We start from the raw sequence: 56,550 nt of genomic DNA on the forward strand, positions 1-56,550 counted from the left end.
CCTCCGGCGTCTGCTCGACCCGGCGGCCCATCTTGGTGGCCACGGTGAGCCCGTGTCCGGGGCGGGAGCGCAGGAACCGGCCGATCAGGGCCTCGCTGCGGCCGTCGCCGTACACGTCGGCGGTGTCCAGGAAGGTGACGCCCGCGTCGACGGCGGCGGCCAGTACGGCGAGCGCCGCGTCCTCGCTGACCTCGCCCCAGTCCGCGCCGAGCTGCCACGCGCCGAGTCCGATGATGCCGACGTGCCGGCCGAGCCGGTCGAAGCTGCGCTGTTCCACCCGGTCGAGCCTAGTGAGCGGCTTGCCGTGGCGCGCGCCGGGCCGTACGGTCTAACAAGACGTACGTACGGTTTGGAGGCTGTCATGTGGGATCCGCGCACCTACCTGCGCTACGGCGACGAGCGCTCCCGGCCGTTCCACGACCTGCTGGCCCGCGTCGGCGACGAGCACCCGCGCGCCGTGGTCGACCTCGGCTGCGGCCCCGGCACCCTCACCGCCACGCTCGCCGCCCGCTGGCCCGGCAGCCGGGTCACCGGCCTGGACTCCTCCCCGGAGATGATCGAGCGCGCGACCGCCGAGGGCGGACCGGTCACGTACGCCGTCGCCGACGTCCGCGACTGGCGGCCGGAGCCCGACGTGGACGTGCTGGTCGGCAACGCCGTGCTCCAGTGGGTGCCGGAACACCGCGACCTGCTCCGCCGCTGGGCGGCCGCGCTGCCGGCCGGCGCCTGGATGGCGTTCCAGGTCCCCGGCAACTTCGACGCGCCGTCGCACCGGCTGCTGCGCTCCGTCGCCGCCCGGGACCGGTGGCGCGACGCGCTCGCCGGGAAGCTGCGCGAGGCCCCCGTCGACGAGCCCGTCGGCTACGCCACGCTGCTGACCGGCGCGGGCTGCGCGGTCGACGCCTGGGAGACTACGTACGTGCATCTGCTGCCCGCCACCGGCGCCGACCACCCGGTGCTGGCCTGGATGGAGGGCACCGCGCTGCGCCCGGTCCGCGCCGCGCTGGACGCCGCCGGCTGGGCCGCCTTCCGCGCCGAGCTGGGGGTACGGCTCGCGCAGGCGTACCCGGTGCGGCAGGGTCAGGTGTACTTCCCGTTCCGCCGGATCTTCATGGTGGCCCGCACCGGCGCCCGCGCAGAGGAGAACTCGTGACCGACCTGCCCACCTTCATCGCCGGACTACCAAAGGTGGAGCTGCACGTGCACCACGTCGGCTCGGCCTCGCCCCGGATCGTCGCCGAGCTGGCCGCCCGGCACGAGGGGCGCAGCCCGGTCCCGGCCGACCCGGAGGCGCTCGCCGACTACTTCGCGTTCCGCGACTTCGCCCACTTCATCGAGGTCTACCTCAGCGTCGTGGACCTGATCCGCGACGCCGACGACGTCTGGCTGCTCACCCACGAGGTCGCCCGGGAACTGGCCCGCCAGCAGGTCCGCTACGCCGAGCTGACCGTCACGCCGTACTCGCACGTCAACCGTGGCATCCCGGCGCCGGCGTTCTGCGAGGCGATCGAGGACGCCCGCAAGCGCGCCGAGGCCGACTTCGGCATCGCGCTGCGCTGGTGCTTCGACATCCCCGGCGAGGCCGGCCTGCCCGCCGCCGAGCAGACGCTGCGGATCGCACTCGACGAACGACCGGACGGGCTGATCAGCTTCGGCCTCGGCGGCCCCGAGATCGGGGTGCCCCGGCCGCAGTTCAAGCCGTGGTTCGACCAGGCGCGGGCGGCCGGGCTGCGTTCGGTGCCGCACGCCGGCGAGACCACCGGCCCGGAGACGATCTGGGACGCGCTGCGCGAACTGGGCGCCGAGCGGATCGGCCACGGCATCTCCGCCGCGCAGGACCCGGCGCTGCTGACCCACCTCGCCGAGCGGCGGATCCCGCTGGAGATCTCGCCGACGTCCAACGTGCGCACCCGCGCCGTGCCCAGCCTGGACGCGCACCCGCTGCCGCTGCTGGTCGAGGCCGGCGTGCCGGTCAGCATCAACTCCGACGACCCGCCGATGTTCGGCACCACGCTCAACGACGAGTACGCGGTGGCCGCCCGGCTGCTGCGGCTCGGCCCGGACGGGGTGGCCGCGCTGGCCCGGGAGGCGGTGGCCGCGGCGTTCCTGACGCCGGCCGAGCAGGCCCGGATCACCGCCGAGATCGACGCGTACCTGGCGAGCGCGGCACGCTGAGCGGCCGTACCGGTGCCGGTCGTCGCGATCCCCGAGGCGGCCGGCGCCGCGCGGTCAGCATCAGCCCGGACAGCGCCAGCGCGGCGAGCGCGGCAGTGGGACCGGGAGCGACGGGCACGGGCCGGACGGGACCGTGCGCGAGCACCGGGTCCTGCCAGACCGCGAGCGTGAGTGCGATGCCCAGGCCGATGACGGCGGCCCAGCGGAGCAGACGACTGACGGCCGGTGGCATGACGGTCACCTCGCGCCCGGGATCGACGGGAGAGCGCGCGCGACGGGAGCGAGGTGTGGGGGGACCGGACTCCCGCCGCGCGCATGATCCGTCGGCCGGAAGGTCTTACGGGGCGTCCCGGCCGACGGAACTGATGGGTTCTGTCAGCGATCCTGGCAGTTCACGCCGGTTTTCCGGCCGTCGTTAAACCACCTTTAAGGAGAACTTGCGCCCGTACACAGTCAGCGGTCAGCGCGGGCGCGGCCAGCGCCGCCCCGGACGCGGCTCGCGTGCCTCCCGGGCCATCCGCCCGACCAGCCCGAACCGGTTCACCGGCCGGGGCGCCGCGTCCGGGTCGGCCAGCAGCATCACCACACTCGCCCCGCCGAGCCGGGCCCGGTCGATGCTCACCGAACCGTTCGCCTGCAACGCGACCCGCTTGGCGATGTCCAGCCCGAGCCCGGTGGAGCCCTTGTCGCTCTCGCCCCGGCGCAACGCCCGGTCCGGGTCGGCGATGCCGGCCCCGGCGTCGTCGATGCGGATCGCCACCCAGCCGTCCCGGCGGCTCACCGCCACCTCGAACGCGGTGCCCTGCGGCGTGTACCGGAACACGTTGCCGATCACCGCGTCCAGCGCGGCGGCCAGCTCGGCGCGGGGCACCGGCGCCGGGATCCGCAACTGCGCACCGACCACCCGGTGCGGCCGGTTCTGGTCACCCGCCAGCGCCGACCAGAAGACCATCCGGTCCCGGACCACCTCGCTCACGTCGCACGACGCCGGCGCCGACTCCTGGGCGACCGCCTTGCGGGTCGTCTTGATGAGCTGGTCGACCTCGCCCTCCAGCGTGACGATCGCCTGCCGGATACGCCGGATGCCGCGCCGCCGGTCCAGCTCCGCCTCGCTGAACGTGCCGATGCTCGTGTCGTCGGACTCCAGCGCCTCGGCGTCCAGCCGCAGCGCGGTCAGCGGCGTACGCAGCCGGTGCGACAGGTCGGCGACCAGTTCGTGCTCGTCGGCGCGCAGCGCCACCAGTCGTTCCGTCATCCGGTTGAACGCGTGCCCGGCCTCGGCCAGCTCACGCGGGCCGGTCGGCTCGACCCGTACCCCCAGCTCGCCGTCACCCACCGCGAGCGCCGCCTTGACCAGGTCGCCGGTGGCGTCCACGGCCCGGGCCGCCACCCGGTCGACCACGGCGACCGCCGCGCCGACCAGCGCCAGGCCGATCGCGAGCAGCAGCAGCCACCGCCCGCCGCCGCCGGAGTCGAGCACCTCGTCGGGGACGAAGACCTCCACCACGGCGACCCGGTCACCCAGCACCACCGGGTCCAGCCGCAGCACCCCGCCGTCCACCTCGGTCACCACCGACCGCCGCTGCGCGGCGGCGTCGGCGAGCACCTGCGGGTTCGCGCGGCCGGCCGACTCGTCAGCGCCGATGCCGTGCACGACCGGCCGCATGGCCGGATCGTCGCCGGCCGCGGCGGCCACCGCCCGTTCGATCGTCGCGGTGTCCGTGCTGACCGCCAGCGCGCCGGTCACCAGCGCGGCCCGGCGGGCGGCGTCGGCCAGTTCCGCCTCCCGGGTGCGGTCGGCGAGGGTGAGCCCGAGCGGGACGAGGAAGGCGAGCGCGATCAGGCCGCACAGCCCCGCGGTGAGCCCGGCGAGGCTGAACCTCAGTCCGGCGCCACCAGCCGGAAGCCGACCCCCCGCACGGTGCGCAGGTAGCGCGGCTTCGCCGCGGACTCGCCCATTTTGCGGCGGAGCCAGTACAGGTGAACGTCGATGGTCTGGTCCTCGCCGACCGATGGCTGCCGCCATACCTCCTCCAAGAGTTCCCGCCGGGACACTACCCGGCCGGGACGCGCGGCGAGATACGCCAGCAGGTCGAATTCCTTGCGGGTCAGGGCCAGCGCCTCCCCGTCCAGCACCGCGCTGCGCTCGCCCACGTCCACCCGCAGGCCGCCGACCGTGTGCACGGCCGGCGCGACGGTACGGCTGGCCCGGCCGGCCCGCCGCAGCACAGTGGTGATCCGGGCGTCCAGGTGCGCCCCGGTGAACGGCTTGACCATGTAGTCGTCCGCCCCGGCGCGCAGGAGCCGTACCACCGACTGCTCGTCGTCGCGGGCGGTGGCGATGATGATCGGCACATCGGTGATGCCGCGCAGCATGCGCAGCGCGTCCGAGCCGTCCAGGTCGGGCAGGCCGAGGTCGAGCACCACCAGGTCCGGCGTCTCCGCGGCGACCCGGCGCAGTGCGTCCAGCGCGGTGCCGACCGCGTGCACCGCGTGCCCGCGGTCGGTCAGCGACCGCAGCATGGCGCCGCGCACGACGTGGTCGTCTTCGACCAGCAGGACGGTTGCCACGTCAGCACCGTACTCGGCGTGGCAAGCCGGTCGCGTTGCGGCGGTCCGGCCAACCGGGCAAGCTGGGACGGCGATGACGTTCACGCTCTTCCCCGACACCCGCCTCACGCTCGCCCGCGACGCGCTGGCCGGCCTGTCGGTGGGCGACGCCCTCGGCTCCCAGTTCTTCGTCCCCGGCCGGCACCCGGACGACCTCGCCGCCGGGCGGCTGCCCGCGCCGCCGTGGGAGTGGACCGACGACACCGAGATGGCGTGCTCGGTGGTGGCCGAGCTGGCCGCCGACGGCCGCATCGACCGGGACCGGCTGGCGCTGGCGTTCGCGCAGCGCTGCGAGCCGTACCGGGGGTACGGGCCGGGCGCGGTGACGGTGCTGCGGCTGATCCGCACCGGCACGCCCTGGCCGGTGGCCGCCGCGTCCGCGTTCGACGGGCAGGGCTCCTGCGGCAACGGCGCCGCCATGCGTGTCGCGCCGCTCGGCGCCTGGCACGCCGATTCCACCCGCCGCGCCGCCGAGCAGGCCCGCGCCTCCGCCGAGGTGACACACGCCCACCCGGAGGGCGTCGCCGGTGCGGTGGCGGTCGCGGTCGCCGCCGCGCTCGCCGCCCGCGCCCGCCTCGACGGCGGCCGCCCCGACCCGGCCCGGCTGCTCACCGCCGTCGCCGGGGCGCTCGACCCGGCCGGTGAGGTGCACCGGGGCGTACGCCGGGCCGCCGCGCTGCTCGGTCACTCCGCCGCCGAGGCGGCCGACGCGCTCGGCAACGGCTCCCGGGTCACCGCGCAGGACACCGTGCCGTTCACGCTGTGGGTCGCCGCCACGCTGCTGCACGACTACCCCGCCGCGATCCGCGCCTGCGTCGAGGCGGGCGGCGACGTGGACACCACAGCCGCGATCGTGGGCGGGATCGTTGCCGCGTACACCGGGGTGGGCGCGCCGGGCGGCGTGCCGGAGGGCTGGCTGACCGCCCGCGAGCCGCTCCCCACCTGGCTCCCCACTCCCGCCTGACCGCCCGCCCTCCCTCGCCGGCCGTGGTGGTCGTGGGTGCGCGCGCCGGTTCGGGGAAGTGGCGGGGTCGGCGGCGGAGGGATGCAGCCACCTCGGCGAGGTGGAGTCGATCATGCGTTCCGGCGCGCACCACCAGCGGGGACGGGCTCGACGGTCGCGGGGACGTCGGCGGCGGGGGCGGGGGCCGGCTCGGGGGAGCCGGAGCGGGGGTCCGTGTCCGGGCGTCCGGTGGCGGCGGGCTCGTCGGGGGAAGGGCTGTCGTCGGGCGGGAGGGTCATGGTGTCGCGCCGGCGGCGGCTGAGCAGCCAGCCGATCGCCGCGCCACCGGCCAGCCCGGCGAGCAGGCCGCCGCCGAGCAGCAGGTCCGCGCTCGGCCCGTCGTCCGCCGCACCGGCCGCCGGTGCCGTGCCGCCCGGTGCGCCGCCCTGCGCCCCACCGGCATCGCCGGGGGCACCCGCGGCGCCGTGACCGCCGTGCGCGCCGCCGTTCGTACCGGCGCCGCCGTCGTGCGTCACGGTGCCCGGCAGCGGCGGCAGCAGGTCGAGCGTCGGCGCGGGGTGCGCGCCACCCGCCGGGTCCGCCCATCGGACCACAGTGCCGTCGTCGTACGTCTGCGTCACGGTGAACGTGAGCCGGTCGGTGGCGGGCATCGGTCCCATGCCCAGCGGCAGCCGGGCCGCCCCGGTGCCGGTGCCGGGCATCCGCAGCCAGCTCACCGAGTGGGTCACCTGGTTCAGTTCGGCCGCGTGCATGCCGGGGACCGGCTGGTCGAGCGTGCGGGTCGTGATGGTCGGCGCCCAGTCCGGCACCGACAGCGGGTACACCTCGCCGATCGGGGCGTCCGCGGGCATGGTCAGCTCGATCCGGGTGGTCCGGGTGCCGGGCTTGTCCGCCGGGACCAGCACCGACAGTTCGATCGCGTCGCCCTGGCGTACCTGGGCGGGCGAGGTCGTGACGGTCACCCCGGCCGCGTTCGCCGCGCCCGGCCAGCCCACCGTCCCGGCGAGTACGGCCGCCAGCAGCGCAGCCGCCCACCGGCCCTGACGGATCATCCTCATGGTCGTCCCCATCCTTCTCGGCTGGGGTCGGCACCGGCTCCGGCCCCACCTGGTAGTTCGGGCGGCGGGGCGAAAAGGTTCAACACGGCACGGAACTCGCCGAGGACGGGCACCGGCGTCGGCGGCGGTCCGGGTCCGGGCGACCGATAGCATCGCAGGGGCCGGTCACCGGCCCACCAGTACCGTCGACGACAGGAGTCACCGTGTCCGCACCCCGTACCCCCGTCGTGGCCGACCCCGTCGTCGTCGCCGCCGGGACCACGGCGGCCGACGCGGTGGCCGCGGCCGGCCTGCCGATGAGCGGGCCGAAGGCGATCGTGGTGGTCCGCGATCCGCAGGGCCAGCTGCGTGACCTGGACTGGCGCCCGGCCGAGGACGTCGCGGTCGAGCCGGTCACGCTGGACAGCCCGGACGGGCTGAACGTGCTGCGCCACTCCACCGCCCACGTGCTGGCCCAGGCCGTGCAGGACGTCTTCCCGGACGCCAAGCTCGGCATCGGCCCGCCGATCGAGAACGGCTTCTACTACGACTTCGGCGTCGACAAGCCGTTCCAGCCGGACGACCTGACCAAGCTCGAGAAGCGCATGCAGGAGATCGTCAAGTCCGGCCAGCGGTTCCGCCGCCGCCGGTTCGCCGACCTGGACGAGGCGCGGTCCGAGCTGGCCGCCGAGCCGTACAAGCTGGAGCTGATCGAGGTCAAGGGGGAGGGGCTGGACTCCTCCGAGGTGATGGAGGTGGGCGGCGGCGAGCTGACCATCTACGACAACCTCGCCGCGAACGAGGACAAGGTCTGCTGGTCGGACCTGTGCCGGGGCCCGCACCTGCCGAACACCCGGCTGATCGGCGCGTTCAAGCTGATGCGCTCGGCCGCCGCGTACTGGCGCGGGTCGGAGAAGAACCCGCAGCTCCAGCGCGTGTACGGCACGGCGTGGCCGACCCGGGACGAGCTCAAGGCGTACCTGAAGCTTCTGGAGGAGGCCGCCCGCCGCGACCACCGCAAGCTCGGCGCGGACCTCGACCTGTTCAGCTTCCCCGACGAGATCGGGTCCGGCCTGCCGGTCTTCCACCCCAAGGGCGGCGTGCTCAAGCGGGTGATGGAGGACTACGTCCGCGCGCGGCACGTCGAGGAGGGCTTCGACTACGTCGGCACGCCGCACATCTCCAAGGAAGGTCTCTTCCACACCTCGGGACACCTGCCCTACTACAAGGACACGATGTTCCCGCCCATGGAGATGGAGGGCAGCGACTACTACCTCAAGGCCATGAACTGCCCGATGCACAACCTGATCTACCGGTCGCGCGGGCGGTCCTACCGGCAACTGCCGATCCGCCTGTTCGAGTTCGGGACGGTCTACCGGTACGAGAAGTCGGGCGTCATCCACGGCCTGACCCGGGTACGCGGCTTCACCCAGGACGACTCGCACTCCTACTGCACCCGCGAGCAGGCGCCGTCCGAGATCAAGCACCTGCTCGGCTTCGTGCTCAGCCTGCTGCGTGATTTCGGCATCGACGACTTCTACCTGGAGCTGTCGACCCGCGACGAGTCGAAGCCGGACAAGTTCGTCGGCTCCGACTCCGACTGGGCGACCGCGACCGCCGTACTGGAGCAGTGCGGGCTGGAGACCGGCCTGGAACTGGTGCCGGACCCGGGCGGCGCGGCGTTCTACGGCCCGAAGATCTCCGTGCAGGCCAAGGACGCGATCGGCCGGACCTGGCAGATGTCGACCATCCAGTACGACTTCAACCAGCCCAAGGGCTTCGGGCTGGAGTACCAGGCCGCCGACGGCACCCGGCAGCAGCCGGTGATGATCCACTGCGCCAAGTTCGGGTCGATCGAGCGGTTCATCGGCGTGCTCACCGAGCACTACGCGGGCGCGTTCCCGGCCTGGCTGGCGCCGGTGCAGGTGGTCGGCATCCCGATCCGCGACGAGCACGGCGACTACCTGGTCGACTTCGCCGCGACGCTGCGCCGGCACGGCATCCGGGCCGAGGTCGACCTGGGCGACGAGCGGATGCAGAAGAAGATCCGCAACGCGCAGCAGCAGAAGATCCCGTTCATGGTGATCGCCGGTGACGACGACGTGGCCGCCGGCACCGTCTCGTTCCGCTACCGGGACGGCTCGCAGCGCAACGGCGTACCGGTCGACGAGGCGGTGGCGCACGTCCGCGAGGTGGTGGAGTCGCGCACCAACGCCGGTCCCACCGCCACCGCCGCCGAGTAGACGCTCCGGCGACCGCGCCGCCGGGCGGCGGCGCGGTTCGGCGGCGACCCGGCCCGGATCGTAGGATCGCCTGTGTGACAGGGGCGGAGCGGCACACCGGGTACGGCGGCGACGACGGTCTGGCGGACGGGCTGGACCGGCTCTGGACGCCGCACCGGATGACCTACATCTCCGGCGAGGACCGTCCCGAGGGCGGCTACGAGAAGCCGGCCGGCTGCCCGTTCTGCCTCGCGCCCGGCCTGCCGGCCGAGGAGAGCCTGGTGGTCGCCCGGGGCGAGCACGTCTTCGCTGTGCTCAACCTCTACCCGTACAACCCGGGGCACCTGCTGGTCTGCCCCTACCGGCACGTGGCCGACTACACCGAGCTGGACGAGCCGGAGACGGTCGAGCTGGCCGCGTTCACCAAGGCCGCCATGCGGGTGGTCCGGCACGTCTCCAGCGCGCACGGCTTCAACCTTGGCATGAACCAGGGTGGCGTGGCGGGCGCGGGCATCGCCGCGCACCTGCACCAGCACGTGGTGCCGCGCTGGGGCGGCGACGCCAACTTCATGCCGGTGATCGGCCGGACGAAGGTGCTGCCGCAACTGCTCGCCGACACCCGGGAGCTGCTCGCCAAGGCGTGGGCGGCGGCCTGACGGGGGCCCGCCCCGACAGTACGATCTCGCGCATGGCTCTCCTGCACCGCGCGGAACTGCGCCCCTCGAAACTGGAGCTGCTCGCCGGCTGGCTGCCCGGCCGGCAGTGGTTCGCCGGCGAGGCCGGCGCGCCGGTCACCCGCGTCGCGGCGTACCGGTTCGACGACCCGGCCGGCGAGGTCGGCATCGAGACGCTGCTCGTGCGCGCCGGTGACGGCCCGGTGCTCCAGGTGCCGCTGACCTACCGGGGCGCGCCGCTGGCCGGGGCGGACGAGCACCTGGTGGGCGTCATCGAGCACTCGGTGCTCGGCCGCCGCTGGGCGTACGACGCCTGCGGCGACCCGGTGTACGCGCCGCTGCTGGCCGCCGCCGTGCTCGCCGACGCCGGTCAGGCCGAGGAGTACTTCGAGGTCGACGGGAAGCGCGAGGTGCGCCCGGTGAGCATGACGCTGACCGGCAGCCGTACCGCCCGTCCGGTGCCGACGGGTCCGGTTTTGGCTGGTCCGGTTTCGGCCGGCGCGGTTTCGGCTGCTCCGGTTCCGGATGGTCCGGTTGACGGCGGCGTGACGGTGGTCCGGGTGGGGGACGTCGAGCTGGCGGTGGTCCGGCGGCCCGTACCGGCCGACGTGCCGGAGGCGGGCGGCCTCGCCGGCGCCTGGCCGGGTCAGGACGAGCCGGTACTGCTGGCCTACGCGCGCTGACGGCTCGCCGGGCGGCGTTCCTCATCGGAGCCGGATCGAAGGGACGACCGCGGACCGATATGCCTCAGAGGCATATTCATGACTCTGAGGCATATCGCGTTCACCACGACCGTGCACCGCCGGGTGTCACGCGGCGTGACCGCGACCTTGCTCAGGGGTCAGGAATCGGCCCGTGTACGCCGGGAAGGTGACAGGATGCGGCGGTGGCAGTCGACACGCGACAGTTGGGGCGCAGCGGCATCGAGGTGAGCGCCCTCGGCATGGGGTGCTGGGCGATCGGCGGCCCGTGGGCCGAGGGTGCCCGGCCGCTGGGCTGGGGCCGGGTCGACGACGACGAGTCGGTACGCGCCGTCCGCCGCGCGCTCGACCTCGGCGTCACCCTGTTCGACACCGCCGACACGTACGGCGCCGGGCACGGCGAGCGGGTGCTCGGCCGGGCGCTCGCCGGCCGGCGTGACGAGGCGGTGATCGCCACGAAGTTCGGTTACACGTTCGACGAGCGGACCCGGCAGGCCACCGGCGAGAACGCCTCGCCGCACTATCTGCGCCGGGCGGTCACCGGCTCGCTGCGCCGGCTGGGCACCGACCGCATCGACCTCTACCAACTGCACCTGGGCGACCTGCCGCTGCCCCGGGCCGAGGCGCTCATCGGCACGCTCGACGACCTGGTCGACGCCGGCCTGATCCGGGCGTACGGGTGGAGCACCGACCGGGCCGACCGGGCCGCTGCCTTCGCGCAGGTCGCCCGCGGCGCCGCCGCCGTGCAGCACGCGCTGTCGGTGCTCCGGGACGCCCCGGCCATGCTCGACGTCTGCGACAAGCACGACCTCGCCGGCCTCGCCCGGGGGCCGCTCGGTATGGGTCTGCTCACCGGCAAGTACACGCCGGAGTCCACGCTGCCCCGCGACGACGTACGCGGACTCGGGCCGACCTGGCTGGAGTGGTTCCGCAGCGGCCGGCCCGCCCCGGAGTGGCTGCGCCGGGTCGCCGCCGTGCGCGACGCGCTGACCGCCGACGGACGCACCCTGGCCCAGGGGGCGATCGGGTGGATCTGGGCGCGCAGCGACCGGGCCGTGCCGATCCCCGGTGCCCGTACCGTCGCGCAGGTCGAGGAGAACGCGGCCGCGCTGGCCCGGGGCCCGCTCGCCCCGGACCACTTCGCCGAGGTGGAGCGGCAACTGGCGGCGGTACGCTCGGCCGCGCTCCGGGACGCCGACCGCCCCCACTGGCCGATGCCCCCGGTCCCCGCCGTCCGCCCCTGACCAAGCCAGCCGATCCACCCGCCCGAGCCGATCCACCCGCCCGACGAGATTCGCCTCCCGACCCCTGAGACGCCACAGATCTTGGTACGAAAGCGCCCCCATAGGGGCCACTTCCTACCAAGATCTACACAGTCCCCGCGCCGACCCGCCCTCGTCGGCGCGATCTTGCAGTTGTGGCCCGCATGTTGTCGGGAATGCCCCCTTTGCGGGGGTCGCAAGTGCAAGATCGCGGGGGAGGGCGGGGGAGGGCGGGCGCGGGTGGGGGAGGGCGGCGGGGTCAGCGGGTGGTGGACTCCTTGCGGGCCTGGTCGGCGAGGTGGGCGGGCATGGGGTCGTGGCGGGCGAACTCGCGGCGGAACGTGCCGGTGCCGGCCGTCATCGAGCGCAGCTCGACCGCGTACCGCAGCAGTTCGGTCGCGGGCACCTCGGCGCGGACGAGCGTGCGGCCCTCGGCATCAGGGTCCGGCTCGGTGCCGAGCACCCGGCCACGCCGCCCGGACAGGTCGCCCATCACCGCGCCGACCGACGAGTCGGGCACCCGTACGGTGATCTCGTCGACCGGCTCCAGCAGCGCCGGCTGGCCCTTCTCGGCGGCGTCGCGCAGCGCCAGCGCGCCCGCGGTCTGGAACGCCGCGTCGGAGGAGTCGACGCTGTGCGCCTTGCCGTCGACCAGCGTGACCCGCAGGTCGACCACCGGGCAGCCGGCGATCAGGCCGCGTTCCATCTGCGCCCGTACCCCCTTCTCCACCGAGGGGATGTAGTTGTGCGGGACCGCGCCGCCGACCACCCGGTCGACGAACTCGAAGCCTGAGCCCCGGGGCAGCGGCTCCACCTCGATGTCGCAGACCGCGTACTGGCCGTGGCCGCCGGACTGCTTGACGTGCCGGCCGTGCCCGCGCGCGGCGGCGGTGAACGTCTCGCGCAGCGGCACCCGGACCGGTTCGGTGTCCAGTTCGACGCCGCCGCCGCGCAGCCGGTCGAGCACCACGTCGGCGTGCGCCTCGCCCATGCACCAGAGCACAAGCTGGTGGGTCTCCGGGTTGCGTTCGAGCCGCAGCGTCGGGTCGCCGGCGACCAGCCGGGACAGGTTGCGGGCCAGCGCGTCCTCGTCGGCCCGGCTGCGCGCCACGATCGCCACCGGCAGCAGCGGCTCCGGCATCTCCCAGGGCGCGATCAGCAGCGGGTCGTCCTTGGCCGAGATGGTGTCGCCGGTCTCCGCGCTGCCCGACTTGGTGATCGCGCACAGATCACCGGCGACGCAGGCGGGCACCTCGCGCAGCGTCGCCCCCAGCGGGCTGTAGACGTGGCCGACCCGCTCGTCGGCGTCGTGGTCCGGGTGGCCGCGCTCGGCCATGCCGTGGCCCGACACGTGGATCACCTGGTCGGGGCGGAGCGTGCCGGAGAAGACGCGCACCAGCGAGACCCGCCCGACGTGCCGGTCGACAGTCGTCTTGACCACCTCGGCGACGAGCGGGCCGTCCGGGTCGCAGGTCAGCGGCGGGCGGGGCGAGCCGTCCACACCGGTGACGGCGGGCAGGTCGTGCTCCAGCGGCGACGGGAACGCCGCGACCAGGCCGTCGAGCAGCGCGTCCAGGCCGACGCCGGTCTCCGCGCACACCGGCACCACCGGGTAGAAGTGGCCGCGGGCGACAGCAGTCTCCAGGTCGGTGATCAGCACCTCGGGGTCGATCTCCTCACCGCCGAGGTAGCGGTCCATCAGGGTCTCGTCCTCGCTCTCCGCGATGATCCCCTCGATCAGCTCGTCGCGGGACTCCTGGATGGCCGGCAGGTGCTGCGGGTCCGGCTCGCGTACCGCCGCGGGCAGCCCGCCGGAGTAGTCGAACACCCGGCGGGTGATCAGCCCCATCAGCCCGGCCACCGACTCGCCGTCGTCGCCGAGCATGGGCAGGTAGAGCGGGAGCACGTTGTCGCCGAAGACCCGCTGGCACAGCGCCACGGCCTCGTCGAAGTCGGCGCGCGGGTGGTCCAGCCGGGAGACGGCCACCGCCCGGGGCATGTCGACGGCGGCGCACTCCTCCCAGAGGGCGGCCGTGGCGGCGTCCATGCCGTCGACGGCGGAGACCACGAACAGGGCCGCGTCGGCGGCGCGCAGCCCGGCGCGCAGCTCGCCGACGAAGTCGCCGTATCCCGGGGTGTCCAGCAGGTTGACCTTGACGTCGCGGTGCACCAGCGGGGCGCACGCCAGGCTCACCGAACGCTGCTGGCGTACGGCGGCGGGGTCGTGGTCGCAGACGGTGGTGCCCTCGGTGACGGCGCCGGCCCGGCCGATCGTGCCACTGGCGGCCAGCAGCGCCTCGACGAGCGTCGTCTTGCCGGCACCGGAGTGCCCGACGAGCACCACGTTGCGAACCCTGCCGGGCTCGGTCACCACCGGCGCGCCGCCGGTGACACCCTTCTCGTTCTTCTGCGCCATCGCGGCGCACCTCCCTCAACCGGTGGTGGTGGCGACCGCCGCGGGCGACGGGGGAGCGGACCCGGGACGGGCGCCGCGGCGGTATCTTCCGGTGATCTCCTGCTGGACGGGAACGCGGACCGGTGATCCGGTGAACTGGCTCACCTCCTGGCTCGATCTCACACCCGCAGGGGTGCCCGCACAAGGGCCGCCGGGCGGGTCGTACGCCCGGCTGTGTCCCTGGCGGTTGCGGGCCGTTATCGTGGGACCGCCATGGCGAAGATCTTCCAAGTGACGGCCCGCGCGGGCATGACCCGCGTCGTGGAGCCGGTCGCCCGCGCGCTGCTGCGTGCGGGCGTGTCCCCCAATGCGGTCACCGTGACCGGCACCGTCGGCGTGCTCGTGGGCGCGCTCGGCTTCGGCGCGCGCGGCCATCTGGTCGCCGGCGCGCTGATCGTCACGGTCTTCGCCCTCACCGATCTGCTCGACGGCACGATGGCGCGGATGAGCGGCGGGTCGACCCGGTTCGGGGCGTTCCTCGACTCGAGCATGGACCGGGTCGCCGACAGCGCGGTGTTCGGCGCGGTCGCGTACTGGCTGGCCACCGAGCACGACTACTCGGGCGTGGCAGCGGCGCTGATCTGCCTGGCCGCGGGCGGTCTGGTCTCCTACGTCAAGGCGCGCGCCGAGGGCCTCGGGATGACCTGCAACGTGGGCATCGCCGAGCGCACCGAGCGGCTGCTCATCGTCGGCGTCGGCGGCCTGCTCACCGGCGTCGGGGTCCGTCCGGCGCTGGAGATCGCGCTCTGGCTGCTCGCCGCCGTCTCGATCTTCACGGTGGGCCAGCGGATGGCCCACGTGTACCGCCAGGCCCAGCGGGTCGGCGCCGAGTGAACCTCACCGAGGCGGGCTTCGTCGCGGGCTGGCGCCTGGTCCGGGCGCTGCCCCGGCCCGTCGCGGCGGCGGCCTTCCGGGTGGGCGCCGACCGCGCCCACCGCAAGGACGGCGGGGGTACGCGTCGACTGCGCGCCAACCTGCGCCGGGTGGTCGGACCGGAGATGCCCGACGCGGAGCTGGACGTGCTGGTGCGTGCCGGGCTGCGCTCGTACGCCCGGTACTGGATGGAGGCGTTCCGGCTGCCCGGCCTGAGCCGCACCGAGATCCTCGCCGGGTTCCGCCTCGACGGGCAGGAACTGCTCGCCGCCGACGTGGCCGCCGGGCGGGGCGCCGTGGTGGCGCTGCCGCACGCCGGCAACTGGGATGCCGCGGGCGCCTGGGTGGCTGCCACCGGCTGGCCGATGACCACGGTGGCTGAGCGGCTTCCGGACGGCGTCTACGAGCGGTTCGTCGGGTTCCGGGAAGGGCTGGGAATGGAGATCCTGCCCAACCACGGCGGCCCGCGTCCCGCGTTCGACGTGCTGGTGGACCGCCTGCGCGCCGGCTACGTGGTGCCCCTGCTCGCCGACCGGGACCTGTCCGCCCGGGGCGTGGAGGTCGACTTCTTCGGCGGCCGGACCCGGATGCCGGCCGGGCCGGCGCTGCTGGCCATCCGGACCGGCGCCCCGCTCTACGTGGCCTCGATGTGGTACGAACCGGACGCGGCGTGCGCCTCGATCGAGGGCCCGCTGCCGCTGCCGGACCCGGACAGCGCGCCGCTCGACGAGCGGGTCCGCACGGTGACGCAGCGGATTGCCGACGGTCTGGCGGCGGGCATCGCCCGGCATCCGCAAGACTGGCACATGTTGCAGCGGATGTGGCTGGACCAGGGCCGGGACGGTACGCCCACGTCGGCGCAGCCACCGGCCACCACCGGGACGGTCTAGGGGGGGCGCAGTGCGTATCGGCATCGTGTGCCCGTACTCGTTCGACGTGCCGGGCGGCGTGCAGAACCACGTCATGGACCTGGCCGAGGCGCTGCTCGGGCTCGGTCACGAGGTGAGCGTCCTGGCACCCGCCGACGAGGATTCGGCGCTGCCGCCGTACGTGGTGTCGGCCGGCCGGGCGGTGCCGCTGCCGTACAACGGGTCGGTGGCCCGGATCGCGTTCGGCCCGGTCTCCACCGCCCGGGTGCGCCGCTGGATCACCCGTGGCGAGTTCGACGTGCTGCACGTGCACGAGCCGCTCACGCCGAGCCTGTCGATGCTGGCGGTGCTCTGCGCCCGCGGCCCGGTGGTGGCCACCTTCCACACCGCGATGACCCGCTCCCGGGTGATGTCGGCCGCGCAGGGCGTGCTCCAGATCGTGCTGGAGCGGATCACCGCCCGGATCGCGGTCAGTGCGCTGGCCCGCAAGGTGCAGGTCGAGCACATGGACGGCGGCGCGGTGGAGATCCCCAACGGGGTGGCGGTGGCGAAGTTCGCCGGGGTGCCGCCGCTGCCGGGCTGGCCGGGGGAGTGTGCCCCGGGCACCGGCGGCACGCTGGGGTTCCTGGGCCGCTTCACCGAGCCGCGCAAGGGCTTCCCGATCCTGCGGGACGCGTTCGTCGCGCTGGCTCCGCACCGCCCCGGCCTGCGCCTGCTGGTCGCCGGCCCGGGTGATGCCGACGAGCTGTACGGGCGGTTCCCGGCCGGGCTGCGCGACCGGGTCACGTTCCTCGGCCTGGTCTCCGAGGCGGACAAGGCACGCATGCTGCGCAGCGTGCACCTCTACGTCGCACCGAACACCGGAGGGGAGTCCTTCGGGATGATCCTCACCGAGGCGCTCGCCGCCGGCACCACGGTGGTCGCCAGCGACCTGGACGCGTTCCGCAGGGTGCTCGACGGCGGGCGGGCCGGCCGGCTGTTCCCGACCGGCGACGCGGCCGCGCTGGGCGCCGCGCTGTCCGAGCTGCTCGACGACGACGGCCGCCGGGCCGGGCTGACCGCCTGCGGCGACCAGGTGGTGGCGAATTTCGACTGGCCCGTGGTTGCCCGCCGCGTTCTGGAGGTATACGCAGCCGCGATCGAGGCCACCGACGGCCGGGTCATGGACCAGGAGTGGGCGGGTCTGGGCTGACCGCTGTGGCCGCTGCGGCCGCTGTGACGAGCGCGTCGACCGGTGCACCGCGCCGGCCGGCCGGGATGAGGAGCAGCACTACGATGCCGGGCATGTGGTGGGTGGTGGGCGCGGTCGCGGTGCTCGGGCTGCTCTCGGCGTACCTGATCTGGACCTCCGGCCGGGTGCAGCGGCTCCAGGTCCGCGCGGACTCGGCGGCCCGCGCGCTCGACGCGCACCTGCTGCGCCGCGCGGCCGCCGCCGCGGTCCTGGCCGAGCAGCGGTACGGCGTGGAGCTGTACGCCGCCGCCCGGATCGCGCTGGACGCCGCCCCGGAGGAGCGCGAGGCGGCCGAGAACGACCTGACCCGGCAGTTGCGCGCGGTGCGGCTGGACCCGGACGACCCGGCCTGCGCGGCGGTGATCGCGGCCAGCAGGCGGCTGGGGCTGGCCCGGCAGGTGCACACCGACCTGGTCCGGGACGCCCGCTCGGCGCGGGGGCGTCCGGTGGTGCGGCTGTTCCGGATGGGACGCGGACGGGAGTGGCCGCGCTACTTCGACATCGACGACCCCACGCTGGCCTCGCACGCGGATGTGACCACCGGCTGACGCACCGGCCGTGACGGGGGCCACACGGCAGGCCACCGGGGGTTCGATTGGCGCTCGGATCGGCGCCGTGCCGGTCGTAGCATTCCTGCGCAGTCACCTCCCGAGCACGCCGAGGAGCGATGTCCCGTGTCTGAATCCGCAGCCCCGACCACCGCCACCGCCGTCGGCACCGCCCGCGTCAAGCGCGGCATGGCCGAGATGCTCAAGGGCGGTGTGATCATGGATGTGGTCACCCCCGAGCAGGCGAAGATCGCCGAGGACGCCGGCGCGGTCGCCGTGATGGCCCTGGAACGCGTGCCGGCCGACATCCGCGCGCAGGGCGGCGTGTCCCGGATGAGCGACCCGGACATGATCGACGGCATCATCCAGGCCGTCTCGATCCCGGTGATGGCCAAGGCCCGCATCGGCCACTTCGTCGAGGCGCAGGTCCTCCAGGCCCTCGGCGTCGACTACGTCGACGAGTCCGAGGTGCTGACCCCGGCCGACTACGCCAACCACATCGACAAGTGGGCGTTCACCGTCCCGTTCGTGTGCGGTGCGACGAACCTGGGCGAAGCGCTGCGCCGGATCACCGAGGGCGCCGCGATGATCCGCTCGAAGGGCGAGGCGGGCACCGGTGACGTCTCCAACGCCACCACCCACATGCGCAAGATCCGGCAGGAGATCCGCCGGCTCCAGTCGCTGCCCTCCGACGAGCTGTACGTCGCGGCCAAGGAGCTCCAGGCCCCGTACGAGCTGGTCAAGGAGGTCGCCGAGCAGGGCAAGCTGCCGGTCGTGCTGTTCACCGCGGGCGGCATCGCGACCCCTGCGGACGCGGCCATGATGATGCAGCTCGGCGCCGAGGGCGTCTTCGTCGGCTCGGGCATCTTCAAGTCCGGCAACCCGGCCCAGCGGGCCGCCGCGATCGTCAAGGCGACCACGTTCCACGACGACCCGGACGTGCTCGCGAAGGTCTCCCGGGGGCTGGGCGAGGCGATGGTCGGCATCAACGTCGACGAGATCCCCCAGCCGCACCGCCTGGCCGAGCGCGGCTGGTGAGTGCAAGGAAGGGCCCCCTGTTAACGCCTGCGGTAGAGGCGGGGCCCCCTTTTAACACCCCGGAGGGAGCATCGTGGCCGTACCGGTGATCGGCGTGCTCGCCCTGCAGGGCGACGTACGCGAGCACGTCGCCGCGCTGGCCGGGGTGGGTGCGGACGCCCGGCCGGTGCGGCGGCCGGGCGAGCTGGACGCGGTCGACGGCCTGGTGGTGCCCGGCGGCGAGTCGACCACGATCAGCAAGCTGGTGGACATCTTCGAGATGCGCGAGCCGATCGACAAGCGGATCGCCGCCGGCATGCCGGTCTACGGCTCCTGCGCCGGCATGATCATGCTGGCGGCGGAGGTGCTGGACGGCCGCCCCGACCAGCGCGGATTCGCCGGCGTCGACATGACGGTGCGGCGCAACGCGTTCGGCCGCCAGGTCGACTCGTTCGAGGCGCCGGTGGCGCTCACCGGCGTCGACGGCGGGCCGTTCCACGCGGTGTTCATCAGGGCGCCCTGGGTGGAGCGCGTCGGCCCGGACGTCGAGGTGCTCGGCCGGGTGACCGAAGGGCCGGCGGCGGGCCGGATCGTCGCGGTACGGCAGGGCAACCTGCTGGCCACGTCGTTCCACCCCGAGCTGACCGGCGACCTGCGCCTGCACCGGTCCTTCGTGGAACTCGTCCGGGCCGCCTCCTGAGCATCCGGTCCGTCCCTGGTTGTGCCGGTTCGGGCGGCCTCGGGCGGGCCGGTGCCGTGCGGCGCGTGACAGTCACCCGGCCCTCGCCGGTAGGATTGCCGAGATTCGGCAGGGCCATCAGCCCGCCGCGGCTCCCAGCGAAGATCACGGCACCTCGACGTGCGCCGGCGGGGGAGCGGGGCGTGTGCGGTGCGGTCGATGCAGACGGCGGGTAGCAACGGAGGTAACAGATGTCCGGCCACTCAAAGTGGGCGACGACCAAGCACAAGAAGGCGGTCATCGACGCCAAGCGCGGCAAGATGTTCGCCAAGCTGATCAAGAACGTCGAGGTGGCGGCCCGTACCGGCGGTGGTGACCCGGCCGGCAACCCGACTCTCTACGACGCCATCCAGAAGGCGAAGAAGAACTCGGTCCCGAACGACAACATCGATCGCGCGGTCAAGCGCGGCTCCGGCCTGGAAGCTGGCGGCGCCGACTGGCAGACGATCATGTACGAGGGCTACGGGCCGAACGGCGTGGCGATGCTGATCGAGTGCCTCACCGACAACCGCAACCGCGCCGCGACCGAGGTGCGCACCGCCCTTACCCGCAACGGCGGCTCGCTGGCCGACGCCGGCTCGGTGTCGTACATGTTCTCCCGCAAGGGCGTGGTGATCGTCCCCAAGGCCGGCACCAGCGAGGACGACGTGATGATGGCCGTGCTCGACGCGGGCGCGGAGGAGGTCAACGACCTCGGCGAGGCGTACGAGGTGGTCTCCGAGCCGGGTGACCTGGTCGCGGTCCGCACCGCGCTGCAGGACGCCGGCATCGAGTACGAGTCGGCCGAGTCCTCCCTCATCCCCAGCGTGAACGTGCCGCTGGACGAGGAGGGCGCGCGCAAGATCTTCAAGCTGATCGACGTGCTGGAGGACTGCGACGACGTGCAGAACGTCTACGCCAACTTCGACGTCTCCGACGAGGTCATGGCCGCCGTCGGCTGATCCCGCCCGACGTGCCGAGCGCCGGCCCCCCGGATCACGGGGTGGCCGGCGCTCGGCGTCTCGGACGGTCAGCCGATCGGTTCGCGCTGCCGCCACGCCGCCCGCACCGAGGTCCGCCCGTTGGTGCGCAGCAGCGAACCCTCGTAGATCCGCGCCCCGGCGAGCAGGAACCCGGCGGCCGCGAGCAGCAGCAGCGCCAGCGACACGATCGGCTCCCACGGCGCCGCGTCGCCGGTGAACAGCCGTACCGGCATCGCGGTCGGCGAGGAGATCGGCAGGTACGACAGGATCCGCATCGCGGCGGCGTTGTCGTTCAGGAAGATCACCGCGAAGAACGGCGCCATCACCGCGAGCTGCACCGGCGTGGACGCCCCGGCGATGTCCTCCTGCCGGTTCACCAGCGCACCGGCGGCCGCCCACATCGCCGCGAGCAGCAGGAAGCCGCACAGGAAGAACGGCACGAACCAGCCGATCGCGGGCGCGATCAGGCCCAGCAGGTCGCCGCCGTCGGTCAGGCGCATGCCGATCAGCGCGACTGCCGCGATCAGGGTGATCTGTCCCAGCGCCAGCGCGCCCGCGGCGAGGATCTTGCCGGCCAGCAGCGCCCGGGCCGGCACGGCGGCCACCAGGATCTCCACGATCCGGGTCTGCTTCTCCTCGGTGACGCTCTGCGCGATCTGCAATCCGAACGTCTGGGACATGAAGAAGAAGACGAACGCGAAGGCGAACGGCACCAGGTACGCGACGAGCGGATCCACCGCGTCCGGGTCCAGCAGCTTCACCTGCGGGGCCGCGCTGAGCGCGGAGACCACGTCGTCCGGGGCCCGCTCGTCGGCGACCACGAGCGGACCGGCCACCACCGCGGCGTCCGCGTCGCCGTCGCGTACCGCCTGCTCGGCGGCGCCGTCGTCGGCGACCACGAGGACGTCCAGCCCCGCCGCGCGCAGCGGTTCGGCACCGGCGGCGGTCACCGCCACAGTGGACGGACCGCTGCTCATCATCGCCGGCACCACTGTGGCGACGACGGCGAGCAGCAGGAAGATCAGCGTGCTGTAGAGGAACGTCTTGTCGCGGACCTTGACCTTGATCTCGCGGGCCGCGACCAGCCGGGTGGCCTGGAACGTGTTCACTGGTTGACCTCTCGGAAGATCTCGGCGAGGGACGGGGTGACCGGGCCGAACGCGCGCACCGGGCCGCGGGCCAGGGCCGCGCGCAGCACCGCCTGGTCGTCGGCGGGCGGGTCCACCTCGAACACGGCGCGGGCGCCGTCGAGGTCGACCAGTCGCACGCCGGGCTGGTCGCGCAGCCAGCCGGCGTCGCCGTCCACCACGAGCGAGAACCGGGGCAGCGTGTACGCGGCGCGCAGCTCCTCGCGGGCGCCGGCGGCCCGGATCGTCCCGCCCGCGATGAGCACCAGGTCGTCGCAGAGCCGTTCCACCACGTCGAGCTGGTGGCTGGAGAACAGCACCGGCGCTCCGGCGGCGGCGCGTTCCCGCAGCACCGCCACCACCATGTCGACGGCGAGCGGGTCGAGCCCGGAGAACGGCTCGTCCAGGATCAGCACCTCCGGGTCGTGCACCAGCGCGGCGGCGATCTGCGCCCGCTGCTGGTTACCCAGCGACAGCGTCTCCAGCAGGTCGTCGGCCCGCTCGCCGAGACCGACCCGCTCCAGCAGCGCGTCGGTACGCCGGCGCGCCCCGGCGGCGTCCAGCCCGTACAGGCGGCCGAGGTGAACCACCTGCTCGCGGGGGGTCATCTTCGGGTAGAGGCCGCGTTCCTCCGGCATGTAGCCGAACCGGGTCCGGGCCTCGCGCGCGAGCGGCCGCCCCCGCCACGTCACCTGCCCGGCGTCCGGGGCGAGCACGCCGAGGATGATCCGCATGGTGGTGGTCTTGCCGGCGCCGTTGCCGCCGACGAATCCGGTCATGCGCCCTGCGGTCACGTCGAAGGAGACGTCCTTGAGCACCTGACGGCCGCCGAAGCTGCGGTCGACGCCGTCGAGGCGGAGCACGCTTGTCATGATCCCGACGCTACGGCCGGCCCCCGCTCCCGTCGTCCCACCACGGGGCGATCATCGGGTCCGTCGCGCGGCGGACGGGCGTCACCCGCCGGGCCGCACCACCCCGTGCTCGTACGCGAACACCACCGCCTGCACCCGGTCGCGCAGCCCGAGTTTGGCCAGGACGCGGCTGACGTGGGTCTTCACAGTCGCCTCGCCGACGTGCAGCACGTCCGCGATCTCGGCGTTGCTGGCCCCGCGCGCCACCAGTTCCAGCACCTCCCGCTCGCGCGGGGTCAGGTCCGCGGTGGCCGCGTCGTGCCGGGGGTCCGGCGGCGCCGCCCCGGGCCGGGCGAATGTGGAGATCACCCGCCGGGTGAGCGCCGGTGCGATCAGTCCCTCGCCGCGCGCCACCACCCGGACCGCGTCGATCAGGTCCTCCGGGGTGCCGTTCTTGAGCAGGAAACCGCTCGCCCCGGCGCGCAACGCGGCGAAGAGGTAGTCGTCCCTGTCGAACGTGGTGAGGATGAGCACCGCCGGCCCGCCCGGCGTCGCGTCGGCGGTGATCCGGCGGGTGGCCTCCAGCCCGTCGAGCACCGGCATCTCCACATCCATCAGCACGACGTCCGGCCGAAGCGCGGTCGCCATCGAGACGGCGCGCTGCCCGTCGGCGGCCTCGCCGACCACCTCGATGTCGTCCTCGACCTCCAGGATCACCCGGAATCCGGTCCGGACCAGGTGCTGGTCGTCGACGAGCAGCACCCGCACCGGGGCGCTCACGCCGCCCGCCCGGCGGCCTCGACCGGCAGCGGCATGCGGGCCCGGACCCGGAACCCGCCGCCGGGACGCGGCCCGGCCTCCACCTCACCGCCGTGCGCGGCGACCCGCTCCCGCATGCCGATCAGGCCCAGCCCGGCCCCGGCCTCGGGTACGCCCCCGTGTCCGTCGTCGCTCACGTCGATCTCCAGTTCCCTCGCCAGATAGCGGATGCGCACGTCCAGCGTGGTGGCGTGAGCGTGCTTGACCACGTTCGTCACCGCCTCCTGCACGATCCGGTACGCCGCCTGCGACACCGAGCGGGGCAGCGGCGCCGGTTCCCCGTACACACCGAGTTCGGCCCGCAGCCCGGTGTCCCGGGCCCGGTCGACGAGCGCGGCGACCTGGTCGATGCCGGCGGTGTCCTCCGGCGTGGTCGCGCCGGCCGCGGCGTCCGGGTCGCGCAGCACGCCGAGCATCCGGCGCAGTTCGTCGACCGAGGTGCGGGCCGTCTCCTCGATCGCGGCCAGGGCGGTCCGCGCCTTGTCGCGGTCACGGTCGAACACGCGCCGGCACGCGGCGGCCTGCACGCCCATCACCGACACGTGGTGGGCGACCACGTCGTGCAGCTCGCGGGCGATGCGGACCCGCTCGCCCATCACCGCGCGCTCGCGCGCCTCGACCTGTGAGCGGCGCAGTTGCTCGGCCTGCTCCCGCAGTTCGTGCCGGCGACGCGCGGCCACCCAGGCGGTCTGCCCGGAGTAGTAGGCGAACCCGAAGAACAGCACGTTGTAGAAGACGCCGTTCACCACGGCGGCGAGCACCGGCGGCACCGGACCGGCGGCGTCGGCGAAGGAGGCCGCCGAGATCTGGTCGGCCCGCAGCGCGAGGGACAGCGCGAGCCAGCCGAACATCGCCACGATGACGCCGGCCCGCAGCCGCCCGGCCAGCCGCCGGTCGGCACCCCACGCGCCGAGCGTGAAGAGGGCCGCGAACAGCGCGCCCGACGGGAGCTGGGCGAGCGGGACCGCCCGCGCCTGCCCGGCGATGAACGCGATCGAGACGACCACCGCGACGGCGGCGGGCCACCGCCGCCGTACGGCCAGCGGGGCGGTCACCGCCACGGTCCACCAGACCTGCTCGGCGAGGCTCGGCGGCGGGCCGAGCAGGAAGGCCCCGGTGCTGCGCGCCAGGGTCAGCTCGAACAGGGCCAGCACGGTGACCGCGAGTCCGACCCAGAGGTCGGCGCGCAACTGCGGGGCCGTGGGAGCCGGCCGGCGCCAGGCGGTGGTGGGTGCGGTGCTCACCGTACGACCATGCCACCGCCGCGCCCGGTGCGGTGCCCGGGGCGTAATCGGGTGGGCCGGACGACAGCCGCGACGTAGCCTGCCGGGGTGTTCGTGCCCGATCTGCCGATACGCACCGAGCGCCTGCTGCTGCGCGCCTTCACCACCGACGACCTCGCCGTGGTCCGGGACTACCGGGGCCGCCCGGAGGTGACCCGCTACCTCTACCACCAGCCGTACGACGACGCCGCCGCCCGGGCCGCGATCGACCGGCTGGTCCGGCGGACCGCGCTGCGCGCCCCCGGCGACGTGCTCAACCTGGCGGTGACGCTGGCGGACACCGGCGAGTTCCTCGGCGACGTGCTGCTGAGCTGGACGAGCGGGGAGCACCGGCAGGGCGAGATCGGGTACGTGGCGCACCCCGCGCACACCGGCCGGGGGTACACCACCGAGGCGGCCCGGGAGCTGCTGCGGATCGGCTTCGACGGGCTGGGGCTGCACCGGATCGTGGGCCGGCTGGACGCCCGCAACACCGCCTCGGCCCGGGTGCTGGAGCGGCTGGGCATGCGCCGGGAGGCGCACCTGCGGGAGAACGAGTTCGTCAAGGGGGAGTGGACCGACGAGGTGGTCTACGCGCTGCTGGCCCGCCAGTGGCGGTCGGCGGCCTGAGCGCGGGCCCGGCGCGCCGGCCGGGCCCGCGTCCGGCGGGCCCCGGCGTCGCTCAGCAGCAGCCCTGCCGGAACGACCGCTCGACGTACGACGCCACACCGGCCTCGTAGAAGCCGGCACCGGGCCGGATCGGGTGGTCGCTGAACAGCTCGACCCGCGACCCGAACCGGACCAGGTACGCCTCGGCGTCACCCGCGTCGTTGCGGATCATGCCGCCGCGCGGTCCGTAGATGCGCTCCAACTCGGCGAAGGACATCCCGACCGACCCGCCGGCCGGGGAGCGCGGCGGGGCGGTGGCCGTGCCCACTGACACGAGCCGGCCGTCCCGGAAGGCCAGCAGGATCGCCCCGGCCCAGGAGCCGGTGGCACCGGCGTGCACCACTCCGGGGCAGCCGGGCGCCGTCCAGTCGATCAGTCCGGCCGCGACGAGCCGGTCCAGCCGGGCTCCGATGCGGTACGGGCCGGCGCCACGGACGCTGAGCACCTCGTTCTCCGCGACGGTCGGCCGGACGCGGGCCGGCGTGCCGTCGCCGCGGGCGGCGGTCGCCGAGTGCGCGGGAGCGGCGGAGGCGGCCGGTGCGCCGACGGCGACCGGCGCGATCCCGGTCAGCGCCAGCAAGCCGGCGAGGATGGTGGACGGGAGACGGTTCATGGCGGATCTCCTTCGGTCGGGTTCTCCTGTCCTGTTGGTCTCCGCCCGGACCGGTTCGGTTCGGTCCATCGTCTACCGTCGACGTGATGGTCCGGGTGGCGGTCCCGGAGGTGGTGCGATGATCACGCCGGCGCGGATCGGGGCGTACCGGGTGGAGCGTCTGCTCGGGACGGGGTCCTTCGCCACGGTCTGGCTCGCGTACGACCCGGCGCTCGCGGACCGGGTGGCGGTCAAGGTTCTGGCCGAGAACTGGAGCCACGACCTGCGGGTGCGGGAACGGTTCCTCGACGAGGCGCGGTTGCTGCGGAAGCTGGACCACCACCGCCTGGTCCGGGTGCACGCCGTGGGGGAGTTGCCCGACGGCCGCCCGTACGCCGTGCTGGCCTGGGCGGACGGCGGCAGCCTGCGGGACCGCCTGACCCGCGGCCCGCTGCCGGTGGGGCGGGCCCTGACGGTCCTCGACGAGATCGCGGCCGGCGTTGCGGTGCTGCACCGGCACCGGGTGGTGCACCGTGACCTGACGCCGAGCAACGTCCTGTTCCACTCGGCGCCCGGCGGCGACCGGGTGCTGATCGCCGATCTCGGGCTGGCCAAGGCGCTCGCCTCCGCCTCCGGGCTGACCGCCCGGGCCGGCACGCCCGGCTACATGGCGCCGGAGCAGGACGATCCACTCGCCGTGGTCGACACCCGCGCCGACGTGTTCGGGCTGGGCCGCCTCGGACTGCGGCTGCTCGGCCGGGATCGGCCACCGGGCGGTGCGGCCGACGGCCGGGCGGCCGGCTCGCGGCTGCGGGCCGGGGTGCCCGCCGCCGTGGACACGGTGCTGCGCACCGCGACCGCCGTGCGCCCGGCCGACCGCTACCCGGACGCGGACGCGTTCCGGCAGGCGCTGCGGCGCGCGGTGACGGGTGGGCCCGCTGCCGTGCGGGCGGGGTGGGCACCGCACCCGGGCCGGCTCGTCGCCGGGGTCGCGGTGGCGCTCGCCGTCGCCGGCACGTGCGCGGCGGACGCGGTCCACCCCGCCCCGGCGGGTGCGGTGGGCCGCAGCGGGCCGCTGACAGTGGTCCTGCCGGCCGGCTGGCGGGCCGAGGGGACCGGCTGGGCGGGACGGTACGGCGACGACGGTGACCTCGAACCGGCGCTGGTGATCTCCCCGGACCCCGGGAACTGGGCGGCCGACCCCACGCTGCCCGGCGCCTTCGTCGGCCTCGCCAGCGGCGAGACGCGTCGTGCCGACCCGGCGGCCTTCCTCGCCGGACGGGCCCACGCGGACTGTGCCGCGGCCCCGCCGCGCCGCAGCCGGCAGGGTGGCGTCGAGTGGACGGTGGTCACGTACACCTGCCCCACCGGCCGCCCGATGATCGTCGAGGCGGCCGGGCCGGCCACCGGCCGCGCCGGTCTGCTCTACGTCCAGCTCGTGCCGCCGCCGGACGCGGGCGCGGACTTCGCCGACCGCGTGCTCGCCGGAGTTCGGACCGGGTAGGTGACGGGCTCAGACCACCACCACCGTGATCGGGTACGTGCGGCCGTCCTGCGGGATGGTGACCACCACCGTGCCGGTGCGCACGAACCGGATGTCCACCACACCGGCCTCGTAGCTGCGCGAGACCAGGTCCTCCCGGTCCACGGTGACCTCACCCGGCCCGATCCCCCGGATGCGCAGGATCCCGCCGGCGGCGAAGCAGAGGGACTTCAGCAGCGCCAGCTCGGTCTCGGCGAGCACCAGGTCGTAGCGGACCGGCCCGAAGCACGCGGCCGGCGCCGTGGTGCGTACCGACGGGGTGGGCCGGGTGGTCCGGGGCGTGACCGGCGGCCGTGACCGCGTACGCGTGCTCGTCGGCGTGGCCCCCGACGGCTCCGGGACCGGCGTGCCCGTGCCCAGCGGCGCCGGGGTGGGGCCGGGTGAGGTCGCGGCGGTGGGCGGCGCGGCGGCGACGGCGCTGGTCACCGCCGGCTGTACCGGCAGCGGCGAGACCGGGCGGTCGGCGCAGGCGGGCGTCCCGGCGAGGGCGACGAGTGCGACGACCGCGACGCCGCGCCGACGGCGGGCCGGGTCACGCATCGGACAGCCGCGCCCGGAGCTGCCGGCGGGCCTCGTGGATGCGGGACTTCACGGTCCCCTCCGGCACGTCGAGCAGGCCGGCGATCTCCCGGTAGCTCAGTCCAAGCACATCGCGCAGGGTCACCGCCTCGGCGAGGTCCGGCGGGACCGCGTCGAGGGCGTCGAGCAGGTCGAGCCGGGTGCCGGCGACCACGCTGGTCCGGCGCGGGTCGGGCCGGTCCGGCAGCGGGACGCCGCCGGCCTCCCGCCGCCACCGTCGCCGCAACGTCCGGTAGGTGGAGCGGGCCCGGTTGGCGGTGATCCGGTACAGCCAGGTGTCGAACGACGAGCGGCCCTCGAACCCGGTGATCCCGTGGGCGAGCGCGAGCAGAGCGTCCTGGCAGGCCTCCTCGGCGTCCTGCCGGTGGGGCAGCAGCCGGGCGCACTGCCGCAGCACCTCCGGCCGTACGGTGGCCAGCAGGGCGTCGAGGGCCTCGCGGTCGCCGCGTGCCGCCGACCGGGCCAGCTCGTCCGTGCCGTCGGGGAGGGGCATCAGGGGCGTCCCAGTGCTCGCCGGTGGTCCGGACCCCAGGCTATGCCCCGGGAGGCCGTGCCGCCCCGGCTGAGTCGGGCAGCCGACGGCGTCCCGCCCCGGCGCCGACGGCACCGGGGCGGGACGGGGAGCGCGGCGCCGGGCGTCAGCGCGCGGCGCGGGCGGCCTTGACCGCGCTGTCGACCACGTCCCAGATCGCGACCAGCACGACCACCGCGCCCGCCACCCGGGCGAACTCGACGGTCCCGCCGTCGCGCAGCCAGGCGAACCGCTCGACCAGTTCCGGGTTGAGCAGCCGGTCGGTGGCGAGCAGCCAGAGCACCGGGGCGGCGAATGCCGCGTTGAGCACCGCGTTGACCACGACCAGCGGCCAGGTCCACCGCCCGGCCCGGTACTTGGCGATCTCCAGGCCGACGGTGGCCAGCAGCACCACGATCAGGGCCGGCAGCCAGAAGCCCCAGAGCGCCGGGTCGAGCACCGCCATCCGGGAACCGTCGTCGGTGGTCCAGCGCTGGAAGTGCTGACCGATCAGGAAGCCGACGGTGACGAGCAGGAACACCACCGAGGCGATGCTGTCGGAGTGGCTGATCTGCCGTTCCCGGCTCTCCTCGGGGAGCTGGTCGACGGTCCACTCGGGCAGGCCGAGCGGCGTGCGGGTGCGCTCCAGCACGGCGAACACCAGCGTGACCCAGAACGCGATCTGGACCGCGGTCTGCATCGCGGCCACGATCGCCGCGCCGATCGCCGCGCCCGGCTCGCCGTCGATGAGCGCCTTGGCGAGGCCGGCGAGCACGCCCACGATCGCCGGGATGTACGTGAGCAGCAGCCGCAGCAGCCGCCACCAGGTCAGGTAGTACCGCGGGCCGATCAGTTGCAGGGTGCGGTCGCTGTAGCGGGCCGCGAGCTTCTCCGGGTGGCCCAGCTCGGTGAGCACCTCGCGCTCGGCGGAGGCGTGGTCCTGCCCGCCAGAGGTCCGGTCGTCGATCATGTCGGCGATGGAGCCGCGCAGTTCCTCGGCCAGTTCCAGGCGGCGCTGCGCGGGCACGGTCCGCATGGTGGCGGCGACGTAACGGTCGGTCAGGGAACTCATCGTTCCGCTCCTTCGATCAGGTCGGTGACGGACGTCCGCACCGCGGTCATGTCGTCGAGCAGGCGGTTCAGGACGGCCTCGCCGTCGTCGCTGGTCCGGTAGAACTTGCGCGGCCGGCTCTCCTCGGTGTTCCACTCGCTGGTCAGCAGGCCCTGGTCCTCGAGCCGGCGCAGCAGCGGGTAGAGCGTGTTGGCGTCGACCGCGAAGCCGTGCGCGGCCAGCCGTTGCAGCAGGGCGTATCCGTAGTCGGGGCGGTGCAGGGCGACCAGGCTGGCCACCACGACCGTGCCGCGCCGTAGCTCCTGGAGGTGGGTCCGGAGGACCTCTTCGCTGACCATGTGCAACACGATACTGTGTGCCACACACCATTGCAACAGAGAAGAACATCGCGTGCCGTACACCGGTCGGCCGGAGAGACCCGGGCCACCCTCGGCGCGGACGGTGGAGCCCGCACGATCACCTCGGTAGGGTGGGTCGGTCGACTCCGACGCAGCTTGATCCACAACCCGGGGGGCGCCACGCATGGGCGATTCGTTCGCGCATCTGCACGTACACACCGAGTACTCGATGCTCGACGGGGCGGCCCGGCTCAAGGACCTCTTCGCCGAGGCGGCGCGGCTCGGCATGCCGGCGGTGGCGATCACCGACCACGGCAACATGCACGGCGCGAACGACTTCTACAAGCAGGCCATGGACGCCGGGGTCAAGCCCATCCTCGGCGTCGAGGCGTACGTCGCGCCGGAGTCGCGCTTCCACAAGGCCCGGGTCAAGTGGGGGCGCCCCGAGCAGAAGAGCGACGACGTCTCCGGTAACGGCGCGATCACCCACATGACCATGTGGGCGGCCAACCGCGACGGCCTGCACAACCTGTTCAAGCTCAACTCCCGCGCCTCCATGGAGGGCCACTACGTGAAGTGGCCCCGGATGGACATGGAGCTGATCGCCGAGCACGCCGAGGGCATCATGGCCACCACCGGCTGCCCGTCCGGCGCGGTGCAGACCCGGCTGCGGCTGGGCCAGTTCGACGAGGCGCTCAAGGTCGCGGCCGCGTACCAGGACATCTTCGGCAAGGACAACTACTTCCTGGAGATCATGGACCACGGCCTCGACATCGAGCGCCGGGTCCGCGACGGGCTCACCGAGATCGCCCGCAAGCTCGACATCCCGCCGGTGGTCACCAACGACTCGCACTACACGCACGAGGCGCAGGCCGAGGCGCACGACGTGCTGCTCTGCGTCCAGACCGGCAGCAACGTGGCCGACCCGAACCGGTTCCGGTTCGAGGGCGGCGGCTACTTCGTCAAGTCCGCCGACCAGATGCGCGCCGTCGACTCCTCCGAGCTGTGGCAGCAGGGCTGCCGCAACACGCTGCTGGTCGCCGAGAAGGTCGACCCGGCCGGCATGTTCACGTTCCACAACCTGATGCCGCGGTTCCCGATCCCCGAGGGCGAGACCGAGGAATCCTGGTTCCGCAAGGAGACCTTCGCCGGCCTGGCGCGCCGCTTCCCCGGCGGCATCCCCGAGGGCCACGTCGTCCAGGCCGAGTACGAGCTGGGCGTCATCATCCAGATGGGCTTCCCGTCGTACTTCCTCGTGGTCGCCGACTTCATCCAGTGGGCCAAGAGCCAGGGCATCGCGGTCGGCCCGGGGCGCGGCTCGGCGGCCGGCTCGCTCGTGGCGTACGCGCTGGGCATCACCGACCTCGACCCGATCCCGCACGGCCTGATCTTCGAGCGGTTCCTCAACCCCGAACGCGTCTCCATGCCCGATGTCGACATCGACTTCGACGAGCGCCGGCGCGGTGAGGTCATCAAGTACGTGACCGACAAGTGGGGCGAGGACAAGGTCGCGCAGATCGCCACGTTCGGCACGATCAAGGCGAAGGCCGCGATCAAGGACTCGGCCCGCGTGCTCGGCTTCCCGTACGCGGTCGGCGACCGGATCACCAAGGCCATGCCCCCGGCGGTGATGGGCAAGGACATCCCGCTGTCCGGCATCTTCGACCCGAAGCACCCGCGCTACGCCGAGGCGGGCGAGATCCGGGGCCTCTACGAGTCCGACCCGGACGTCAAGAAGGTCATCGAGACCGCCAAGGGCATCGAGGGCCTGATCCGGCAGACCGGTGTGCACGCCGCCGGCGTCATCATGTCCGCCGAACCGATCATCGAGCACATCCCGCTGATGCGGCGCGACTCCGACGGCGTCATCATCACGCAGTTCGACTACCCGACCTGCGAGTCGCTCGGGCTGCTGAAGATGGACTTCCTCGGCCTGCGGAATCTGACGATCATCGACGACGCGGTGAAGAACATCCAGCTCAACCACGGCCGGGAGCTGGACCTGCTCGGCCTGCCGCTTGACGACAGGCAGGCGTACGAGCTGCTGGCCCGCGGTGACACGCTCGGCGTGTTCCAGCTCGACGGCGGGCCGATGCGCTCGCTGCTGCGGCTGATGAAGCCGGACAACTTCGAGGACATCTCCGCCGTCCTGGCGCTCTACCGGCCCGGCCCGATGGGCGTGGACTCGCACACCAACTACGCGCTGCGCAAGAACGGGCTCCAGGAGATCACCCCGATCCACCCGGAGCTGGAGGAGCCGCTGCGCGAGATCCTCGCGCCCACGTACGGCCTGATCGTCTACCAGGAGCAGGTGCAGCGCGCCGCGCAGATCCTCGCCGGCTACACGCTCGGCCAGGCCGACCTGCTGCGCCGGGCGATGGGCAAGAAGAAGAAGGAGATCCTCGACAAGGAGTTCATCCCGTTCCGGGACGGCTGCCGCGAGCGCGGCTACTCCGACGAGGCCATCCAGGCCGTGTGGGACGTGCTGGTCCCGTTCGCCGGTTACGCGTTCAACAAGGCCCACTCCGCCGCGTACGGCCTGGTCTCCTACTGGACCGCGTACCTCAAGGCGCACTACCCGGCCGAGTACATGGCCGCGCTGCTCACCTCCGTCGGTGACGACAAGGACAAGATGGCCCTGTACCTGTCCGAGTGCCGCCGGATGCGCATCCAGGTGCTCCCGCCGGACGTGAACACCTCGGCCGGGCCGTTCACCCCGGTCGGCAAGGAGATCCGCTTCGGTCTCGGCGCGGTACGCAACGTCGGTGCGAACGTGGTCGCCTCGATCATGCGGTGCCGCGAGGAGAAGGGCGACTACACCGACTTCTACGACTTCCTGTCCAAGGTCGACGCCGTCGTCTGCAACAAGAAGACCATCGAATCGCTGATCAAGGCCGGGGCGTTCGACTCGCTCCAGCATCCGCGCAAGGGCCTGCTGGCCGTGCACGCCGACGCCATCGACGCGTACGCCGACGTCAAGCGCAAGGAGGCGGTCGGCCAGTACGACCTGTTCGGCGCCGGATTCGGCGAGGCGGACACCGGTGGCAGCACCACTGTCATGCCGGTCATCGGCGAGGGGGAGTGGGACAAGCGCGACAAGCTCGCGTTCGAGCGCGAGATGCTCGGTCTGTACGTCTCCGACCACCCGCTCTTCGGTCTGGAGCACGTGCTCGGTGCCGCCGCGGATACCACGATCGCCGCGCTGTCGGAGGAGGGCACGGTGCCCGACGGCGCGGTGGTCACGCTGGCCGGCATCCTCTCCGGCGTGCAGCGCCGGGTCACCAAGCAGGGCCGGGCCTGGGCGTCGGCCACCCTCGAAGACCTCGCCGGTGGCGTGGAGACGCTGTTCTTCCCGAACACGTACGAGGTGATCGGGCAGTACATCGCCGAGGACGCGATCGTGGTGGTGAAGGGCCGGGTGGACCGGCGCGACGACACCCCGCGCATCATGGCGATGGACATGTCCATGCCGGACGTCAGCAGCACCCCGGGGAGCAAGCCGATCACGCTCACCATCCCGGTGCACCGCTGCACGCCGCCGCTCGTGGAACGGCTCAAGGAGACGCTGGTGCTGCACCCCGGCGACACCGAGGTGCACGTCAAGCTGCTCAACGGCGGCAAGGTCACCACGCTGCGCCTCGGCCCGTTCCGGGTCGCGCCGACCACAGCGCTGATGGGTGACCTGAAGAGCGTCCTCGGCCCGGCCAACGTGAGCTGACCGGGCCGAGCGCCTCCGGCGCGGCGCCGGGACGTGCCGCTAGACGCGGGTGATGCGGACGGCGTCGGCGATCACGTACCCGGTGCTGCCGGACCACCGGCTGACACCCACCTTGTTGGCGTCCCCGGCGGCCAGGGTGAACGTGCCCAGCGAGCGCCACGCACCGCCGTTGGCTGTCTGGTTCACCGAGACCGTCTGGTTGCCGCTGGTGGTCGCGACGATGTACGGCGTGCTGGTGTTGTAGCCGGCGACGGCCGGATACCAGACCTCCACCCGGTAGGTGGCGGTCGCCGGGATGTTCACCTTGTACCAGGCGGCGTCGCTGGCCGCGACGGGGTTGGCGTACCGGTAGTCGGCGCCGTAGCGCTGCGCCGAGTACGTCGAGGTGCTCCAGTTGGCGCTCGCGGTGAACCGGCCGGCGGTGGTGTTGTCCACGACCGTCGACCAAGTGGTCGGCGGGGGCGTGGTGCCGCCGGTGACGAGCTGCATGTAGTAGGTCCAGTTCCAGTTCGGACCGGGGTCGGTGTGCGTGGCGCCCGGCACCTGGTTGTGCCCGATGATGTTGTTGCGGGTCTTCGGGATGCCGTACTTGTCGCACAGGAACCGGGTCAGCGCCGCCGACGACCGGTACATCGCGTCGGTGTACCAGGAGGCGCTGTCGACGTACCCCTCGTGCTCGATGCCGATCGACTGGGTGTTGTAGGTCCAGTTGCCGGCGTGCCAGGCGATGTCCTTGTCCCGCACCATCTGGGTCACCGCGCCGTCGGAGGAGCGGAGCAGGTAGTGCGCGCTGGTGCCGGCGGCGGCGTTCTGGAACCAGCTGATCGAGCCGGCGTAGCTGCCCTGCATGGTGTGGATGACGATGTAGTTGATCGGGTACGCCGACTCGCGGCTGGAGACCGTGTAGTTCGACGAGTTGGCCGGCACCCAGGCCGCCGGGCCGTAGTCGGTGCTCAGGGTGCCGAAGTCGCCGGTGCCCAAGGGCGCCACGGCGGCGTACCGGCCCCGCCGGGGTGCGACCGGACGGCCGTCCACGCTGACCTCGCCGCCGGCGGTGGTCGCGATGAAGCCCCTGGCGAGCAGGTCGTACACGGAGTCGGCGTACAGCCGGGCGGTGGCCTCGTCCGTCGAGCCCCCGTAGCGGGCGATCGGGCCGTACCACTGGTTGACGTCGTCGCGCTGCGCCGCGGTGAGCCCGGCCTCGTCGGCGTAGGAGCGCAGCACCGCCGCCGCGCCGGCCACGTTCGCCGCGTCCCGGGTACGCAGGTCGGTGCGGTCCAGCCGGGTCCGGCGTGCGGCCTCGTCGAGGGTCCGCACCTTCGGGTTGCTGGTCAGGTGCATCACTCCGTATCCGCCGGAGACGCTGGGCTCGCCGCCGTGGCCGTCCAGGCGGGTCTCGGCGTACCCGAGCGCGGCGAGCAGGTCGCGCGGCACGTCGGAGGCGGTGGCGGCCCGGTCGAAGGCGGCGGCGAGCGGCTGCGCGCCGTGCTGTGGCGCGGCCTGGGCCGGCTGGCCGGTCAGGCCGATCATGAGGATCATGGCGCCGCCGAGCAGGTGGCTCACCCGACGCGAGGGTCTCCGAATCGTCACAGGCACTCCTCGTCCACTACAGGGGGCGACTGGCTCACGTCGCCGGTTCGCCGCACCCTATAGCGTGACGTTTGTCTATGTCGATACCTTGCATCAATGGGCCATTTGATGAAGACTTCCTTCAGGTGTGCGGCATGTCCGGCAGTCGCGCCGCCCGCCGCGGGCCGCCCGCCGCCGCGCCCCGGCCCGTTCCGGAGGCGGTGTCCACCGCGCTCGGCGATCACCCCTCGGCCCGGTCGGCGTGAGCTGCCCCCGTACCGTCGCGGTGTTGCCCGGCGGGCCACGGCCGGGCAGCATCGGGCGGATGCCGCCCGCCGACCTGCTGCGCGTCCGCGACCTGGTGCCCGACTTCCTCGCCTGCGCCGAGGGGCGCCGGTCCGCGTCGCCGGAGCCGTGGAGCGCGCACTACCTGGCCGCGCATCCGGACGTGGTCCGGGTGCTGCGCCGCGACGGCGACTGGTCCGACGCCGCCGGCGTGGCATCCGTCCTGGACGGGCTCCGCGGCCGCGCCGCCGACCTGGCGGCACGAGCCGAGAGGGTACGCGCGCTGCTGCCCGACGGCGTCACGGCGGTGGCCGGTGCGCTGGGCTGGTCCGGCGACGGCGGGCCGGTCGAGTGCGTGGTGCTGGTCGGGCTGAACCAGGCCAACGGCTGGGCCGGAGAGCTGAACGGCAGGTACGCGCTCTTCCTCGCCGTGGAACAGCTCGGGCCGCCGGAGGATCTCGACCTGCTGGTGCGGCACGAGGCCGCGCACGTGGTGCACGACCGCGGCGCCGCGATCCGCGACTGGCCCGAGTGCGGGGTGGCGAACGCGTTGTTCACCGAAGGGCTCGCCACGCAGGTCACGGCGGAACTGGACGCCGGCCGGCCGGACGAGGAGTACCTCTGGTTCGGCCGCCCCGGTCACCGGCGGTGGCTCGACGAGTGCCGCCGCCGGTGGCCGGAGATCCTGCGCCGGGTACGCGCCGACCTCGACGCCACCGACGCGGAGCACCACGCACCGTACTTCCTGATGCGGGACTCGCCGCTGGCCGGCGGCCTGCCGAAGCGTTGCGGCTACCTGGTCGGCCTGACCGCGGTACGACACCTGCGCCGCCGGCACTCCCTGCGGGAGCTGGCCGGGTGGCCGCTGCCCCGCGTCCGCGCAGAGATGGCCGCCGCACTGGCCGACCTCCCTCCACCGGCCTGACCCCCACCCGCCGCCCCCACCCTCCGTCCTCTCCCACCGCCCCCGCCTCCCGCCCCTCCCACCGCGACGATCATGAGGTTGGCGGCGACAATTCGGACAGCCGACACCGCCAACTTCATGATCGTCCGGGCGGGGGTGTGCTGGTGCGTCGCGTCCCCGCCCGCCCTCGCGCCCCTGCTTCTGCCGCGCGATCTTGCAGTTTCGGCCCTGCGGATCGCTGGTTTGCCCCGATTTGCCGGGGCCGAAAGTGCAAGTTCGCGGGCGGGTTCGGGCGGGCTTGGGCGGGTTCGGGCGGGCTCGGGCGGGCTCGGGCGGGGTGGGGCCACGGGGGTGGGATTGGCGGTGCCGGGGTGGGGGCGGGGGTGGCTAGCGTCGGTGGCATGGAGCTGGAGCAGGCGCAGAAGTTGTGGCAGCCGGAGCCGGGCTGGTTGAACACGGCCACCTACGGACTGCCGCCGGAGCCGGTGTGGGACGCCGTGCAGCGGGTGCTCGCCGACTGGCGGACCGGGCGGGTGTCGTTCGAGGTGTGGGAGGAGTCGGTGGACCGGTCCCGGGCCGCGTTCGCCCGGCTGACCGGTGTGGACGTCGCCGACGTGAGCATCGGCGCCAGCGCGTCACAACTCGTCGCGCCGATCGCGGCCGGGCTGCCGGCGGGCGCGACGGTGGTGGTCCCCGAGACCGAGTTCACCTCGATCCTGTTCCCGTGGCTGGTGCAGCAGGACCGCGGCGTGCGGGTACGCACCGTGCCGCTGGCCGGCCTGGTCGACGCGATCGACGCCGACACCGATCTGGTGGCGTTCAGCGTGGTGCAGTCCGCCGACGGCACAGTGCTCCCGTACGACGAGATCGTCGCGGCGGCCCGGGCGCACGGCGCGTTCGTGGTGGCCGACGCGACGCAGGCGTGCGGGTGGCTGCCGTTCGCGGCGGACCGGGCGGACGCGGTGGTGGTCGGGGCGTACAAGTGGTTGATGTCGCCGCGTGGATCGGCCTTCGCCTACCTGGCCCCGGCGCTGCGCGAGCGGATGCGCCCGGACGCGGCCGGGTGGTACGCGGGCCGCGAGCCGCACGCCTCCTACTACGGGCTGCCGCTGCGCCTGGCCGACGACGCGCGCCGGTTCGACATCGCGCCGCCGTGGCTCAGCTACGCGGGCACCGCCCCGGCGCTGGAACTGCTCGCCGACCTCGACCCGGAGGCGGTGCGCGCGTACGACGTGGGGCTGGCCAACCGGTTCCTGACCGGGCTGGGCCGGCCGCCCGGCGACAGCGCGATCGTCAGCGTGGACGTGCCGGACGCGCAGGAGCGGCTGGCCCGCGCCGGGGTGCGCGCGGCGGTACGGGCGGGCCGGGTGCGCGCCTCGTTCCACCTCTACACGACCGAGGCGGACGTGGACCGGGCGGTCGAGGCGCTGACCGGCTGACTGCTCAGGCCAGGTGGCCGCCGATCTTCGTGTAGCCGCACAGCAGGTCGCGGGAGATGATCAGCCGCTGCATCTCGTCGGTGCCCTCGAAGATCCGGTACAGCCGGACCTGCCGGTACCAGCGTTCGATCGGCAGTTCCCGGGTGTAGCCCATGCCGCCGTGGATCTGGAGCACCCGGTCCACCACCCGGTTGACCATGCCGGCGCCGTAGAGCTTGCCCATGGAGGAGGCGTGCCGGGGGTCGAGGCCCTGGTCGACGGTCCAGGCCGAGCGCAGGATCAGCCAGCGGGCCGCCTCCAGCTCGGTCTCCGAGTCGGCGATCATCCACTGGATGGCCTGGTTGGTGGCGATCGGCGCGCCGAACGTCTCCCGCGTGTTGGCGTGGTCGATGGCCATCTGGAGGGCGCGCTCGGCGATGCCGATGGCGTGTGACGGGATGGTGTAGCGGCCCTTGCCGATCCACTCCATGCCGAGCGTGAAGCCCTGCCCGATCTCGCCGAGGATGTTGCGGTGCGGCACCCGTACGCCGTCGAAGATCAGTGAGGCGGGGCCGCCCTCGCCCATGGTCTGGATGAACTCGGAGCGCCAGCCCATCGCGCGGTCCACCAGGAACGCGGTGGCGCCGCCGCGGCGGGCGCCCTTCTCCGGGTCGGTCACCGCGACCACGATGGCGAAGTCGGCGTCGTTGCCGTTGGTGATGAACGTCTTCTCGCCGTCGAGGATCCAGTCGTCGCCGTCGCGGCGGGCGCGCAGCTTGATGTTCGCCGCGTCGGAGCCCGCGCCGGGCTCGGTGATGGCGAAGCAGGAGATCCGTTCGCCCTCGATGGTGGGGATCAGGAACTCGCGTTTCTGCTCCTCGGTGGCGTGGAACAGGATGTTGTCGGCCTCGCCGCCGAAGCGGAACGGCACGAAGCTGCGGCCCAGTTCGGTCCAGATCAGCGACTGCATGACCGCCGGCAGGTCCATCCCGCCGTACTCCTCCGGCGTGGCCAGCCCCCAGAAGCCGAACTTCTTCGCCTTGAGCTGGAGTTCGCGCAGCTCGGAGCGGTCCAGGCCGGGCTGGTGGGCGCGCTCGCGGCGCAGCACCTCCGCCTCCAGCGGCATCACCTCGCGGGTGACGAACGTGCGAACGGTGTCCCGGATCGCGCGTTCCTCGTCGGACAGTGCGAAGTCCACGGTGCCCCCTCAGGTCGACTGGCTCTAAACTAGCGCTGTAAGTTTTACCGCGTCCAGACCCGATGTCGAAGGGAGGATGATGACCAGGTGCCCCGACCCCGACAGGCCCTGCTCACCCGCGACCGGATCGTCGAGACCGCGCTGGCGCTGATCGACGCCGACGGGCTGGACGCGCTCTCGACCCGGCGGCTCGCCGCCGCGCTCGGTGTCCGCGGCCCCTCGCTCTACAACCACTTCGCCACCAAGGAGGAGATCCTCGACGCGGTGGCCGACGGCGTCGCGGCGACAGTCGACATCGGCGTCTTCGACGAGTGCGAGTGGCTCGATGCGCTTCGCCGCTGGGCGCGCTCGTACCGGGCCGCGCTGGCGGCGCACCCGAACATCGTGCCGTACCTGGCGCAGGGGCCGGGCCGCCGTCCGGCCGCGCTCGCCATGGCCGACGCGGTCTACGGCGCGCTGGTCCGGGCCGGCTGGCCGCCCGCGCGGGCCACCCACATCGGCGCCGCGATGCGCTACTTCGTGGCCGGGTCAGCGCTCGGCTCGTTCGCCCGCGGCTTCGTCGAGGACCCCTCGCTCTACGCCGCGCACCCGCACCTCAACCAGGCGCACCGGCTCGCCGGACACCAGCGCAGCGTGGACGAGGGCGCGTTCACGCTCGGCCTGGACGCGCTGCTGCACGGGCTCGCCGCCGAGTACGCCGCCACCGTCGCCCCGCTGGAACGGGTCGGCGGTCCGGAGTAGCGTCGAAACTCCCACCGCTAGTTTCCGCCGCCCCCGAAGGACGCCATGGATCTCGCCGCCGCCCCTCCCGCCCTGCTGACGCGCCGCCACCTGCACGTCGACGGTGACTGGGTCGACCCGTCGTCGGGCGACACCATCCCGGTGGAGAACCCGGCCACCGGGAGCATCGTCGGTGAGGTGCCCGCCGGCACACCGGCCGACGTGGACCGCGCGGTCGCCGCCGCCCGTGCCGCGTTCCCCGGCTGGGCCGCCACCGCCCCCGAGCAGCGGGCCGCGCACCTGGACCGGCTGCACACCGCGCTCGCCGCCCGCGCCGACGAGATCGCCCGCACCGTGGCGACCGAGCTGGGCACCCCGCTCAAGCTCGCCACCCGGGTCCAGGCCGGCCTGCCGCTGACGGTGCTGCGGAGCATCGTCGACCTGGCCGCCCGCCCGGCGGCCGAGCACACGGTCGGCAACTCGCTCGTCGTCCGGGAGCCGGTCGGCGTGGTCGGCGCGATCACCCCGTGGAACTACCCGCTGCACCAGGTGGTCGCCAAGGTCGCGCCCGCGCTCGCCGCCGGCTGCACAGTGGTGCTCAAGCCCAGCGAGCTGACGCCGCTGACCGCGTACCTGCTGTTCGACGCGATCACCGACGCCGGGCTGCCGCCCGGCGTGGTGAACCTGGTGCCCGGCACCGGCCCGGTGGTCGGCGAGGCGCTCGCCGCGCACCCCGACGTCGACCTGGTCTCGTTCACCGGCTCCACCGCCACCGGCCGGCGCATCGCCCACCTGGCCGCCGAGCGGATCGCCCGGGTGTCGCTGGAACTCGGCGGCAAGTCGGCGAACGTCATCCTGGCCGACGCCGACGTGCCCACCGCGGTCAAGGTCGGCGTCGGCAACGCGCTGCTCAACTCCGGGCAGACCTGCACCGCCTGGACCCGGATGCTCGTACACCGCGACCGCTACGCCGAGGCCCTGGACCTGGTCGCGGCGGCGGTGGCCGGCTACCGGCTCGGCGACCCGTTCGACCCGGCCACCCGGCTCGGCCCGCTCGCCTCCGCCGCGCAGGCCCGGCGGGTACGCGACCACGTCGACCGGGCGCTCGCCGACGGCGCCCGGCTCGTCGCCGGTGGCCCGGACGCGCCACTGCCGCCGCAGGGGCACTTCGTCGCGCCCACCGTCTTCGCCGACGTGCACCCGGACAGCGCGCTCGCCCAGGAGGAGGTGTTCGGGCCGGTGCTCGCGGTGATCCCGTTCGCCGACACCGACGAGGCGGTCGCCGTGGCCAACAACTCCCGGTACGGGCTGGCCGGCGCGGTCTGGTCCGCCGACTCCGACGCGGCGCTGGCAGTGGCCCGGCGGATGCGTACCGGCCAGGTGGACGTCAACGGCGGCGCGTTCAACCCGCTCGCCCCGTTCGGCGGCTACAAGCAGTCCGGCCTCGGCCGTGAGCTGGGCGCGTACGGCGTGGAGGAGTTCACCGAGCTGAAGGCGATCCAGCGGTGAGGGCGCTCGTGGTACGCGGCCGGGGCGCCACACCGGCGGTCGAGGAGGTACGCCTGCCCGCGCCCGGCCCGGGCGAGCTGCGGGTACGCATCCGCGCCGCCGGCATCTGCCACTCCGACCTGGCCATGGTGGACGGCACGCTGGCGCCCGCGTACCCGCTGGTGCTGGGGCACGAGGCGACGGGCGTGGTGGCCGAGGCCGGACCCGGTACGACGCTCGCGGCCGGCACGCCCGTGGTGCTCAACTGGGCGCCGGCCTGCCGCGACTGCTGGCACTGCCGGCACGGCGAACCGTGGCTCTGCGCCGCCAACCCCAACCCGTCGACACCTCGCGGCGAGACGGCCGCCGGTGAGCCCCTTCAGGTCACGCTCGGGCTCGGCGCGCTCGCCGAGGAGGTGGTGGTGCCGCAGCACGCCGCCGTACCGGTGCCTGCCGGACTGCCGCCGGAGCAGGCCGCGGTGCTCGGCTGCGCGGTGCTCACCGGCGTCGGCGCGGTCCGCAACACCGCACGGGTCGCCCCCGGCGAGTCGGTGGCGGTGATCGGGCTCGGCGGAGTGGGCCTGGCCGTGCTGACCGCCGCGCGGCGGGCCGGCGCGGCGCCGATCCTCGCCGTGGACGTGGTGGAGGCCAAGCGGGACCTCGCGCTCGCCGCCGGGGCCACCGACTTCCTGCGCTCCGACGACCGGCTGGGCAAGGAGATCCGGGCCCGCACCGACGGGCGCGGCGTGGACCACGCGTTCGAGTGCGTCGGCCGGTCCGTCACCATCCGCGCCGCCTGGCGGGCGACGCGGCGCGGGGGAGCGGTCACCGTGGTCGGCATGGGCGGCAAGGACGACATGCTCAGCCTCTCCGCGCTGGACATCTTCCACTCCGCGCGCACGCTGCGCTCCTCGGTGTACGGCTCGACCGACCCGGACCGGGAGGTCCCGGAGCTGGCTGCCGCGCTCGCCGCCGGTGACCTGGACCTGGGGCCGCTGGTGAGCGGCACGGTGCCGCTGACCGAGGCGCCCGCGGCGCTGGAGCGGCTGGCTCGCGGCGAGGGCGCCCGCTGGGTCGTCACGTTCCCGGACTGACCGGGCTCCGGCCGGATTCGCCGCCGGCGCATCCGGATCGGGCCGTGCGGACGAACCCCAGGGTAGGAGAGCTACCCGGGGGTACGTCCGTTGCTGACCGAGAACATGCCGGCCGGGGCCGTCGAGACGGCCCGCAAACGGCTGACCGCCGCCGCCGAGGACCTGGACGACAACCGGGTCGCCGGGCTGGTGCTCGACCTGGCCGCCGAGGCCGGGGTGGTGCCCGCCTGGGAACAGGTCTGCCTGCCGCTGCTCGGCACGCTGCGCGGCGACAGCGCCGCCGAGATCGCCGTCGAGCACGCCCTCTCCGAGGGGGTACGCGTCGGACTGGACGTGTTCGGCCGTGAGCCGTCCCGGCCGCTTCCCGCCCAGGGCGTGCTGCTCGCAGGCGCCGAGCACGAGACGCACTGCCTCGGGCTGCACGCGCTCGCCGCGGCGCTGCGCGAACGCGGCCGGGGCGCGCTGCACCTCGGCCCGGCGCTGCCGTGGTCCGCGCTGACCAGTGCCGTGGTCCGGGTCCGTCCGCGGGTGGTGGTGGTCTGGTCGCAGACGCCGCTGACCGGCCGCGCGTACCGCCTGGTCCGTCTGCGGCGGGACCTGCCCGGGGTACGCGTGCTCGCCGCCGGTCCGGGGTGGATCGAGCCGTTCCCGCCCTCCTCGGCCGTCCCGCAGCGCCTCACCACGCTCGGCGAGGCGACGCTGGCCTGCCTGGCCGCCGGAGGCGCCACCTGACACCGGCTCCTGACACGGCGGACTGACGCCAGGCGCGAGCAGACCGGCGCGACCAGGATCAGCCGGTGCGGAATCCGCGCACCAGCGTGGCGACGGCCGACTCCGGGTCGAAGCCGTCATCGGGGGAGGCGAGCTGGTTGCTCAGCAGCCCGTCGACGAGTGCCAGCAGCATCCGGAAGTGAGCCGGCGGATCGGCCGAGCCGAGCGTGGCGAGCAGCGGCTCCCCCCAGCCGGCCAGCTGTGCCCGGGCGGCCTCGATGGCCGGGCGCAGATCGGGCCGCACCGCCGCCTCGACGAACAGCGCGTACCGGGCGAGCGTGACCACCCGCTGCCGGTCGGTGAACTCCCGGATCAGCCGGCCGACCACCGCGGCGAACGCGGTGACGTCGCCCGGCGGCAGGTCCGTGGCGAGCCGTTGCCAGGCCGCCGTCTCCACCTCGACCAGCCGGTCGAAGACGCCGGTGATCAGCGCCTCCCGGGTGCGGAACCGGTTGGACGCGGAGCCTTCGGGCAGGCCCGCCTCCGCGTCCACGGCCCGGTGGGTGAGCTGGCGCGGCCCGCCGGTGCCGAGCACCCGGATGGCGGCGTCGAGCAGGAGCTGCCGGCGATCGGTCACCCGGACAGACTACAGGCGTAGTGCACTCGACTACATCTGTAGTACGGTGACGGCATGGGCGGACGCGCGGTCGTGGTCGGGGGCGGGATCGGCGGGCTCGCGGCGGGCATCGGCCTGCGGGCGGTGGGCTGGGAGGTGACGGTCCGGGAGCGGTCGGCCGCGTTGCCGCACACCGGCACCGGGCTGGGCATCTGGCCCGGCGCGATGCGCGCCCTGGACGCCCTCGGCGTCGGCGACGAGGTGCGCCGCCGGGGCAGCCGTCAGGCCGGCGGGTCGATCCGGCGCCCGGACGGCCGCCGGATCGCCACCGTCGACGTCGAGCGGCTGGAGCGCCGGCACGGCGAGCCGGTGCACCTGGTCACCCGGCCGGTGCTGCTCGCCGTCCTGGCCGGCGCGCTGCCCGGACCGGCGCTGCGCCTCGGCGCCCCGGTGACCGGCCCGGGGTCACTGCGCGACGCGTACGACCTGGTGGTGGGCGCGGACGGGATCAACAGCGTGGTGCGCGCGCAGATGTACGGGCAGCGGTATCCGCTGCGGTACGCGGGCGCGGTGGCCTGGCGCGGCGTGGTCGACCTGGATCTGGCCGAGGGCGGCGAGACCTGGGGGCGGGGGCGCAAGTTCGGGCTGACCCCGGCCGGGCCGGGCCGCACCAACTGGTACGCCGCGGTGCGCCTGCCCGAGGGGCACCCGGCGCCGCCCGACGACCGCGCCGAGCTGCGCCGCCTCTTCGGTGACTGGCACCCGCCGGTGCCGCGGGTGCTCGACGCGCTCACACCGGACGGGATCCTGCGGCACGAGATCCACGACCTCACGCCGCTGCCGTCGTACGTGGCCGGCCGGACGGCACTGCTCGGCGACGCCGCGCACGCGATGACCCCGGACCTCGGGCAGGGCGCCTGCCAGGCGCTGATCGACGCGGTGGCGCTCGCCGACTGCCTGCGCGACGCCGGCGACGTGCCGGCCGCGCTGCGCGCGTACGACAGGAGGCGCCGGCGTCCGACGCAGCGGATCGCGGCCGGGGCGCGGTGGGCGGGGCGGCTGTCCGGCGTGCGGCGGCTGCTGCCGGTGCGGGACGCGCTGCTGCGACTGGCGCTGGCGGCCGGACCGCCCGCGTGACCTGAGACACATTCGATACGAACCCGTTCCGTATCGAAACCCGCTCACCTACGCTCGGCTCCATTACGAGTCTGACCCGTATCGTATTCCGACGCGGGGAAACCGGGGGGAGCACGGACGTGGAACCACACGAGAACACCGGACACCCGAGGAGGTGGGCGATCCTCGGGGTGCTGGTGATCAGCCTCCTCGTGGTCGTCCTCGACAACACCATCCTCAACGTCGCGCTGCGCACGCTGGCCGACCCGGTGCACGGCCTCGGCGCCACCCAGGGCGAGCTGGAGTGGGCGATCAACTCCTACACGCTCGTCTTCGCCGGGCTGCTGTTCACCTTCGGCGTGCTCGGTGACCGGCTCGGCCGCCGCCGCTTCCTGATCCTCGGGCTGGCGCTCTTCGGCCTGTCCTCGCTGCTGTCCGCGTACGCGCAGGACCCGGCCCAGCTCATCGCGGCCCGCGCGCTGATGGGCGTCGGCGGCGCGGCCATCATGCCGGTGACGCTCTCGATCATCTCCAACGTCTTCGACCCGCGCGAGCGCGCCAAGGCGATCGGCGTCTGGGCCGGCGCGGTCGGCCTCGCGGTGGCGATCGGCCCGGTGCTCGGCGGCGCGCTGCTGGAGCACTTCTGGTGGGGCTCGGTCTTCCTGATCAACGTGCCGGTGGTGGCGCTCGGCGTGGTGCTCGTCGCGGCCCTGGTCCCCGAGTCCCGCGACCCCAAGCCCGGCCGGGTCGACCTGCTCGGCGTGCTGCTCTCGGTGATCGGCCTGGTCGGCCTCACCTACGGCATCATCGACGGCGGCGAGCACGGCTTCGGCCGCCCGCAGGTGTGGGTCGCGGTGCTCGGCGGCCTCGCGGTGCTCGGCTGGTTCGTCGCCCACGAACTGCGCAGCGACCACCCGTCGCTGGACGTACGGCTGTTCCGGGTGCCCCGCTTCGCCGCGCCGGTGGCCCTGGTCGGGCTGGTCTTCTTCGCCGCCATGGGCGTGATGTTCTTCGGCGCGTTCTACCTCCAGCTCGTCCGCGGCTACAGCCCGCTGGAGAGCGGCCTGCTGTTCCTGCCGTTCGCCGCGGCCCAGCTCATCTTCGCGCCGCGCAGCGCGGCGATGGTCCGCCGCTACGGCGGCCGGGCGGTCGCGGCCGTCGGGCTGCTGCTCACCACTGTGGCGCTCGCCGCGTTCGTCTTCATCGACGCGGACACCCCGATCTGGATCTTCTCGGCGCTGGGCTTCCTCCAGGGCGCCGGGATGGCGAACATCATGCCGCCGGCCACCGAGTCGATCATGTCCTCGCTGCCCCGGGAGAAGGCCGGTGTCGGTTCCGCGGTCAGCAACACCGTGCGCCAGGTGGCCGGCGCGCTCGGCGTGGCGGTGCTCGGCTCGGTGCTCTCCGCCGTCTACCGCGACCAGGTCGGCCCGGCGGTGGCCGCCCTGCCCGCCCCGGTACGCGACGCGGCCCGCGAGTCGGTGTCCGGGGCGTACGCGGTCGCCGGCCGGCTCGGCCCCGACGCGCCGCGACTGATCGACGCGGCCAACGACTCGTTCGTCTCGGCCATGCACTGGGCGGCGGGCGCCTCCGCGGTGGTGGCCGCGCTCGGCATCGTGATCGTGCTGCGCTGGATGCCGGGCCGGCCGGTCGTCGCCCCCGACGCGGCGCCGGTCACCGACAGGGAGTTGGCCGGTACCGCGTAGGTTCGTGGACAATGTCTGACATGACTTCCACGGCGGATGCTCCGCGGTCGCCCGGGCGACCGCGGAGCACCCGTGCGGACGAGGCGATCGTCGACGCCACCCTCGACCTGCTGGCCGAGGGCAGCACCATAGAGTCGCTGTCCATCGAGGCGATCGCGGCCCGCGCCGGAGTCGGCAAGGCCACCATCTACCGCCGCTGGCCGGGCAAGGACGCGTTGCTGCTGGACGCGTTGCGCACGCTCAAGGGGCCCGCGCCCCGCACCGCCGGGCGCTCCGTCCGCGACGACCTGGTGCTGCTCGTCGGCGCCGTCGGCCAGCACGCCGACCCCCGGGTCCGCAAGATCATGCCCTGCCTGGTGCCCGAGGTGAACCGCAGCTCGGCCCACCGGCAGGCGTACGAGGCGATCGTCGAGCCCCGGCGCGCGGCGATGCGCGAGGTGCTGCGCCGCGCGATCGACCGGGGCGAACTGCGCGCCGACCTCGACATCGAGGTGACCATGTCGCTGCTCACCGCGCCGATGCTCACCCAGCGGATGCTGCGCTGGCACCCCGAGCGCGACGAGCGGATGCTTCCCGAGCGGATCGTGGACACGGTCCTGAACGGCCTGCGCGTCCGCTGACCCGGGCCGGCCGGTCCGCCCGGCGCGGTCCGGCCGCTCAGCGGGCGGGCGTGCGCAGCCGGTGCAGGCGCAGCGCGAGCTGCACCTCCAGCGCCCGCTCCGGCCGCTGCCAGTCCGCGCCGAGCAGGTGCCCGACCCGCTCCAGCCGCTGGGTGACCGTGTTCACGTGCACGTGCAGCTGCTCGGCGGCGCGAGCCAGGCTGCCGCCCACCCCGAAGTACGCCTCCAGCGTCTTCACCAGCGCCGTGCCCCGCCGGGCGTCGTAGTCCAGCACCGGCCCCACAGTCGTGGCGAGGAACCGGGCCACGTCCCGGTCCCCGGCGTCACCGACCGCGCCCAGCAGCAGCCCGACGAAACCCAGCTCGGTGGTGCTCGCCCCCTGCCCGGCCCGGCCCAGCGCACCGAGCGCGGACAGGCAGCGCTCCGCCTCGGCGAACGTGACGGCCAGCGACGCCGGACCGGTCGACGGCCCGCTCGCCCCGGCGGTCACCGGGCGACCGGTCACCCGGGACAGGTCCCGGGCCACCGCGCGGGCCGCACCGCCGGCGTCGTGGCCGGGCAGCATCAGCACCACCCGTCCGGCACGCGCCGCGGCAAGGCCACCCCGGGTCGAGGCGTACGTGGTGGCCCAGGACAGCACCCGCTGCCGGGCCGAGCCGGTCTCGGCGAACGCGTCGTCACCGACCGCCACCAGCACGTGCGGGGCGTCCAGGTCCACCCCGATCCGGCGGGCCCGCGCGCGCAGCGCGTCGGCGTCGCGCAGCGGCCGGGCGATCAGGTCGTCCAGCAGCTCACCGCGTACCCGCCCCTCCGCCTCGGCCACGGTCCGGCGGAACAGCAACAGCAACGCGGTCACCAGCGCGGCCCGCTCCAGGATGCGCTGGTCGGCGTCGACCAGCTCGTCGTCCGGGCGCAGCACCAGCGCGCCCAGGTTCTCCGCACCGGCCACCACCGCGGCGTACCAGAGCGGGCCCCGGCGCACGCTGCGCCCCTCGGTACGGGACGCGGCGACCGCCTCCACGATGTCGGCCCGGTCCGGCTCCTCGATCTCACCGACCCGGGCCAGCCGCCGGCCCTCGGCGTCCAGCGCCAGCAGCGCGCCACCGAGCACCTCGGTGACCGCCGCCGCCACGTCCTCCATGCCGCCGCCGCGCACCACGAGCGCGGTCATCCGGTCGTGCGCAGCGGCGGCGCGCTCCACCGAGCTGCTGTGCGCCCGGATGGTGCTGTTCGCCGCGGACAGCTCCGCCAGCGCCGCCCGGGTCTCGGCGAGCAGCCGCGCGGTGTCGATCGCCACCGCCGCGTGCGCCGCCAGCGACACCAGCAGCGACACCTCCTCGCGGGCGAACGGCCGGGCCGAGCGGTTCGCCGCGTAAAGCACGCCGATCACGCTGGACCCGAGCCGCAGCGGCACGCCGAGGATGGCCACCAGGCCCTCCTCGCCCACGCCGCCGTCGATCTCCCCGGTGTGCCGGAACCGCTCGTCCTCCTGGTAGTTCGAGGTGACGTACGGGGTGCCGGTCTGCGCGACCAGCCCGCCGAGCCCGTCGCCCAGCTCCAGCCGCAGCCGCTGGAACCGGGCCGAGATCGAGCCGTCGGTGACCCGCATGTACGTGTCGCCGCGCTCGTCGTCGTTGAGCGTCATGTACGCCACGTCGGTGCCGAGCAGGATCCGCGCCCGGTGCACGATCGCGCGCAGCACGTCGTCCAGGTCGCGCAGGCCGGCCAGGTCGCTCGCGGTGTCGTACAGGCCGGACAGCTCGGTCTCCCGGCGGCGCCTGCGGGCCAGCAGGGCCCGTACCCGCAGCGCCACCACCTTCGCCTGCTCCAGCTCGGCCAGCCGTTCGGCGGGCAGGCCGGCGGCGCGCGCGGCCACCAGCGGGCCCTCGAACTCGACCGCGGCGGCCTCGCGCGCCAGCAGCTCCAGGAACTCGACCGGCGACGACATGACCGACATTGTGCGCGGGCCCACTAGTTCGCCGTCCAGCCCCCGTCGAGGGCGATCGAGGTGCCGGTGAGGAACGCGGCGGGCGGGGAGCACAGGTACGCCACCAGTTCGGCCACCTCCGCCGGCTCGATCAGCCGCTTGATCGCCGCCCGGGCCAGCATGATCTTCTCGACCACCTCGTCCTCGCCGATGCCGTGGGTGGCCGCCTGGTCGGCGATCTGGCTCTCCACCAGCGCGGTGCGCACGTACGCCGGGTTGATGCAGTTGGCCGTGACGCCGTGCGCGGCGCCCTCCAGCGCCACCACCTTGGACAGGCCCTCCAGCGCGTGCTTGGCCGAGACGTACGCGGCCTTGAACGGCGAGGCGCGCAGCCCGTGCACCGAGGAGATGTTCACGACCCGGCCCCAGCCGTTCGCGTACATCCGGGGCAGCGCGCGGCGGATCAGCAGGAACGGCGCCTCCACCATCACCCGCTGGATGTACTCGAAGCGCTCGACCGGGAAGTCCTGCACCGGCGCGACGTGCTGCAGCCCGGCGTTGTTGACCACGATGTCGGCGTCGACGTCGAGCCGGTCCACAGCCGCCGGGTCGGCCAGGTCGATCCCCACCGCCCGGCCGCCGGCCTCGGCGGCCACCGCCTCGGCCGCCGCCACGTCGCGGTCCAGCACCACGACCGTCGCGCCGGCCGCCGCCAGGCGCAGGGCACAGGCCCGTCCGATGCCGCCGCCACCACCTGTGACCAGCGCGGTGCGACCGGTCAGGTCGACGTGTACGACGTGGGGGACCGCCACGGGTTCTGCCGTCATGGCGCATGAACGTACGAGCCGGGTGCCCCCTGGCACATGGGGCGGCGACACATACTCCACCGTCTGCGTGTGTGGTGCGCCGCGTCACCGCCCGTGCCCGGCGTGTCCGGCGGTCCCGGTGTCGGCGGGCACCAGTAGGGTGTGTCGAACACACGTACTGCTGGCGGCTCGGGGAGGAGGCGGCGTGCGCGTGCTGGGCGTCGACCCGGGGCTGACCCGGTGCGGGGTCGGCGTTGTCGAGGGCGTGCCGGGCCGTCCCTGCACGCTCGTGGCCTACTACGTGGTCTACACCGACCCGGAGGGCGACCTGGCGCTGCGCCTGCTGCACCTGGACCGCTCGCTCACCGGCCTGGTCGCCGAGCACCGGCCGGACGCGGTCGCGGTGGAGCGCGTGTTCAGCCAGCACAACGTCCGCACCGTGATGGGCACCGCGCAGGCCAGCGGCGTCGCGGTGCTCGCCGGGGCCCGGGCCGGGCTGCCCGTGACGACGTACACGCCGAGCGAGGTCAAGGCGGCGGTGACCGGCTCGGGGCAGGCGGACAAGAAGCAGATGACCACCATGGTCACCCGGCTGCTGCGGCTGCCCGAGCCGCCGAAACCGGCCGACGCCGCCGACGCGCTGGCGCTGGCCATCTGTCACGTGTGGCGCGGTGGCACCCGGTCCAAGCTGGCCGCGGCCGCGCAACGGGCCCGACGAGGAGGGACGCGATGATCGCGAGCGTACGCGGCACGGTGACCGCCACCGGCCCGGATCACGCGGTGGTGGAGGTGGGCGGCATCGGCCTGGCCGTGCAGTGCGCTCCCGGCACGCTCGCCGACCTGCGCGTGGGCCAGCCCGCCCGGCTCGCCACCAGCCTTGTGGTCCGGGAGGACTCGCTCACCCTCTACGGCTTCGCCGACGACGACGCCAAGCAGCTGTTCGAGCTGCTCCAGACCGCCAGCGGGGTCGGTCCCCGGCTGGCCCAGGCGGTGCTCGCCGTGCACACGCCGGACGCGGTCCGCAAGGCCATCGCCAACGCCGACACCGCCGCGCTGACCCGGGTGCCGGGCATCGGCAAGAAGGGTGCCGAGCGGCTGGTGCTGGAGCTGCGCGACCGGGTCGGCCCGGTGCCGGTGGGCGCCGACGGCGCGGCCGGGGTGACCGCGGGCGCCTGGCCGGAGCAGGTCCGCCAGGCCCTCGTCGGGCTCGGCTGGACGGCCGGGCAGGCGGAGCAGGCGGTGGCCGCGGTGGCGGAGACCGTCGACGGCGAGACCCCGCCGGTGCCGGTGCTGCTCAAGCAGGCGATCCGCCTCCTGGGCCGGAACCGATGAGCGGGGAGAACCTGGTCTCGGCGTACGTGAACGACGCCGAGCTGGACGCGGAGGCCAGCGTCCGCCCGAAGCGGCTGGACGAGTTCATCGCCCAGCACCGGGTCCGCGACCAGCTCGACCTGCTGTTGCAGGGAGCGATGCGGCGCGGCTCCCCGCCCGACCACATCCTCCTCTCGGGGCCGCCTGGCCTCGGTAAGACGACCCTGGCCAACATCGTCGCCGCCGAGCTGGGCACCGGGATCCGGGTGACCAGCGGCCCGGCCATCGAGCGCTCCGGCGATCTGGCCGCGATCCTGACCGGCCTCGCCGAGGGCGACGTGCTGTTCATCGACGAGATCCACCGGATCGCCAAGCCGGCCGAGGAACTGCTCTACAGCGCCATGGAGGACTTCCGCGTCGACGTGGTGGTCGGCAAGGGCCCGGGTGCCACCGCCATCCCGCTCGACGTGGAGCCGTTCACGCTCGTCGGCGCCACCACCCGCTCCGGCCTGCTGACCGGCCCGATGCGCGACCGGTTCGGCTTCGTCGCGCACCTCGACTTCTACGCGCCGGCCGACCTGGAGACGCTGCTGCACCGGTCGGCGCGGATCCTCGGCGTGCCGATCACCGCCGACGGCGCGGCGGAGGTCGCGGGCCGGTCCCGGGGCACCCCGCGTATCGCCAACCGGCTCCTGCGCCGGGTCCGCGACTACGCCGAGGTCCGCGCCGACGGCGTGGTCACGCTGGAGACCGCACGGGCCGCGCTGACCGTCTACGACGTGGACGCGCTCGGCCTGGACCGGCTCGACCGGGCGGTGCTGACCGCGCTCGTCGACTCGTTCCGGGGCGGCCCGGTGGGCCTGTCCACGCTCGCCGTGGCGGTGGGCGAGCAGCCGGACACGGTCGAGGAGGTCTGCGAGCCGTTCCTGGTGCGGGCCGGGCTGCTGGCCCGGACCCCGCGCGGGCGGGTGGCGACCGAGGCTGCCTGGCGCCATCTGGGCCGTACGCCCCCGAATGGTACATTTGGTGCGGATGCCCCTCCGGGGCCCGATCTGTTCTCGGTGCAGACCGACCAGCCGTGATCCGTTCGTGATCTGTGCCGCATTCGGTCTTCTCAGGAGCAGGGACTAGACTTCGCCGCGGTTTGTACAGGACGTGAGAATCCGCTTCCGCTGCGGCGCCCTCCGGCGCCGGGGTGGAGGCCAACCGGAAGGTCTACACCGTGCTTTACGCAGCAGCGAGTGGCGGGGGAGCCGGCAGTCTGACGCCGATCCTCATGATCGCTCTGCTTTTCGTCGTCATGTACTTCATGATGATCCGTCCGCAGCAGAAGCGCCGCCGCGAGGCAGAGCAGATGCAGTCCGCTCTCGCCCCGGGCGACGAGGTGGTCACCATCGGCGGCCTGCACGGCACGGTCACCGCGGTCGAGGACGAGACGGTCCTGCTCGAGGTCGCTCCGGGCGTGCAGACCCGGTACGCCCGCCCCGCCGTCGCGCGGGTGATCAAGCGCGCCGAGGCGCCGGCGGCCGAGACGATCACCGAGGAAGCCGAGCCGGTCAAGGAGTGACCACCCGTCCCGGACGGGGCAGCGGATTCATCCGTACAAGTGGATAGTTGGGGTCGGCGCGCGGCGCCGGCATCCGGCCGGGCCGTGCGGCGCCCCCGCGCCGCGCACCAGCCGGCGTGCCGTCCTCCGGTGCCGACCCGCCGGAGCAGTCGGGCGGACACCCCCGGCCCGACAGTTGTCGCCGCCGTGGAAGCGGCGCGACCGTACAGGGAGACAGGACAGCCGTGGCACCACCTCAGGGACAGATGCGGCCCGGACGGCAGCTCGCCGTGCTCGGGTTCATCTTCGTCGTCCTCTATCTATTGGTGTTCTTCTCGGGCGGCGCCAGCGGTGGCTGGAAGGACCGGCTGGAGCCCCGGCTCGGCTTGGACCTCGTCGGCGGCACCCGGCTGACGCTCGAGGCCACCAACACGGTGGACGGCAAGCCCCCGACCGCCGACAACCTCGAGGAGGCCCGCCAGATCATCGAGAGCCGGGTCAACGCCTACGGCGTGGCCGAGGCCGAGGTGGTCACCGAGGGCAACCGCAACATCGTCATCTCCCTGCCCGGCCAGAACCGCGACCTGACCGACGTCGGTGAGGCCGCCGAGCTGCGCTTCCGCAAGGTGCTCAAGGCCACCGACGGCAGCGGCGCCGCGCTCGCGCCCGCGCCGACGCCCAGCGCCACCCCGTCCGGAGCCGCCACCCCGTCGGGCAGCGCGTCGCCGAAGGCGAGCACGAGCCCGAAGGTGAGCGGGTCGCCGAGCGCCGGCGGGCAGGGCGGCATGGCCCCCACGCCGAGCGCCAGCGCCTCCGCGTCCCCGTCGGCCTCGCCGAGCGCCGCCGCGCCGAGCCCGAGCGCCAGCGCCGAGCCGGTGCCGCAGAGCATCGAGCAGCAGCGCAAGGCCGTCGAGCAGAAGGTCGGCGCGGCCGCCTGGGCCGCCGCCTCGGGCCTGCAGGCCCCGGCGGACCTGACCACCGACCCGTCGCTGGCCGACAAGCTCAAGCCGTTCGGCACGCTCACCCCGCAGGAGATCGCCGTCCTGCCGGTGGAGATGCAGTTCAACGTCCCGACCATCACCTGCGCCCAGCTCGACAAGCGGCCCGCCGCCTCGATCAAGGACGAGAAGCAGAAGGCGGTCGCCTGCGAGTCCGGCGCGAAGTACCTGCTGGACGTCGCGAAGGTGCTGGGCACCGACGTCAAGAACGCCTCCGCCCAGCTCGACCAGACCAGCTCCTGGGTGGTCAGCCTCAACTTCACCGGCAGCGGCCAGGAGAAGTGGACCGCGCTGACCCGCGAGGCGTTCACCAACGAGGGCCAGGCCTGCGACCAGACCGCGCTCGGCCAGGACGGCAAGTGCCGGGTCGCCGTGGTGCTGGACAACGAGATCGTCTCGTCCCCGGAGATCCAGGGCGTGCTGACCGGCGACTCGCAGATCACCGGCAGCTTCGACAACAAGGCCGCGAACGCGCTCGCCAGCCAGCTGCGCTACGGCGCGCTGCCGGTGACGTTCGAGCCGCAGGAGCAGCAGAACGTCACCGCGACGCTCGGCGACAGCCACCTCAAGGCGGGTCTGCTGGCCGCAGGCATCGGCATGCTGCTGGTCATCATCTACTCGTTCTTCTACTACCGGCTGCTCGGCTCGGTCATCTTCCTGAGCCTGGTGCTCTCCGCGTTGCTGGTGTTCGGCGCGCTCGTGGTGCTCGGCCGGTCGATCGGCTTCACGCTCACGCTCGCCGGCATCGCCGGCATGATCGTCTCGCTGGGCGTCGCGGCGGACTCGTTCGTCATCTACTTCGAACGGCTGAAAGACGAGATCCGGGAGGGCCGCAGTCCACGCAGCGCGGTGCCGCGCGCCTGGATCCGGGCCCGCCGGACGATCATCTCGGCCAACGCCATCACGCTGATGTCGGCAGTGGTGCTCTACATCGTGTCCGTCGGCGCGGTGAAGGGCTTCGCCTTCGCGCTCGGCCTGGCGACCGTGCTCGACCTGGTCGTCGTGTTCCTCTTCCGCCACCCGATCATGACGATGTTCGCCCGTACCCGGGCGTTCCTGTCGCCGCGGGTCAGCGGTCTGGGCCGGGCGCTGCCGGCCCGGTCGGCCGAGCCGGGCAACGCCCGCAACCCGCGTGTGAAGGAGGCCTGAGATGGCTAAGAGCGGTCTGGCCGCCCGGCTCTACCGGGGCGAGGCGGATCTCAACATCGTCGGGCGGCGCAAGCTGTGGTTCGGCGTGGCCGGCGTGCTCGTGCTGATCGCCGTGCTGAGCTTCGCGATCAGCGGCTTCAAGCTGGGCATCGAGTTCGCGGGCGGCAACTCGTTCCAGGTGCCGGCCAGCGTCGGCACCCTGGACCAGGCCGAGCGGACCGTCGACGACGTGCTGGCCGACGAGGCGCCGGGCGTCGAGGTGGTCAGCGCGCAGAAGGTCGGCGGCACCAGCGGCGAGTTCTACGAGATGCGCACCGGCCAGCTCTCAGCCGAGCAGGCCAACGCGGCCAAGACCGCGATGGCGCAGGAGTTCGGCATCCCGGCCGACCAGATCAGCGGCAGCCAGGTCTCCGAGGCCTGGGGCAGCCAGGTCACCTCGCGCGCCTTCCTCGGTCTGGTGATCTTCATCGCGGTGGTGTCGATCTACCTGGTGCTGCGCTTCGAGTGGCGGATGGCGGCCGCCGCCATCGTCTCGCTGCTGACCAACCTGGCCCTGACCGCCGGCATCTACTCGCTGGTCGGCTTCGAGGTCACCCCGTCGACGATCATCGGCTTCCTCACGATCCTGGGCTTCGCGCTCTACGACGTGGTGGTGGTCTTCGACAAGGTGCAGGAGAACACACGCGGCATCACCGCGAACAACAACGTCACCTACGGCGAGGCGTCCAACCTGGCGCTCAACCAGAGCCTCATGCGGTCGCTGAACACCTCGGTCGTGGCGCTGCTGCCGGTCGGCGGTCTGCTGTTCATCGGCGCCGGCCTGCTCGGCGCGGGCACGCTGAAGGACCTCGGCCTGGTGCTGTTCGTCGGTATGGCGGTGGCGTTCCTGACCTCGATCCTGCTCGCCACGCCGCTGCTGGTGCTGCTGAAGAACATGGACCCGCGGATCAGCGCCCACAACAAGCGGGTGCTGTCCCGCCGGGCCGCGCTCGCCCGGGGCGAGATCACACCGAAGGGCCCGCGTGCCACCACGCCGGCCGCCGACGCGCCGATCGACCCGGAGGCGGCGGCGCTGGCCGGTGCCGCACCCAAGGTGGGCGCCCGGCCGGCCGGCAAGCGTCCCAGCGGTGCCCGCGGCGGCCGTCCCGCCGGGGGCGGCGGCAACCGGCCCGGCGGCAAGCGCCGCTGACCGCAGGGCCGGACGGAATCGGTCCGACGGCGTCCGTCATGCTGATGTCACGGCATGACGGACGCCGTCGTCGTTTCGAGAGGACATGGGACGCACAGTGACGGAGACCCACACCACAGGGGTACGGGGAGACAGCGGCCCGGAGGTCGCCCAGCTCGTCGCCAGCCGGTTGCTGGACGTGCCGGACTTCCCCAAGCCGGGTGTCGTGTTCAAGGACCTGATGCCGCTGTTCGCCGACGGTGAGGCGTTCCGGGCGGTGATCGACGGCATCATCGCGTACCACGGGCCGGAGTCGTTCGACACCGTCGCCGGCATCGAGGCACGCGGGTTCGTGCTGGCGGCGGCGGTCGCGTACGCCACCGGCGTTGGCGTGGTGCCGGTGCGCAAGGCCGGCAAGCTGCCCCGGGCCACGCACTCGGCCTCCTACGCGCTGGAGTACGGCGAGGCGACGCTGGAGGTGCACCAGGACGCCTTCACCGCGGGCCACCGGGTGCTGGTGCTCGACGACGTGCTCGCCACCGGCGGGACCGCCGAGGCGACGCTCGACCTGGTGGAACGCGCCGGCGGCACGGTGGCCGGGTTCACCGTGCTGCTGGAGCTGGGCTTCCTCGAGGGCCGTAAGCGGCTGGCGCAGCGCCCGGTCCATGCCCTGTTGACCGTTTGACCAGGCCGGCCCGTCGGGCCGGTCGGCGCCGACCGTCCGGGGGAGCGGTGGCGTACCCTGCGTACGGGTAGCATTGCCCTTTGCCCGACCCGGCC

Annotated in this window: 52 protein-coding genes (1 of these 52 running past the window's edge); 33 read left to right on the forward strand and 19 right to left on the reverse strand. The window is 73.8% G+C overall.

What is annotated here, in order from left to right; translation table 11 throughout:
- On the reverse strand, window positions 1–277 hold the 5' end (the start) of the coding sequence (locus tag MICAU_RS11190; protein ID WP_013285418.1) for an aldo/keto reductase. The gene continues 707 nt to the left of window position 1, outside the view; 277 of the gene's 984 nt are visible here — the first part of the coding sequence; the start codon lies at window positions 275–277; the stop codon falls past the left edge of the window.
- 84 nt (window positions 278–361) lie between these two features.
- On the opposite strand from MICAU_RS11190, the gene MICAU_RS11195 reads away from it, so the two are divergent.
- Together MICAU_RS11195 and MICAU_RS11200 are read left to right on the forward strand one after the other, a co-directional pair.
- Window positions 362–1,153: a trans-aconitate 2-methyltransferase gene (locus MICAU_RS11195; RefSeq protein ID WP_013285419.1), complete on the forward strand. Its 792-nt coding sequence runs from the start codon at window positions 362–364 to the stop codon at window positions 1,151–1,153.
- A complete protein-coding gene (locus MICAU_RS11200) occupies window positions 1,150–2,175 on the forward strand; it encodes an adenosine deaminase (RefSeq protein WP_013285420.1) in 1,026 nt (341 codons plus the stop codon). The genes MICAU_RS11195 and MICAU_RS11200 overlap by 4 nt, the downstream gene beginning before the upstream one ends.
- Before the next feature lie 460 nt (window positions 2,176–2,635).
- Here MICAU_RS11200 and MICAU_RS11205 read toward each other — a convergent pair whose 3' ends face one another.
- Both MICAU_RS11205 and MICAU_RS11210 read right to left on the reverse strand, forming a co-directional pair.
- Window positions 2,636–4,027 (reverse strand): HAMP domain-containing sensor histidine kinase, encoded by a 1,392-nt coding sequence (locus tag MICAU_RS11205; RefSeq protein ID WP_030270308.1) that lies wholly within the window; start codon window positions 4,025–4,027, stop codon window positions 2,636–2,638.
- Between the two features lie 29 nt (window positions 4,028–4,056).
- Window positions 4,057–4,746: a response regulator transcription factor gene (locus MICAU_RS11210; protein ID WP_013285422.1), complete on the reverse strand. Its 690-nt coding sequence runs from the start codon at window positions 4,744–4,746 to the stop codon at window positions 4,057–4,059.
- Between the two features lie 73 nt (window positions 4,747–4,819).
- Here MICAU_RS11210 and MICAU_RS11215 point away from each other — a divergent pair, with 73 nt between their 5' ends.
- Window positions 4,820–5,749 carry an ADP-ribosylglycohydrolase family protein gene (locus tag MICAU_RS11215; protein WP_013285423.1) on the forward strand — a complete coding sequence of 310 codons (930 nt, stop codon included), beginning with the start codon at window positions 4,820–4,822 and terminating at the stop codon, window positions 5,747–5,749.
- Between the two features lie 110 nt (window positions 5,750–5,859).
- Here MICAU_RS11215 and MICAU_RS33430 read toward each other — a convergent pair whose 3' ends face one another.
- Entirely contained in the window at window positions 5,860–6,807 is a 948-nt protein-coding gene (locus MICAU_RS33430) for a DUF1775 domain-containing protein (RefSeq protein WP_013285424.1), read from the reverse strand.
- Window positions 6,808–7,010: 203 nt separating this feature from the next.
- Between MICAU_RS33430 and thrS the strand changes: the two genes are divergently transcribed.
- The 4 genes from thrS (at window position 7,011) to MICAU_RS11240 (ending at window position 11,627) form a co-directional block, all read left to right on the forward strand.
- Complete coding sequence (gene thrS / locus MICAU_RS11225) at window positions 7,011–9,029, forward strand: threonine--tRNA ligase (RefSeq protein ID WP_013285425.1); 2,019 nt, start codon at window positions 7,011–7,013, stop codon at window positions 9,027–9,029.
- Window positions 9,030–9,103: 74 nt separating this feature from the next.
- Window positions 9,104–9,664 carry an HIT family protein gene (locus MICAU_RS11230; protein ID WP_013285426.1) on the forward strand — a complete coding sequence of 187 codons (561 nt, stop codon included), beginning with the start codon at window positions 9,104–9,106 and terminating at the stop codon, window positions 9,662–9,664.
- 32 nt (window positions 9,665–9,696) lie between these two features.
- On the forward strand, window positions 9,697–10,365 hold the full coding sequence (locus tag MICAU_RS11235) for a CG0192-related protein (RefSeq protein ID WP_013285427.1): 669 nt from the start codon (window positions 9,697–9,699) through the stop codon (window positions 10,363–10,365).
- A 260-nt stretch (window positions 10,366–10,625) separates the two neighbouring features.
- Window positions 10,626–11,627, forward strand: a complete 1,002-nt coding sequence (locus tag MICAU_RS11240) for an aldo/keto reductase (protein ID WP_049794875.1) — start codon at window positions 10,626–10,628, stop codon at window positions 11,625–11,627.
- Between the two features lie 277 nt (window positions 11,628–11,904).
- Here the strand turns inward: MICAU_RS11240 and MICAU_RS11245 are convergent, their stop codons facing one another.
- On the reverse strand, window positions 11,905–14,061 hold the full coding sequence (locus MICAU_RS11245) for an elongation factor G-like protein EF-G2 (RefSeq protein WP_013285429.1): 2,157 nt from the start codon (window positions 14,059–14,061) through the stop codon (window positions 11,905–11,907).
- A 252-nt stretch (window positions 14,062–14,313) separates the two neighbouring features.
- On the opposite strand from MICAU_RS11245, the gene pgsA reads away from it, so the two are divergent.
- The 7 genes from pgsA to MICAU_RS11280 all read left to right on the forward strand — a co-directional run bounded on the left by pgsA (window position 14,314) and on the right by MICAU_RS11280 (window position 20,318).
- Entirely contained in the window at window positions 14,314–14,934 is a 621-nt protein-coding gene (gene pgsA, locus MICAU_RS11250; protein WP_013285430.1) for a phosphatidylinositol phosphate synthase, read from the forward strand.
- The gene (locus tag MICAU_RS11255; RefSeq protein WP_013285431.1) at window positions 14,931–15,863 is read left to right on the forward strand and encodes a phosphatidylinositol mannoside acyltransferase; all 933 of its coding nucleotides are present in this window, start codon (window positions 14,931–14,933) and stop codon (window positions 15,861–15,863) included. Before pgsA ends, MICAU_RS11255 begins: the two co-directional genes overlap by 4 nt.
- A gap of 10 nt (window positions 15,864–15,873) precedes the next feature.
- Window positions 15,874–17,034 (forward strand): glycosyltransferase family 4 protein, encoded by a 1,161-nt coding sequence (locus MICAU_RS11260; RefSeq protein ID WP_013285432.1) that lies wholly within the window; start codon window positions 15,874–15,876, stop codon window positions 17,032–17,034.
- A gap of 83 nt (window positions 17,035–17,117) precedes the next feature.
- The gene (locus MICAU_RS11265; protein ID WP_013285433.1) at window positions 17,118–17,621 is read left to right on the forward strand and encodes a hypothetical protein; all 504 of its coding nucleotides are present in this window, start codon (window positions 17,118–17,120) and stop codon (window positions 17,619–17,621) included.
- A 126-nt stretch (window positions 17,622–17,747) separates the two neighbouring features.
- Window positions 17,748–18,659, forward strand: a complete 912-nt coding sequence (gene pdxS, locus MICAU_RS11270) for a pyridoxal 5'-phosphate synthase lyase subunit PdxS (protein WP_013285434.1) — start codon at window positions 17,748–17,750, stop codon at window positions 18,657–18,659.
- Window positions 18,660–18,732: 73 nt separating this feature from the next.
- On the forward strand, window positions 18,733–19,338 hold the full coding sequence (gene pdxT / locus MICAU_RS11275; protein WP_013285435.1) for a pyridoxal 5'-phosphate synthase glutaminase subunit PdxT: 606 nt from the start codon (window positions 18,733–18,735) through the stop codon (window positions 19,336–19,338).
- 230 nt (window positions 19,339–19,568) lie between these two features.
- On the forward strand, window positions 19,569–20,318 hold the full coding sequence (locus MICAU_RS11280) for a YebC/PmpR family DNA-binding transcriptional regulator (RefSeq protein WP_013285436.1): 750 nt from the start codon (window positions 19,569–19,571) through the stop codon (window positions 20,316–20,318).
- A gap of 68 nt (window positions 20,319–20,386) precedes the next feature.
- On the opposite strand, the gene MICAU_RS11285 is transcribed toward MICAU_RS11280, so the two are convergent.
- From MICAU_RS11285 to MICAU_RS11300, 4 genes are all read right to left on the reverse strand, one after another.
- Entirely contained in the window at window positions 20,387–21,448 is a 1,062-nt protein-coding gene (locus MICAU_RS11285; RefSeq protein ID WP_013285437.1) for an ABC transporter permease, read from the reverse strand.
- Window positions 21,445–22,338, reverse strand: a complete 894-nt coding sequence (locus MICAU_RS11290; protein ID WP_013285438.1) for an ABC transporter ATP-binding protein — start codon at window positions 22,336–22,338, stop codon at window positions 21,445–21,447. Before MICAU_RS11290 ends, MICAU_RS11285 begins: the two co-directional genes overlap by 4 nt.
- Before the next feature lie 81 nt (window positions 22,339–22,419).
- Entirely contained in the window at window positions 22,420–23,097 is a 678-nt protein-coding gene (locus MICAU_RS11295) for a response regulator (RefSeq protein ID WP_013285439.1), read from the reverse strand.
- Window positions 23,094–24,380, reverse strand: a complete 1,287-nt coding sequence (locus tag MICAU_RS11300; RefSeq protein ID WP_013285440.1) for a sensor histidine kinase — start codon at window positions 24,378–24,380, stop codon at window positions 23,094–23,096. The genes MICAU_RS11295 and MICAU_RS11300 overlap by 4 nt, the downstream gene beginning before the upstream one ends.
- An 87-nt stretch (window positions 24,381–24,467) precedes the next feature.
- On the opposite strand from MICAU_RS11300, the gene MICAU_RS11305 reads away from it, so the two are divergent.
- Window positions 24,468–25,028, forward strand: a complete 561-nt coding sequence (locus MICAU_RS11305) for a GNAT family N-acetyltransferase (protein ID WP_013285441.1) — start codon at window positions 24,468–24,470, stop codon at window positions 25,026–25,028.
- Window positions 25,029–25,080: 52 nt separating this feature from the next.
- On the opposite strand, the gene MICAU_RS11310 is transcribed toward MICAU_RS11305, so the two are convergent.
- Window positions 25,081–25,680: a hypothetical protein gene (locus MICAU_RS11310; RefSeq protein ID WP_013285442.1), complete on the reverse strand. Its 600-nt coding sequence runs from the start codon at window positions 25,678–25,680 to the stop codon at window positions 25,081–25,083.
- A gap of 118 nt (window positions 25,681–25,798) precedes the next feature.
- Here MICAU_RS11310 and MICAU_RS11315 point away from each other — a divergent pair, with 118 nt between their 5' ends.
- Window positions 25,799–27,163, forward strand: a complete 1,365-nt coding sequence (locus MICAU_RS11315) for a serine/threonine-protein kinase (RefSeq protein WP_013285443.1) — start codon at window positions 25,799–25,801, stop codon at window positions 27,161–27,163.
- Between the two features lie 9 nt (window positions 27,164–27,172).
- Here the strand turns inward: MICAU_RS11315 and MICAU_RS11320 are convergent, their stop codons facing one another.
- From MICAU_RS11320 to MICAU_RS11335, 4 genes are all read right to left on the reverse strand, one after another.
- Window positions 27,173–27,742, reverse strand: coding sequence for a hypothetical protein (locus MICAU_RS11320; protein WP_013285444.1), 570 nt, complete (start codon window positions 27,740–27,742; stop codon window positions 27,173–27,175).
- Window positions 27,735–28,274, reverse strand: a complete 540-nt coding sequence (locus MICAU_RS11325) for an RNA polymerase sigma factor (RefSeq protein ID WP_013285445.1) — start codon at window positions 28,272–28,274, stop codon at window positions 27,735–27,737. Before MICAU_RS11325 ends, MICAU_RS11320 begins: the two co-directional genes overlap by 8 nt.
- A gap of 145 nt (window positions 28,275–28,419) precedes the next feature.
- On the reverse strand, window positions 28,420–29,364 hold the full coding sequence (locus tag MICAU_RS11330) for a permease prefix domain 1-containing protein (protein ID WP_013285446.1): 945 nt from the start codon (window positions 29,362–29,364) through the stop codon (window positions 28,420–28,422).
- The gene (locus MICAU_RS11335) at window positions 29,361–29,702 is read right to left on the reverse strand and encodes a PadR family transcriptional regulator (protein ID WP_013285447.1); all 342 of its coding nucleotides are present in this window, start codon (window positions 29,700–29,702) and stop codon (window positions 29,361–29,363) included. The genes MICAU_RS11330 and MICAU_RS11335 overlap by 4 nt, the downstream gene beginning before the upstream one ends.
- 184 nt (window positions 29,703–29,886) lie before the next feature.
- On the opposite strand from MICAU_RS11335, the gene dnaE reads away from it, so the two are divergent.
- Window positions 29,887–33,420, forward strand: a complete 3,534-nt coding sequence (dnaE, locus tag MICAU_RS11340) for a DNA polymerase III subunit alpha (protein WP_013285448.1) — start codon at window positions 29,887–29,889, stop codon at window positions 33,418–33,420.
- A gap of 39 nt (window positions 33,421–33,459) precedes the next feature.
- Here the strand turns inward: dnaE and MICAU_RS33665 are convergent, their stop codons facing one another.
- Window positions 33,460–34,410 (reverse strand): golvesin C-terminal-like domain-containing protein, encoded by a 951-nt coding sequence (locus MICAU_RS33665; protein ID WP_425311446.1) that lies wholly within the window; start codon window positions 34,408–34,410, stop codon window positions 33,460–33,462.
- A gap of 904 nt (window positions 34,411–35,314) precedes the next feature.
- Between MICAU_RS33665 and MICAU_RS11350 the strand changes: the two genes are divergently transcribed.
- Window positions 35,315–36,199: a hypothetical protein gene (locus tag MICAU_RS11350; RefSeq protein ID WP_013285450.1), complete on the forward strand. Its 885-nt coding sequence runs from the start codon at window positions 35,315–35,317 to the stop codon at window positions 36,197–36,199.
- Between the two features lie 380 nt (window positions 36,200–36,579).
- Window positions 36,580–37,617 (forward strand): aminotransferase class V-fold PLP-dependent enzyme, encoded by a 1,038-nt coding sequence (locus MICAU_RS11355; protein ID WP_030270997.1) that lies wholly within the window; start codon window positions 36,580–36,582, stop codon window positions 37,615–37,617.
- Between the two features lie 4 nt (window positions 37,618–37,621).
- Here the strand turns inward: MICAU_RS11355 and MICAU_RS11360 are convergent, their stop codons facing one another.
- A complete protein-coding gene (locus tag MICAU_RS11360; protein WP_013285452.1) occupies window positions 37,622–38,794 on the reverse strand; it encodes an acyl-CoA dehydrogenase family protein in 1,173 nt (390 codons plus the stop codon).
- 87 nt (window positions 38,795–38,881) lie between these two features.
- Between MICAU_RS11360 and MICAU_RS11365 the strand changes: the two genes are divergently transcribed.
- The 4 genes from MICAU_RS11365 to MICAU_RS11380 all read left to right on the forward strand — a co-directional run bounded on the left by MICAU_RS11365 (window position 38,882) and on the right by MICAU_RS11380 (window position 42,828).
- Complete coding sequence (locus tag MICAU_RS11365) at window positions 38,882–39,535, forward strand: TetR/AcrR family transcriptional regulator (protein WP_013285453.1); 654 nt, start codon at window positions 38,882–38,884, stop codon at window positions 39,533–39,535.
- Between the two features lie 45 nt (window positions 39,536–39,580).
- The gene (locus MICAU_RS11370) at window positions 39,581–41,023 is read left to right on the forward strand and encodes an aldehyde dehydrogenase family protein (RefSeq protein ID WP_013285454.1); all 1,443 of its coding nucleotides are present in this window, start codon (window positions 39,581–39,583) and stop codon (window positions 41,021–41,023) included.
- Window positions 41,020–42,096, forward strand: coding sequence for an alcohol dehydrogenase catalytic domain-containing protein (locus MICAU_RS11375; protein WP_225319659.1), 1,077 nt, complete (start codon window positions 41,020–41,022; stop codon window positions 42,094–42,096). Before MICAU_RS11370 ends, MICAU_RS11375 begins: the two co-directional genes overlap by 4 nt.
- A gap of 90 nt (window positions 42,097–42,186) precedes the next feature.
- Window positions 42,187–42,828, forward strand: coding sequence for a transcriptional regulator (locus MICAU_RS11380; RefSeq protein WP_225319660.1), 642 nt, complete (start codon window positions 42,187–42,189; stop codon window positions 42,826–42,828).
- A gap of 58 nt (window positions 42,829–42,886) precedes the next feature.
- Here MICAU_RS11380 and MICAU_RS11385 read toward each other — a convergent pair whose 3' ends face one another.
- The gene (locus tag MICAU_RS11385; RefSeq protein WP_013285457.1) at window positions 42,887–43,444 is read right to left on the reverse strand and encodes a TetR/AcrR family transcriptional regulator; all 558 of its coding nucleotides are present in this window, start codon (window positions 43,442–43,444) and stop codon (window positions 42,887–42,889) included.
- Window positions 43,445–43,498: 54 nt separating this feature from the next.
- Here MICAU_RS11385 and MICAU_RS11390 point away from each other — a divergent pair, with 54 nt between their 5' ends.
- The 3 genes from MICAU_RS11390 to MICAU_RS11400 all read left to right on the forward strand — a co-directional run bounded on the left by MICAU_RS11390 (window position 43,499) and on the right by MICAU_RS11400 (window position 46,865).
- Window positions 43,499–44,560, forward strand: coding sequence for an FAD-dependent monooxygenase (locus MICAU_RS11390; protein ID WP_013285458.1), 1,062 nt, complete (start codon window positions 43,499–43,501; stop codon window positions 44,558–44,560).
- A 119-nt stretch (window positions 44,561–44,679) separates the two neighbouring features.
- Window positions 44,680–46,245 (forward strand): MFS transporter, encoded by a 1,566-nt coding sequence (locus MICAU_RS11395; protein ID WP_013285459.1) that lies wholly within the window; start codon window positions 44,680–44,682, stop codon window positions 46,243–46,245.
- Window positions 46,246–46,256: 11 nt separating this feature from the next.
- Complete coding sequence (locus tag MICAU_RS11400; protein WP_013285460.1) at window positions 46,257–46,865, forward strand: TetR/AcrR family transcriptional regulator; 609 nt, start codon at window positions 46,257–46,259, stop codon at window positions 46,863–46,865.
- A 37-nt stretch (window positions 46,866–46,902) separates the two neighbouring features.
- On the opposite strand, the gene MICAU_RS11405 is transcribed toward MICAU_RS11400, so the two are convergent.
- Both MICAU_RS11405 and MICAU_RS11410 read right to left on the reverse strand, forming a co-directional pair.
- Entirely contained in the window at window positions 46,903–48,822 is a 1,920-nt protein-coding gene (locus MICAU_RS11405; protein WP_013285461.1) for a helix-turn-helix domain-containing protein, read from the reverse strand.
- A gap of 14 nt (window positions 48,823–48,836) precedes the next feature.
- On the reverse strand, window positions 48,837–49,619 hold the full coding sequence (locus MICAU_RS11410) for a 3-hydroxybutyrate dehydrogenase (protein WP_013285462.1): 783 nt from the start codon (window positions 49,617–49,619) through the stop codon (window positions 48,837–48,839).
- Between the two features lie 184 nt (window positions 49,620–49,803).
- Here MICAU_RS11410 and ruvC point away from each other — a divergent pair, with 184 nt between their 5' ends.
- The 7 genes from ruvC (at window position 49,804) to MICAU_RS11445 (ending at window position 56,455) form a co-directional block, all read left to right on the forward strand.
- Window positions 49,804–50,331 carry a crossover junction endodeoxyribonuclease RuvC gene (ruvC, locus tag MICAU_RS11415; RefSeq protein WP_013285463.1) on the forward strand — a complete coding sequence of 176 codons (528 nt, stop codon included), beginning with the start codon at window positions 49,804–49,806 and terminating at the stop codon, window positions 50,329–50,331.
- Window positions 50,328–50,930: a Holliday junction branch migration protein RuvA gene (gene ruvA, locus MICAU_RS11420; protein WP_013285464.1), complete on the forward strand. Its 603-nt coding sequence runs from the start codon at window positions 50,328–50,330 to the stop codon at window positions 50,928–50,930. The genes ruvC and ruvA overlap by 4 nt, the downstream gene beginning before the upstream one ends.
- Window positions 50,927–51,991, forward strand: coding sequence for a Holliday junction branch migration DNA helicase RuvB (gene ruvB, locus MICAU_RS11425; RefSeq protein WP_013285465.1), 1,065 nt, complete (start codon window positions 50,927–50,929; stop codon window positions 51,989–51,991). The genes ruvA and ruvB overlap by 4 nt, the downstream gene beginning before the upstream one ends.
- A 140-nt stretch (window positions 51,992–52,131) precedes the next feature.
- Window positions 52,132–52,476 (forward strand): preprotein translocase subunit YajC, encoded by a 345-nt coding sequence (yajC, locus tag MICAU_RS11430; protein ID WP_036345294.1) that lies wholly within the window; start codon window positions 52,132–52,134, stop codon window positions 52,474–52,476.
- Between the two features lie 224 nt (window positions 52,477–52,700).
- Entirely contained in the window at window positions 52,701–54,602 is a 1,902-nt protein-coding gene (gene secD / locus MICAU_RS11435; protein WP_174361706.1) for a protein translocase subunit SecD, read from the forward strand.
- Between the two features lies 1 nt (window position 54,603).
- Window positions 54,604–55,791, forward strand: coding sequence for a protein translocase subunit SecF (secF, locus tag MICAU_RS11440; protein WP_013285468.1), 1,188 nt, complete (start codon window positions 54,604–54,606; stop codon window positions 55,789–55,791).
- A 97-nt stretch (window positions 55,792–55,888) separates the two neighbouring features.
- Entirely contained in the window at window positions 55,889–56,455 is a 567-nt protein-coding gene (locus MICAU_RS11445) for an adenine phosphoribosyltransferase (protein WP_030271021.1), read from the forward strand.
- Window positions 56,456–56,550: the final 95 nt, after the last annotated feature.

This window comes from Micromonospora aurantiaca ATCC 27029, from assembly GCF_000145235.1.
Classification (GTDB): Bacteria; Actinomycetota; Actinomycetes; order Mycobacteriales; family Micromonosporaceae; genus Micromonospora; species Micromonospora aurantiaca.

Excerpts from the sequence above, each read along its gene's own strand:
- MICAU_RS11195 (WP_013285419.1), top strand. The coding sequence starts at position 362 with ATGTGGGATCCGCGCACCTACCTGCGCTACGGCGACGAGCGCTCCCGG.
- MICAU_RS11215 (WP_013285423.1), top strand. The coding sequence starts at position 4,820 with ATGACGTTCACGCTCTTCCCCGACACCCGCCTCACGCTCGCCCGCGAC.
- MICAU_RS33430 (WP_013285424.1), bottom strand. The coding sequence starts at position 6,807 with ATGAGGATGATCCGTCAGGGCCGGTGGGCGGCTGCGCTGCTGGCGGCC.
- MICAU_RS11235 (WP_013285427.1), top strand. The coding sequence starts at position 9,697 with ATGGCTCTCCTGCACCGCGCGGAACTGCGCCCCTCGAAACTGGAGCTG.
- MICAU_RS11240 (WP_049794875.1), top strand. The coding sequence starts at position 10,626 with ATGGGGTGCTGGGCGATCGGCGGCCCGTGGGCCGAGGGTGCCCGGCCG.
- MICAU_RS11245 (WP_013285429.1), bottom strand. The coding sequence starts at position 14,061 with ATGGCGCAGAAGAACGAGAAGGGTGTCACCGGCGGCGCGCCGGTGGTG.
- pgsA (WP_013285430.1), top strand. The coding sequence starts at position 14,314 with ATGGCGAAGATCTTCCAAGTGACGGCCCGCGCGGGCATGACCCGCGTC.
- MICAU_RS11265 (WP_013285433.1), top strand. The coding sequence starts at position 17,118 with ATGCCGGGCATGTGGTGGGTGGTGGGCGCGGTCGCGGTGCTCGGGCTG.
- MICAU_RS11280 (WP_013285436.1), top strand. The coding sequence starts at position 19,569 with ATGTCCGGCCACTCAAAGTGGGCGACGACCAAGCACAAGAAGGCGGTC.
- MICAU_RS11290 (WP_013285438.1), bottom strand. The coding sequence starts at position 22,338 with ATGACAAGCGTGCTCCGCCTCGACGGCGTCGACCGCAGCTTCGGCGGC.
- MICAU_RS11310 (WP_013285442.1), bottom strand. The coding sequence starts at position 25,680 with ATGAACCGTCTCCCGTCCACCATCCTCGCCGGCTTGCTGGCGCTGACC.
- MICAU_RS11315 (WP_013285443.1), top strand. The coding sequence starts at position 25,799 with ATGATCACGCCGGCGCGGATCGGGGCGTACCGGGTGGAGCGTCTGCTC.
- MICAU_RS11320 (WP_013285444.1), bottom strand. The coding sequence starts at position 27,742 with ATGCGTGACCCGGCCCGCCGTCGGCGCGGCGTCGCGGTCGTCGCACTC.
- MICAU_RS11325 (WP_013285445.1), bottom strand. The coding sequence starts at position 28,274 with ATGCCCCTCCCCGACGGCACGGACGAGCTGGCCCGGTCGGCGGCACGC.
- MICAU_RS11330 (WP_013285446.1), bottom strand. The coding sequence starts at position 29,364 with ATGAGTTCCCTGACCGACCGTTACGTCGCCGCCACCATGCGGACCGTG.
- MICAU_RS11335 (WP_013285447.1), bottom strand. The coding sequence starts at position 29,702 with ATGGTCAGCGAAGAGGTCCTCCGGACCCACCTCCAGGAGCTACGGCGC.
- dnaE (WP_013285448.1), top strand. The coding sequence starts at position 29,887 with ATGGGCGATTCGTTCGCGCATCTGCACGTACACACCGAGTACTCGATG.
- MICAU_RS11350 (WP_013285450.1), top strand. The coding sequence starts at position 35,315 with ATGCCGCCCGCCGACCTGCTGCGCGTCCGCGACCTGGTGCCCGACTTC.
- MICAU_RS11355 (WP_030270997.1), top strand. The coding sequence starts at position 36,580 with ATGGAGCTGGAGCAGGCGCAGAAGTTGTGGCAGCCGGAGCCGGGCTGG.
- MICAU_RS11370 (WP_013285454.1), top strand. The coding sequence starts at position 39,581 with ATGGATCTCGCCGCCGCCCCTCCCGCCCTGCTGACGCGCCGCCACCTG.
- MICAU_RS11390 (WP_013285458.1), top strand. The coding sequence starts at position 43,499 with ATGGGCGGACGCGCGGTCGTGGTCGGGGGCGGGATCGGCGGGCTCGCG.
- MICAU_RS11400 (WP_013285460.1), top strand. The coding sequence starts at position 46,257 with ATGTCTGACATGACTTCCACGGCGGATGCTCCGCGGTCGCCCGGGCGA.
- MICAU_RS11405 (WP_013285461.1), bottom strand. The coding sequence starts at position 48,822 with ATGTCGGTCATGTCGTCGCCGGTCGAGTTCCTGGAGCTGCTGGCGCGC.
- MICAU_RS11410 (WP_013285462.1), bottom strand. The coding sequence starts at position 49,619 with ATGACGGCAGAACCCGTGGCGGTCCCCCACGTCGTACACGTCGACCTG.
- ruvA (WP_013285464.1), top strand. The coding sequence starts at position 50,328 with ATGATCGCGAGCGTACGCGGCACGGTGACCGCCACCGGCCCGGATCAC.
- ruvB (WP_013285465.1), top strand. The coding sequence starts at position 50,927 with ATGAGCGGGGAGAACCTGGTCTCGGCGTACGTGAACGACGCCGAGCTG.
- secF (WP_013285468.1), top strand. The coding sequence starts at position 54,604 with ATGGCTAAGAGCGGTCTGGCCGCCCGGCTCTACCGGGGCGAGGCGGAT.